Consider the following 53958-nt stretch of genomic DNA (forward strand, 5'->3'; position numbering starts at 1 on the left):
GCGAGTTTAGCCGGACCCCGCTTGGCTCGAGCACCGCAGGTTGCCCGTAGCGCAGCGGAGGGACCCAGACTGCGGGTCGCCTTTCTTTTGGGTACTTTTCTTTGGCGAAGCAAAGAAAAGTGCCTCGCCCGCCGGGGCGAGACCCGGCCAGCAAGCCTCAGCAGAGTGAACAGAAAAACGAAGGGAGTAGAAGGAGAAGAGGGGAAGCGCGCCCGCCGGAGCAAGACCCGGCCAACTCAACTTACCAACGCCAGCGCCCCAAAATCCCCAACCCTCTCCCCCAAACCAGCCTCCACCAGCTCAAACGCATCCGTCAACGCGGGCAGCTTGCCGTGGATCTCTGCGCTCAGGCGGGGCAGCAAGTACGCGCGGTGATTCCAGAATACGCCGCCGCCCAGGCTGATGCGTTCCAGGTCCAGGGTGGCGACCATGTTGTAGAGGCCGCGCCCCATCACGCGGCACAGTTCGTCGACGATGGCCTGCGCGGCCGTGTCGCCGGACTGTGCGGCGCTAAAAAGCGCGGAGGCGCCGGGGTAGCCCGCGCCGGCGAAGCGCCTTGCAATCGCGTTGCCGGCGACCACGCCTTCGAGGTCGCCCCTGTTGCCGCAGCCGCACAGCGCGTCGCTGTGGTCGCTGACGAAGGTGTGGCCCGCATGGCCGGCGTTGCCGTGTTTTCCGCGCAGGATGCGGCCGTCCACGCAAAGGCCGAAGCCTATGCCGGTGCTCCAGGTCACGTAGGCGCAGTGGCTGTAGCCTTGCAGCGCACCCCAGCGGCGCTCGGCCTGCAGGGCGCCCACGCCGTCGTTCTCCAGTTGGAGTTTTTCGCCAAAGCGGGCACGCAATGGGGCCTCCAGCGGCACGCTGACCCAGTCGTTGGGCAGGCCGCGCGCCGGGCCGGCCATGCCGCCGCAGATATTAGGGTTGGAGATCTCCAGCATGCCGTTCACCGCAACGAAGGGGCCGCAGGACGAGATGCCGACGGCCGTGATGTCCTGCTCGGTGATGCCGGCGGCCTCGCAGGCCTGGCCCAGCATGCGCAGCACCTGGCGTGCCACGGCGTCTGTCAGGCCGGATTTTTCGGTGGGCTCCACGCGCCGGGACTGCAGGACTTGGGAGGCCTGGGCCAGGCTGAGCTCTTGCCCGGCTTCTATCAGGCTGACCGCAATCTTGGTGCCTCCCAGGTCGACGCAGGCTTTCATGGCGAGATGTTTTCCTTAAAGAATTTTGGCAACCAGGCTGGCGATAAAACTCAGCAGGATGGTGGTGGTCAACGGGATGAACCATTCACGCCCGAACAGGCGAAAACGCAAATCGCCGGGCAGCTTGCCGAAACCCAGCTTCTGCAGCAGCGGGCTGAACCAGCCGATCAGCATCAGGGCCAGGAAGATGACGATAAACCAGCGGATCATGGTGGCCAGTTTAGAGCGTATGCATGCGGTCGCCGGCGGCAAAGCCGATAGGCTCCCAGACCGGATGGCCTTTGGCCCCGAAGGCGATCACCTTGAACAGCTCGCCCATCTCGTGCTCGGCAATCAGTTTTTGCACCATGGCGCGCTGCTCCAGCGGCGCGCCCTCCATGCCGTCGACCAGGCCGCAGTTCAGTAAAAAGCGCCCCTGGCTGGTGTAGCCCAGCACTTCCAGCCCGGCCTCCTGGCCGGCCAGGGCGATGCCGGTGAAGTTGACGTGCGCGGTGATGTCCTTGCCGCCCACATCGGCCAGCGCATCGGCGTCCGCCAGGTGGCCGCGGTGGCACATCACGGTGCCCATGCTGCGCTGCGGGTGGTAGTACTCGTGCTCCGGAAAGCCGTAATCGAGCAAAAAGACCGCGCCGGCCTCCAGCCGGTCGGCCATGGTGGCGACAAAAGCTTCGGCCTGAGGGTGGATTTCGGTGAGGTAGTCATGCGTGCCCTCCACCTCGACGGGCGGCCGCAGCGCAGTAGGCTGGTCGGCATAGGCAAAACCGCCCTCGTGCACCACCACGCCGCGTTCATGCCAGCGGCCCTGCAGGCGTGACAGCAACTTGACCGGCATGGCGTCCAGCACCTCGTTGCCCAGTACCACGCCGCGCATCCTGGGCGGCAGTTCCGTAGCCCATTGCACCTTGTCACCATAAACGGCCAGTCGTTCGCGCTGGCGCGCCTGCAGGCTGCCCGAAAGATCGACGATGGTGTAGCGCTCCAGCTTGGGCCCCAGTGCCTGCAGCACCTGCTGCGCCAGCGCGCCCGTGCCCGCGCCGAATTCCCAGATCTCGGCCGTGCCGGTGGCCTCCAGCGCCTGGGCCGCCTGGCGCGCCAGGGCCTGGCCGAAACGTGGCGAGAGCTCGGGCGCGGTGACAAAATCACTGCCGCTGCCCGGCATCAGGCCGAATTTGCGTGAATCGTTGGCGTAGTAGCCCAGGCCAGGGGTGTAAAGGGCCAGGGCCATGAATTCGTCAAAACCCAGCCAGCCCCCGGCGGCCTCAATGGCCTTGGCAATGTGGGCGGCGAGGGCGGTCGTTAAAATAGGGGTAGCTGTCGTCGAGGTCATGGGGTCACCATCCGCCATTGTCGGCGATCCCCCGGCCTCCTCATCCCGCTCCCCGGCCACCCTTTTTGCCCCTTTTTGAGTCCCGACTCCCGCCCATGAACCCTGCTCCGTCCTCCCCACCCGTGGTCCTCGTGACCGGCGCCTCGCGGCGGCTGGGGCGCGAGATCGCGCTGGCGCTGGCGGCCGGCGGCTGGCAGGTGGCAGTGCACTACCGCGCCTCCGAAGCCGAAGCCACGGCCACCGTTGCCGACTGCGCCAGGCTGTCGGGCGTCTCGGCCGCTTTCCAGGCCGACCTGGGCGACGAGGCCGCGGTGCGCGGCCTGCTGCCGGCCGTGGCCGCGCGCATGGGGCGTGTTGATGCGGTGGTCAACAACGCCTCCACCTTTGAAGAGGACAGCGCCGCCAGCTTCGGTTTTGCGGCCCTGGACAAGCACCTGCACAGCAACACTGGCGCCGCCGTGCTGCTGGCGCAGGCGCTGCACGCCCACATCGTGGCGCGCGGCGGCGAGGGCGCGGAGGGGGAGCAGGGCGCCGTGGTCAACCTGCTGGACCAGAAGCTCTGGAACCAGAACCCCGATTTTTTCAGCTACACCCTCTCCAAGGCCGCACTCGAAGCGGCCGGCACCATGCTGGCGCTGGCGCTCGCGCCCCGGGTACGCGTGGTCGGCGTGGCGCCGGGCCTCACGCTGACCAGCCATCTGCTGAGCGACGAGCAGTTCCAGGCCAGGCACAAGCTGTCGCCGCTGGGCCGATCCTCCACGCCCGCCGACGTCGCGGCCACGGTCAAATTCGCGCTGGAAAACCGCTCCATCACCGGCACCACGCTGCTGGTGGACGGCGGCCAGCACCTGATGAAGTTCGAGCGCGATTTTTCGCTGATGTAAGCCGCCGCCGCTTGCCCCACCCACACACCAAAGACTGGCGCCATGTACAACACCCGCGGAACCCAGACCCTGAACCTCAGCGGCTTGCGTTTTGACGCCAACCTGGGCATTCTGGACCATGAAAAAACCGCGCCGCAGCCTATCCAGGTCGATGCCGAGCTGAACCTGGGCACGCAGCCGCTGCTGCCGCATGACGACGACATCCACCATGTGCTGGACTACCGCAAGGTGCGCCAGATCATCATCAGCGAGTGCACGGCGGAGCACATGAACCTGCTGGAGAGCCTGATCGGCAAGCTGGCGCACCGGCTGATGCAGCTGCCCGGCGTGCTGGGCGTGCGCGTGAAGATCGCGAAACTTGAAATTTTTGACGACTGCGAAGTGGCCATTCGCATCGAGACGGGACAGTGGTGAAGTTATGGGAGCGAATGATATGAGCGCAGTCTGGGAAGAAGCCGTGGCGGAGTACGAGCAGCAGGAAAGCTCGGCGCGCGTGCAAAACAGCATGAAGATAGAGCGGGAAGACCACAAGCTCGAAAAACGCCTGTGCCGCGAAGTCGGCCGCGCGATTGTCGACTTCAACATGATTGAAGAGGGCGACAAGGTCATGGTCTGCGTCTCGGGCGGCAAGGACAGCTATGCCATGCTCGACATCCTGCTCAAGCTGCAAAAGCGCGCGCCCATCAATTTCGAGCTGGTCGCCGTCAACCTCGACCAGAAGCAGCCCGGTTTTCCCGAACATGTGCTGCCCGAGTATTTGGGCAAGCTGGGCGTGCCCTTCCACATCGAAAACCAGGACACCTACAGCATCGTCAAGCGCGTGATCCCCGAGGGCAAGACGCTGTGCTCGCTGTGCTCGCGCCTGCGCCGCGGCATTTTGTACCGTGTGGCCGGCGAGCTCGGCTGCACCAAGGTCGCGCTGGGCCACCACCGCGACGACATGCTGCAGACTTTTTTCCTCAATATGTTCTTCGCGGCCAAGCTCAAAGGCATGCCGCCCAAGCTGGTCAGCGACGACGGCAAGAACGTGGTGATACGCCCCATGGCCTACGTCACCGAAAAAGACCTCACGCGCTGGGCCCAGGTGCGTGAATTCCCCATCATCCCTTGCACGCTGTGCGGCAGCCAGGAAAACCTGCAGCGCAAGCAGGTCGGCAACATGCTGCGCGAATGGGAGAAAAAATTCCCCGGCCGCCTCGAAAACATGTTCGCCTCGCTGCAGAACATCGTGCCCTCGCACCTGATGGACAACAAACGCCACGACTTCAAGGCCATCAAGGCCACCGGCGTGGCCGATGCTGACGGCGACAAGGCCTTTGACCCCGAGGAGTTCCGCGAGCCGGCGCTGCCGGGGCTGTCCGTGGTGGGCATCACTTCGCGCTGAGGGAGTGTTCCTTCAACAGCTGACTCCGGAGAGCTTATGAAACGCGCATTCGCAGTGATTCTTTCCATCGCCGCCACGGCCTTGCTGATGGCGGGCTGCTCCACCGTGCGCGTGGTCGACAGCGACGTCACCGCCTTCTACAACTGGAACGGCCCGCCCCCCGCGCCGGCCACGCCTTACCGCTTTGAACGCCTGCCCTCGCAGCAGGCCGCGGGCAGCCAGCAGGACCATGTGGAAGGCCTGGCGCGCGCCGCCCTGGCCAAAGTGGGGATGGAGCTCAACCCGCCCGCCGCGCGCTACAGCGTGCAAGTCACGGCCAACACCCAGATCATCGACCGCGGGCCTTATGGCTACAGCCCCTACGGCGGCTTTGGCTTCGGAAGCGGCGTGTTTGTGGGCGGCGGCAGCCGCGGCGCCTCGGTCGGCCTGTCGTTTCCGATTGGCGGCGGGATTGCCGAGCCGCCTTATTTCAAGCGCGAGCTGAGCATCGTGATGCGCGATTTGCGCACCAACCAGGTCAGCTTTGAAACACGCGCCCTGCACGACGGCGTCTGGGGCGACACACTGGCCGTGCTGCCCGCCATGCTGGACTCGGCCTTGCGCGGGTTCCCGCAACCGCCCGCCGGCACGCGCCGCATCAACGTGGAAATACCCAGGTGACCATGGAACCAACGCGCATCATCGCCATTCGCCACGGCGAAACGACCTGGAACGTCGACACCCGCATCCAGGGCCACCTGGACATTCCGCTCAATGAAACCGGCCGCAGGCAGGCCGAGCGCATGGCGCGGGCGCTGGCCGACGAGCCCATCAGCGCTATCTACGCGAGCGACCTGACCCGCGCATGGGAAACCGCGCAGTACCTGGCCCGCGTCCAGGGCATGGAAGTGACGCGCGAGGAAGGCCTGCGCGAGCGCGGTTTCGGCGATTTCGAAGGCAAGACCTTTGCCGAGATCGAGGCCTTGCTGCCCGACCAGTCCATGCGCTGGCGCAAGCGCGATCCCGAATTCGCGCCCGCCGGCGGCGAATCGCTGATCGCCCTGCGCAGCCGCGTGGTCGCCACGGCCGAACGCCTGGCGGCCGCGCATCCGGGCGAGCTGATCGCGCTGGTCGGCCACGGCGGCGTGATGGACGTGCTGTACCGCGCCGCGACGCGGCTGGACATCCAGGCGCCGCGCACCTGGGAACTCGGCAATGCGGCCATCAACCGCCTCCTTTGGACACCCGAAGGCTTTACGCTCGTCGGCTGGGCCGACACCCAGCACCTGGACGATGGCACACTGGACGACAGCGCAATTTCCGGCGGCTCGCCAGACCCGCTGAGCGCGCCATCAAAAATACCAGAAGAGATTAGACGCACCTCATGAGTACCATGCCCACCCGCCTGGCCGAACTGATAGGCAAGCCGGTCAACGATATCGACACACCTGCCCTGGTCATCGACATGGACGCGATGAAACGCAATCTCGCGCGCATGGCCGAGTTCGCAAAAAAACACAACGTCCGCTGGCGCCCGCATGCCAAGCTGCACAAAAGCGCCTCGCTGGCCAAGATGCAGGTACGCGCCGGCGCGGTCGGCGTCTGCGTGCAGAAGACCTCCGAGGCCGAAATCATGGCGGCCGGCGGCGTCACCGACATCTACATCAGCAATGAAGTCATCGCCCCGGCCAAGCTGGCGCGCGTGGCCGCGCTCGCGCAAAAGCTCGCGGCCCAGGGCGGCCACCTGGCCATCGCGGTCGACAGCACCGAAGGCGTGATCCGCCTGGCGCAGGCCATGACCGAGGCGCGCAGCGCCACCGGCGTGGCCACCGTGATCGACGTTTTTGTCGAAATCGACGTCGGCCAGGGGCGCTGCGGCGTCGAGCCGGGTGCCGCCGCCGTCACGCTGGTGCTGGAAATCCGCAAGCACCCGGCCTTGCGTTTTGCCGGCCTGCAGGCCTACCACGGCAAGGCCCAGCACATGCGCAGCGCGCACGAAAGGCGCGACGCCATCGCCAAGGCCGTCGAGGCCGTGGTGCTCACGCGCAAGCTGGTCGAGGCCCAGGGCATCACGGTGGACCTGGTGACCGGCGCGGGCACCGGCAGCCTGATGCTGGAAGCGGCCAGCGGCGTCTACGGCGAGCTGCAGGCCGGCTCCTTCATGTTCATGGACGCCGACTACGCGAAAAACGAGCGAGACCCGGCCCAGCCGCAGTTCGAGCACGCGCTTTTCATCAAGACCCAGGTCATCAGCACGCACGGCGGCCACGCGGTGTGCGACGCCGGCCACAAAAGCCACGCGATCGATTCCGGCCTGCCGCTGGTGCATGCCTTCGACACCGAAAGCGAGCTTGAGTTTTTCAACGGCGGCGACGAGCACGGCATCCTGCGGCCCGCCGGCGAGAGCAAGCGCCTGCCCGGCCTGGGCCGCATGCTGTGGCTGATCCCGGGGCACTGCGACCCGACCGTGAACCTGCACGACTTCATGATTGGCGTGACGGGAGGCCTGCGCAACGGCACCGTGCAGCGTATCTTCCGGGTCGACGCGCGCGGCGCGCTGACCTGATCGGCTGGTTGCGCTTTAGAAGTTCACGCCGTAGACGGCATACATGGGCGCAGCCGCGCCGTTGATGCGGCCGCCCCGGTACTCGGCTTCGCGCGCCGACTGCAGCACTGCCTCATTGAGTTCAGCGTGCGTGGATGACAGCACGCGAGCGTCCAGCAGCTTGCCCTCGGCATCCAGCAGCGCAATCACCACGACACGGCCGTGCAGGCCTTGCGCGCGGTAGGCCTGCAGCGCGTCCAATGCGCCGGGCTTGCGCACGCGCGCGATGGAAATCTTCTGCCCCATGCCGTCGCCGTCCTGCATCTTCGGTGCCTGCGGGTGGTCGGCGTAGAGCTTGCCCATCTGCTTGAACAGCTCGGGGAATTCCGGCAGGCTGGAGCTGGCCGCCAGCGGTACCGCCGGGTTGGGTGTGCGGGGCGCGGTCGGATTGCCTGTGGCCGCGCAGCCTGCCAGCAGCCCGACCAGGGTCACGCTCCGGACAGCAGGCGCCATGTGGCGGCTCACAAAATGCACTGGTAGTTTCATGATCGATCGGTGCGGGCCTTAAGGTCGTGCGGGCCGAGAACGAATGCGCAGGACACTAACACCGTGCCGTACGCCATGCTGGTAACCGCGCCCCACCATGACAGGAAGTTCCATGCGTTATAGCGGCCAGGGTTGGCGTTCAGCTCATTCGGGAAATTCACAGAGGCTCCGGCAAGTCCGCGGGCGGCGCCGTAGTCAAAAGCTGCCTCACCCAGAAAATAAAGGCCTGCCACACAAACGGCCACCCCCAGGAAGAAAGGAAAACCTCGGGGCCACCAAGTGCTTTTGAGGAAAACGACGAAGAGCCCGAAAGCCGCTGCGCCCGCGACATAGAGCTTGCTCGTCACGTGGGGTGACGCCAGCGGCAGCAAGTCGCGCCAGAGCCAGGGCAAGGGCGCAAAAAACCATTCTGCTGTGGGCGCCAGTCCATCCCAGCGCCCCCACGGCTTGGCATCAAACACCGTCACCACCACCGCGACACTCCACGCGGTAGCCCAGGCGACATAACACATCATGCGGAAACGACGGCAGAAATCCGCTGAAGCCTGCGACCAATGCCACTGCACAAGTTGATTCGCCCAAGCCATCGCAAGCACCAAGGTACCGGCTGCCGCGAGCCAGGCAGGCATCCCGTGCAGCATGAAGAAGCCAGTCATCACAAACACGGGTAAATGACCGAACACCAGCCCGCTCACGGCGTAGGAAACAACGACAGTCGCCGTCAGGCCTAGAACCACCGAGTTATAGAAACGCCATACCGCGCCGATTTCTGACCAGGAGGGATCGGCTCCAGGCGATATCGCCACCCACCGTCCCATGCTCAGGCGCTGAACATGTCGTTGCCGCTGGCCGGTGGCGCCACGCCCAGGTGGCGGTAGGCGGCCAGCGTGGCGATGCGCCCGCGCGGTGTGCGCTGCAGATAGCCCTGCTGGATCAAATAGGGCTCGATCACATCTTCAATCGTGTCGCGCTCCTCGCCTATGCTGGCGGCGATGTTGTCCAGGCCCACCGGCCCGCCGTCAAAGCGGTGGATCACGGCTTCGAGCAATTTGCGGTCCATCACGTCAAAGCCCTGCGGGTCCACGTCCAGCATGGCCAGCGCCTTGTTGGCGATGTCCAGCGAGATGTGGCCGCTGCCCTTGACGTCGGCGTAATCGCGCACGCGGCGCAGCAGGCGGTTGGCGATGCGCGGCGTGCCGCGCGAGCGGCGGGCGATCTCAAAGCCGCCGTCCTCGTCGATGGGCGCGTTGAGCAGCTTGGCGCTGCGCCGCACGATGCGGGCCAGCTCGTCGGGCGTGTAAAACTCCAGCCGCGCGACGATGCCGAAGCGGTCGCGCAGCGGGTTGGTCAGCATGCCGGCGCGCGTGGTGGCGCCCACCAGGGTGAAAGGCTGCAGGTCCAGCTTGATGCTGCGCGCCGCCGGGCCCTCGCCGATCATGATGTCGATCTGGTAGTCCTCGAGCGCGGGGTAAAGGATTTCCTCCACCACCGGGCTCAGGCGGTGGATTTCGTCGATGAACAGGACGTCGTTCTTTTCCAGGTTGGTCAGCAGCGCTGCCAGGTCCTTGGGTTTTTCAAGCACCGGGCCCGAGGTCTGCCGCAGGTTTACGCCCAGTTCGTGCGCAATGATGTGGGACAGCGTGGTTTTGCCCAGGCCGGGGGGGCCGAACAGCAATACGTGGTCCAGCGCCTCCTGGCGCTTCTTGGCCGCGCCTATGAAGATTTCAAGCTGGTCGCGCACCTTGGACTGGCCCACGTACTCGTCAAACAGCTTGGGGCGCAGCGCGCGCTCAATGGCCTCCTCACCGGGCGAGGCCGGCGCGGCCGACATTACCCGCTTGGCGGGCGGAAAGTCACCGGAGGAAAAATCGTCGGTCTGGATGGTCATAAGGCCCCCACGCTTGTCACTGCGTGTACTGCGCGAGGCCTTGCAGGCCGCGGTTCGCGAGACGCTTCGCCTCTGTCGCCCGTCCAAGCCTGCGCAGGCAGGCTTGGAGCCGCGAGCTCCAGCCCCTCGGGGGCCGCTGCGCCTGCGGCCCGGCAAAGCCGGTTCCGCGGCCCCTGCTTGGGTGGAAGAGAGTCCCTACGGTCGCTCATTTTCATTTCGCCAATGCCTTCAGCGCCAGCTTGATGCCGTCGCTCACGCCTATGTCCTTGGGCAGGGCCTTGAGCGCCAGCGCCGCGTCGCGGTCGCTGTAGCCCAGCGCCACCAGGGCCTGCAGGATGTCGGACTGGGCGTCATTGGCCACGCTGACCTGCACGCCGATGTCGGCGCCCAGCTTGCCCTTGAGCTCGAGCAGCAGGCGTTCGGCGGTTTTTTTGCCGATGCCGGGCACCTTGATGATGCGGCCGGCTTCCTGCTGGGTCACCGCCTGCGAGAGTTCCTCGACGCTCATGCCGCTGAGCACGCTGAGCGCGGTGCGCGGGCCCACGCCGGAGATCTTGATCAGCTGGCGAAAGGCCGCGCGCTCGGTGGCACTTCCGAAACCGTAGAGGATTTGCGCGTCTTCGCGCACCACGAAGTGCGTCAGCAGGCTGACTTTTTCACCCAGGCCGGGCAGGTTGTAGAAGGTGCTCATGGGCACCAGCACCTCATAGCCGACGCCGTTGCAGTCCACCAGGATTTCCGGGGGATTTTTTTCGGCCAGCTGGCCTGAGAGTCTTCCAATCATGGGCAAATCTTATCAGTCAGGCGCGAGCGCCTGTTTGGGCGGACAATTGCGTTTTGACCGGTGCCCGGCGCCGGTGTTTTGAGTTTTTCAGGAAACCCACCGCCTTGATCCTTCGCCACACCTTCACGCCGCCCAACAACACCCGCATGGGCCATTTGTGCGGGCCCATGGACAGCCATATCCGCACCATAGAGGCGGCGCTGGACGTCACGATCGCGCACCGCTTCGAGCAGTTCAAGATCGACGGTACCAAGGTCAAGGCGACGTTGGCGCTGGAAGTGCTGCAGGCCCTGTACGAAATTGCCCAGCGGCCCATAGAGCCCGAAACCGTGCAGCTGATGCTGGCCGGCGACACGGCGCTGAGCACCGCGCCCGACGGCGGCATCACGCTGTCCACCCGGCGCGCCGACCTGCGCGCCCGCACCAACAACCAGGGCACCTACCTGGAAAACATCGCCACCCACGACATCACCTTCGGCATAGGGCCGGCCGGCACCGGCAAGACCTACCTGGCCGTGGCCTGCGCGGTCGATGCGCTGGAGCGCAGCACCGTGCAGCGCATCGTGCTGACGCGCCCCGCGGTTGAGGCCGGCGAGCGCCTGGGTTTTCTGCCGGGCGACCTGAGCCAGAAGGTGGATCCCTACCTGCGCCCGCTGTACGACGCGCTGCACGAGCTGATGGGTTTTGAGCGCGTGCAAAAGGCGTTTGAGCGCCAGCAGATCGAGATCGCGCCGCTGGCCTTCATGCGCGGCCGCACGCTGAACCACGCGTTTGTCATCCTCGACGAGGCGCAAAACACCACGCCCGAGCAGATGAAGATGTTCCTCACGCGCATAGGCTTCGGCAGCAAGGCGGTGGTGACCGGCGACGTGAGCCAGGTGGATTTGCCGCGCACGCAGCTCAGCGGCCTGGTGGATGCCGAGCGCGTGCTCAAGCGCGTCAAGGGCATTGCCATCACCCGCCTGAGCAGCGCCGACGTGGTACGCCACCCGCTGGTGGCGCGCATCGTTGACGCCTACGACAAATCACCGGGCCGGCCGGCCCTTGTGGAGGAGGTCGCTGCCGAACCTGCGGCCACGCCGCCTCGCCGCGCCAGCGCAAGGAGCCGCAATGGCTCTTAAGCAGCTCAGCCTGTCGCTGCAGTTTGGCGACCTTCAGAACGCGGCGCGCCACCGCGCGGCCCTGCCGCGCCACAGCGTGGCCCGCTGGATACGCCACGCGCTCGCGCATGACGGCGAGATCACCGTGCGCATCGTCGATGCCGAGGAAGGCCGGGCGCTGAACCGCGACTACCGCCGGCGCGACTACGCCACCAATGTGTTGACCTTCGACTACACACAGGAACCCGTGGTGACGGCCGACCTGGTGCTGTGCGCGCCCGTGGTGGCCCAGGAAGCGAAAGACAACAAAAAGACGCTGCAGGCCCACTACGCCCATATGCTGGTGCACGGCACCTTGCATGCCCAGGGCTGGGACCATGAAACCGGCGAGCAAGACGCCGAAGCCATGGAGGCGGAGGAAATCCGCATCCTGGCGGGGCTGGGTTTTAAAAACCCCTACCGCTGAATGTCCGGGTCCCGCTCAGGACTCCCACTTGTCCATGTAGGCCGCGTAGCCGGCGCGCCAGGACGGGGTGCCGAAGACGCCGCTGCTTTGGTGCACCACGGAGATCGGCCAGGTGCCCATGCTGAGCCCCAGCTTCTCGGCTTCACGGCAAAAATCGAGGTCGTAAAAATGGAAATTGAACCGCTCGTCAAAGCGCAGGCCTTTGTCGATCAGCAACTGGCTCTCGCAGGCTAGCAACAAACCGTCCAGCAGCTTGACCGCCTGGCCCGACGGGCCAAAGACGCTGATGTTGGAGGAAGGGAAGCCGTCGCCGTGGCCCACCACGCCGCTCAGGTTTTCGCGTGCATCCCAGGTGAGTTTTTCATCAATAAAGGCCCAGCCCGGCTGGCGCGGCACGCGGCGCAAATTGCCGGCCAGGCCGACGATGTTGTATTTCTGGATGCCTTCCCGCAAACGGTCAGCCCAGAAAAAGTCGCAGAGGTGCAAGTCGTCATGGCAAAAAACCAGCAAGGCCGGCTGTGTGCGTGCTTCCTCGATGGCCTGGTTGTAGACGGTGGGCAGGCCGGCGGTATTGCTTTCAAACACCCGTACCTGTATACCGCCCAGCGGGTAATAAAGGGCCAGTGAGCGGCCCAGCGCGGTTTCGGTGAAGAAATTGTCAAAACTGGAGCGCGTGGCGACGACAAAACGGATCATGGGCAGCCTAAAGAGTGTGCAATGCCGGGCCGACAGCGAGACATTGTCCGCCGCCGATTCACCTGCCGGTTTATACCTCAGCCTCTCCTTGTCAGGTTGCCGGGTCGATCCGCAGCGGGATGGTGACCGGCCCGTCATTGACCAGGTGCACCTTCATGTCGGCGGCAAACCGCCCGGTTTGCACCTGCGGGTGCAGTGCCTGCGCCTGTGCCACAAAGTAGTCGTAGAGCCGGCGGCCCTCTTCGGGCGCCGCCGCGCCGGTAAAGCTGGGCCGGTTGCCGCCCGAGGCGTCGGCGGCCAGCGTGAACTGGCTCACGACGAGCAGGCCGCCCTGGACGTCTTGCACCGACAGGTTCATCTTGCCCGCCTCGTCGGAAAAGATGCGCAGCTTGAGTATCTTGGCCAGCAGCTTGTCGGCCTGCACTTCGCTATCGCCGCGCTCGGCGCACACCAGCACCAGCAGCCCGGGCCCAATCTGCCCGGCGGTCTCGCCCTCGATCACCACGCGGGCCTCGGCCACGCGCTGCAGCAGCGCCTTCATCAGTCGCCCACGCCGGCCGCGACGAACAGCGGCTTGCCCACCGGCCCCGCGAGAAAACTCACGAACTGCTGGGCCAGTTCCTGCTGCTTGCCGGAGGCCAGCGGCGCGGCGGTGTACGAGGTGTAGTTCTGCACCTCGGCCGGCACCGGACCGACGAACTTCAGGCCCTTGCCCCGGTAAAGCAGGATTTCGGTGATCGCGCCGAAGCCGATTTCCTGGCCCTTGCCTTTGATGACGTGCTCCATCACGGCGGCGCCGTCGGGGTAGCGCGTGGTTTTGCCCTCGACCTGCGCATAGACATCCATCTTCCTGAGCAGGCCTTCGAGGTACAGGCCGGTGGAGGCGCGGTTGAACACCAGCGAGTCGGCGGCCAGCACCGAGCGCTTGAGCGCCTCGGCGCTGGAGATGTCGGGCGTAGCTGCGCCTTCACGCACAGCCACGCCCATGCCGACACGGCCGACGTTGGCGCGCGTTTCGGCCAGCTTGCTGGCCGCCGCGAATTCGCCGATCACGGCGGGCGGCGCGATCACCACGTCGAAAGCCGGGTTGGACTCCATGCGTTTTTTCAGCTCGGGCGCGGTGTTGAACGTGATTTTCACGCCGTGGCCGGTCTGCTTTTCAAACGCGGCGGCCGCGGCCTTCAGGCCCGGCTCGATGGCGCCGGCGCTGAGGACCGCGATGTCCGCCGCATGCGCGGTGAAGGCCAGCAGCGCGCAGGCAAGGGCCTGGGCGGGAAGCAAGATGCGTTTCATGGAGGCTCCTGGACGAAAAAGGGCTGGGAAATTATCGAGGGGGTATCGGAAAAGAGGCCTTCCTTCAGATGAGGTCGGCCTCGTCGTCAAAATGCGCTTCCACGTCGCTGGGCAGCAGCTGGATGGTGGCGCGCAGGCCGGGCACGGCGCTCATCAGGGCCTGCTCGACGCTGGCGCGCACCGCCGCGGCCCGCCCCAGCGACCAGCTGGCCGGCATGTGCATGTGCAGATCAACAAAACGCCGCTGGCCGGCGCGGCGCGTGCTGAGGTGGTCAAAGCGGATGGTGGGATGGCCGAAGTCTTGCAGCACTTTCTGGATCTCGGCCATCACCTCGGGCTCCACGGCTTCGTCCATCAGGCCCTGTGAAGAGCGCCACACCAGCTGGCAGCCTTCCCACAGGATGTTGATGGCCACGCCTATGGCCACCACGGCGTCGAGCCAGAGCCAGCCCGTCGCGATCACAGCGCCTATGCCGACCACCACGCCCGCTGAGGTCCAGACGTCGGTCACCAGGTGCCTGGCGTCGGCCTCCAGCGCGATCGAGCGGTGCGCCTTGGCCACACGGAACATCACCCAGGCCAGCAGGCCGTTGAGGGCCGAGCTGCCCACCGCCAGCGCCAGGCCCCAGCCCATTTTTTCGAGCGGCTGCGGGTTCAGGATGCGATGGGCCGCGGCCCAGATGATGGCCGCCGCCGCGCCTATGATCAGCGCGCCTTCAAAGCCGGAGGAAAAATACTCCGCCTTGTGGTGGCCATAAGGGTGGTCGTCGTCGGCGGGCCGCTGCGCGATGGTGACCATCGCCAGGCCGAACAGTGCGCTGGCCAGGTTGACGAAGGACTCCATCGCATCCGACAGCAGCCCCACCGAGCCGGTGATGTACCAGGCCGTGGTCTTCAGCGCGATGGTGAGCACCGCGACGGCCACCGAGGCCTGCAGCATGCGCTGCGGCGTCAGGGCCTGGAAGGTGGTTGAGCTCATGGCGCTATTGTGTACGACGGTGATGGCGCCAAGGGTTGTTCCCAAGGCCGGCGCCCGGCGCGGCCGCTAGCATGGGTGCGCGCCGCAATCCCTGCGCGTGATCAACACAACGAACCACTCCTGAGGAATCACCCATGAAACTCCAGAAACGCAGTGTCGCCCTGGTGCTGGGCGCCGTGCTGGCCGTGTCGGCCGGCGCCCTGTTCGCGCAGGCCTCGGGCCTGACGCGCACGCTTGTCGGCAAGGCCGACGTGTCCGTGCCCGGGCGCGAGGCCGTGGTGGCCCGCGTCGACGTGGCGCCCGGCGCCAAAGCCGGCCGCCATACCCATCCCGGCGATGAAATCAGCTATGTGCTCGAAGGCGAGGCCACCCTGCTGATCGACGGCCAGCCGCCGCGCCAGGTCAAGGCGGGCGAGTCCTTCGTCATTCCGGCCGGCGTGGTGCACGACGCCCATAACACCACCAATGCGCCCATCAAGCTGGTCGGCGTTTACGTTGTCGAAAAAGGCAAGCCGCTGGCCTCGCCCGCACCCTGAGGCCGCGCGGCAGGCGCCGCCGCGCGGGCGCTGCAAGCTCCGGTCGCCGATGCGACAATGGCCGCCGGAGTAAAAACAACAATGTCCTATCCGCATCTGATCGCAGCCACCGCGCTGGCGCTGGCTGCGGCCGGCGCGCATGCGCAGGCCCCGTCGCCAAACACCTCATCCCCCATCCCCGAACCCCCAGGCATTGCGGCCGCGCCGGCCGCCCCTGTTGAAGCCGCCGTCCGGCAAGCCGGCTTCCTCAAGACCCTCAAAGGTGGCGTCCAACTGCTGCAAGCGCCGGGCGAGGCGGCGCGGGTGGCGCAGGCCGGCGACGCGCTGCTGCCCGGCGGGCGCATCACGACAGGCCCCGACTCCGCCGCCAGCCTGGTGCTGCGCGACGGCAGCACGTTGGTGCTCGGGCCGTCCTCGCAAATGGAACTCACGGCCTTCAGCTTTGACGCCACCACCCATGAAGGCAATTTGCTGGCCTCGCTGCTCAAGGGCTCGCTGCGCATGATCACCGGCCTGCTTGGCAAGTCGCACCCGGAAGCGGTGCGCATCGAAACGCAATTCGCCTTTGTTGGCGTGCGCGGGACGGACTTCATCGTGCAGGCGGACGAGCAGCCATGAGCGGCCGTCCCTGCTTTTTTATCCCCGCCACGCTCGCCTTGCTGCTGGCGGCCTGTTCGGCCCCAGGTACCCGCGTGGTGCTGCTGCCGCAGGAAGGCGGTGCGCCGTCCGCCGTGGTGGTGCGCGCCAAGGCGGGCGCCGGCGCCGAGACCACCGTGTCCCAGCCCTACCAGCGGGCCACCGCGGCATCGGGCGCCGGCGGTGCGCCGCGGCTGGACCAGGCCGACCCGGCCAAGGTGCAGGCCGAGCACCGCTCGCTATTCGAGATGGCGCCGCCCCGGCCGCAGCGCTACACGCTGTATTTCGATGCCGGCGGTACGGTGCTCACGGCCGAATCGCAAGAAGTGCTGGAACAGGTGCTGGCCGCGGCGCTGGCCCGCAGCGGCGGCGACATGGTGATCACCGGACATACCGACACCGTGGGCTCGGGCGCCAGCAACGACGCCCTTTCGGCCCAGCGCGCCCAGCAGGTGCGCCAGATCCTGGCCGAGCGCCAGTTCCCGGCGGCGCGCATGGAGGCCGCGGGCCGGGGCGAGCGCGAGCTTGCCGTGCCGACGGCCGATGAGGTCGACGAGCCGCGCAACCGGCGCGTCACCATAGAGGTTCGTTAAAGCAGGGGAGGCTGCCGGCGGGCGTTCAGCCCAACGTCACGCGCGCGAACTTGCGTTTGCCGACCTGCAGCACATAGGTGCCGGCCGCCAGCTTGAGCGCCTTGTCGCTGACCACGCTGGAGTCCACGCGCACGCCGCCGCCGTCGATCAGGCGCGTGGCTTCGCTGCCCGAAGGCGCCAGGCCTGCGGCTTTCAGCAGCGCGCCTATGCCCATGGGCGCGCCCGTCAGCGACACCTCGGGGATCTCGTCGGGCACACCGCCCTTGCTGCGGTTGATGAAGTCCTGCTCGGCGGCGTCGGCCGCGGCGGCCGAGTGAAAGCGCGCGGTGATTTCCTTGGCCAGCGCCACCTTGGCGTCCTTGGGATTGCGGCCGCCGTCGACCTCGGCCTTCAGGGCCGCGATGTCGGCCTCGCTCTTGAAGGACAGCAGCGTATACCACTTCCACATCAGCACGTCTGAGATCGACAGCACCTTGGCGAACATGGTGTTGGCGTCCTCGCTGATGCCGATGTAGTTGTTCTTGCTCTTGGACATTTTTTCAATGCCGTCCAGGCCTTCGAGCAGCGGCATGGTCAGGATGCACTGCGGCTCCTGGCCGTATTCCTGCTGCAGGTGGCGGCCCATCAAGAGGTTGAACTTCTGGTCGGTGCCGCCGAGCTCGAGGTCGCTCTTGAGCGCCACCGAGTCGTAGCCCTGCATCAGCGGGTACAAAAATTCATGCACGCTGATGGGGGTGCCGGCCTTGAAGCGGTCGTGGAAGTCGTTGCGCTCCATCATGCGGGCCACGGTGTAGCGCGAGGCCAGCTGGATCATGCCGGTGGCGCCCAGCGGCTCGCTCCATTCGCTGTTGTAGCGGATTTCGGTTTTGGCCGGGTCCAGCACCAGGCTGGCCTGGCGGTAGTAGGTCTCGGCATTGGCCTTGATCTGTTCGGGCGTGAGCGGCGGGCGCGTGCTGTTGCGGCCCGAGGGGTCGCCGATCAGGCTGGTGAAGTCGCCTATAAGAAAAATGACTGTATGGCCCAAATCCTGGAGCTGACGCATTTTGTTCAGCACCACGGTGTGGCCGACATGAATGTCAGGTGCGGTCGGATCCAGGCCCAGCTTGATGCGCAGCGGAACCCCTGTGGCCTCGGATTTGGCCAGTTTTTGTATCCAATCGTTTTCCGGGATCAGTTCTTCGCAGCCTCTCAGGGTGGTCGCGAGGCCCATCTTTACACGGTCGGTGATGGGGTATTTTGTAACAAGCGCTTGATTCATAAGGGTTTTTCACATGTCGGGGGGTTGTCCGACAGATATACTGGCGGCTCTCCTGCATCCAGCGCGCCATTTTAGTTGGCCTGCAAATTGCTGATCAGGAACCACATCGTCTGGATGGCTCAGGCCCCACCCCTCAATCCAGGGCTGGCCATCAAAGCTCTCCATGTTTTATACAGCAGTCCGGCGCTTCGCAGCGTCCGATGCATTTTTGTTGGGAATTTTGTCTTGAAACTGCCAATCCCTTCCCAGATACTGCTTCCCGTCGCCCACAGCCTTCGCCGCCACCCCAAACGTGTCGCCGCCAGCCTCGCAGTCCTGCTGCTGGGCACCGGCGTCACAGCCTTCGGTGTGGCGCCCATGGCGCCCGATGCCGCCGACCTGCCGGTGCGCCAGGTGCTCGAAGCGGTGGAGTCCCTGCCCACGCAGGCCCAGACCGATTCCCTGACCGATTTCCGCTTCAAGCTGTTTCGCACTGAAAGCACGCGCAGCAGCGACACCGCCGACTCCCTGCTCAAACGCCTGAACATCGACGACAGCGCGGCCGCAGCCTTCCTGCGCAGCGACGCCAATGCGCGCCTGCTGCTGTCGGGCCGCGCCGGCAAGAACGTGACGGCCGAAGCCAGCGACAGCCAGCAACTGCTCAAGCTCAGCATGCGCTGGCCCACCGACGACGAAACGACGTTCAAGCGCCTGGTCGTCGAGCGCGGCGCCACCGGCTTTAGCTCCCGCGTTGAAACCGCGCCGTACGTTGCCACCGCGCGCCTGTCCAGCGGCAGCATCCAGACCTCGCTGTTCGCCGCCACCGACGATGCCCGCATCCCCGACGGCGTGGCCGTGCAGATCGCCGAAATTTTTTCCAGCGACATCGATTTTCGCCGCGCGCTGCGCAAGGGCGACCGCTTCAACGTGGTCTATGAATCCCTGGAGGCCGACGGCGAGCCGCTGCGTACCGGCCGCGTGCTCTCGGCCGAATTCGTCAACGCCGGCAGGCCTTACCAGGCCATGTGGTTCCAGCCCCCGGGCCTGGACGCCAACGGCGCCGCTCACAAGGGCGGCTATTACACGCTGGACGGCCAGAGCCTGCGCCGTGCCTACTTGAGCTCGCCGGTCGAGTTCTCGCGCATCAGCAGCGGCTTTTCGATGCGCTTTCACCCCATCCTGCAGAAGTGGCGCGCCCACCTGGGCACCGACTTCGCGTCACCCACAGGCACGCCCGCGCGCACTGTCGGCGACGGCGTGGTTGAGTTCTCCGGCGTGCAGAACGGCTACGGCAACGTGGTCTTCGTCCGGCACCGCAACGGCCATGAAACCGTCTATGCCCACCTGAGCAAGCTCATGGTGCAAAAAGGCCAGAACGTGAGCCAGGGCCAGACCATAGGCCTGGTCGGCAGCACCGGCTGGGCCACCGGCCCGCACCTGCATTTTGAATTCCGCGTCAACGGCGTGCACCAGGACCCGATGATGATCGCCAAACAAAGCGAAGCCATCCCGGTCGCCGCGGCTTCCATGCCGCTGTTCAAGCAGCTTGCGGTGGGCGTGAGGACTCAGCTCCTGGCTGCAGCCTCCATCACACAAACCCGCGCTGAATAACGGCCTGCGGCAGAATAGCCGCATGCTCGATCTTTATATTGGCCTGATGTCAGGCACCTCGCTCGACGGTGCCGACGGCGTTCTGGTGGCGTTTGAGGGCGATAAGCCGAAGGTCCTTGCCGCCGCGACCGAACCCTTCAGCGAGGCTTTCCACGCCGAGCTGCTGGCGCTGAACGCGCCCACGCCCAACGAACTGCACCGTGCCGCCCTGGCCGGCAACCAGATTGCCGCGGTCTATGCCAGGGTCGTGGCCGCGCTGCTGGCCCAGGCCGCGGCGCTGGACATTTCGCCGCTGGACATCAAAGCCATAGGCGCGCATGGGCAGACCGTGCGGCACCAGCCGCAAAGAACATCGAGCGAGCCGGCGGGCGCGGGCTACACCTTGCAATTGAACAACCCGGCTTTGCTGGCCGAACTCACGGGCATCCGTGTGGCGGCCGATTTCCGCAGCCGCGACGTGGCCGCGGGCGGGCAGGGCGCGCCGCTGGTGCCGGCTTTTCACCAGGGCGTCTTCGGCCGAGAGGACGCCACGGTCTGCGTACTCAACCTGGGCGGCATTTCCAACCTCAGCGTGCTGCCCCAGGCGGGCGCCTCGCCGGTGTTGGGCTTTGACTGCGGGCCCGGCAATGCGTTGATGGATGCCTGGTGCCGGCAGCACACCGGCCAGCCTTATGACGCTGGCGGCGCCTGGGCCGCCGGCGGCAAGCTGCTGCCCGCGTTGCTGGACAGCCTGCTCGATGAGCCTTATTTCTCGCAGCCGATTCCCAAAAGCACGGGCCGCGACCTGTTCAGCCAAGCCTGGCTGGCCGGCAAACTCCAGCCTTTTGCCGGCGAGCGGCCCCAGGACATCCAGAACACGTTGACCGAATTCACCGCCAGGGCCTGCATCCTGGGCGTGAAGGGCTATGGGCAGGGCAGCGAATCGCTGGTCGTGTGCGGCGGTGGCGCCTTCAACAGCCACCTGCTGGCGCGCCTGCGGGCCGGTTTGCCGGCGCTGCGCGTCAGCACCTCCGAGCAGCACGGCCTGCCGCCGCTGCAGGTGGAAGCCGCAGCCTTCGCCTGGCTGGCGCGGCAACTGGTGCTGGGCAAGCCGGGCAACCTGCCCAGCGTGACGGGCGCGCGCGGCCTGAGGGTGCTGGGTGCGGTCTATCCCGCCTAGCAACTCCCTGCTGTTTTAAGGCAAGTCCTTGTAGGGCTCGGGCTGCGCCGCATCGCGCGGCCCCACGGTGCTCAGCCTGGCTTTCAGCGATTGCGGCCGCCCCGTCAGGATGGCCGCGTAGTTGGTGGTGTTGGACAGCACTTTTTTCACGTAGTCGCGCGTCTCGCTGAAGGGAATGCTCTCGGCCCAGATCGCGGCGTCCAGCACCGGGCCGTTGCGCCAGGTGCGCGGCCGGCCGGGGCCGGCGTTGTAGGCGGCCGCGGCCATGGGCATGGAGCCGTTGAAGTCGTCCAGCGCGAACTTGAGGTAGGCCGTGCCGATCGCGATGTTGGTGTCGCGGTCGTTGAGCTGGTCTTGCGTGAAGCCTTCCAGTCCTATTTTTTTGGCGGTCCAGCGCGCCGTGGCGGGCATGACCTGCATCAGGCCCGAGGCGCCCACGCCGGAGCGCGCGTCCATGATGAAGCGGCTTTCCTGGCGTATCAGGCCGTAGACATAGGCCGGGTCCAGGTTGATGGACTGGGCGCGCTTGGTCACCGTCTCGCGAAAAGGCATGGGATAGCGCTGGTCAAAATCGATCTCGCCCTTGGTGCGGTCGCTGGTGTTGATGCAGCGGTCCCAGATCTGGCGGTCGCAGGCGAACTGCGCGGCCGCCAGCAGGTCGCGGTCGGCCATGCCGCCGCGCTGGTGCAGGTTGGTGCTGTAGTTCCACTCGCGCGCGCCTTCGGGGCGCAGGCCTATGGCGATGGCGTAGGCTGCCCGGTTCAGGCCCGGGTTGGTCCGCGCGGTTTCTTTTTCCTCAGGCGTCAGCGGCGCGGGTTTGGCCGGCACGGTGATTTTCTGGCCGAGCTCTTCCAGCGCGAGCTGCTCGTAAAAACCCCGCACCGACGCGAAGGACTGCAGCAAGGCCAGGGCCTCGGCGCGCTGCGGCGAAATTGTGATGCCGGTGGGAATGGTCTGGGCCACGCCGGGCGTGGTGGCCACGACGGCGGGCTTGGGCGGCGCGTCGGGCGGCGCGGTGGCCAGCAGCGCGCGCGCCTTCCAGTAACTCCATGTCGGGTCCTTGCGCGCGTCCTCGCTCATGGCATTGACGGCCGCCAGCACCAGCGGCCAGTTGGGCTGGCTGCCGGCGCGCAGCGCGGCCCGCACCTTCCAGCCCAGCATGTCGTCGCTGAGGTCGCTGTCCTTGGTGACCTTCGCGAAATACTCCAGCGCGTCGCCGGCCGGGGCCGTGCCCAGCCGCGTGGCGGTCTGCCGGCCTATCACGCCCCAGACCCAGTTGCGCTCTTCGGTGTTGAGCTGCATGCCCCATTTGTTTTCCAGCTGGAAGGCCGCGCCGTCGATGTCGCTGATCGCCATCTTGATCAGCGCCAGCGTGATGATCTCGCGCCGCGACTTGCTCAGCGCGATGTGTTTGCCGGCCAGGAACTTGATGGGGCTGGCGTTGAGGTCGTTGACCATGCCCGCGGCGTCGGGGGCGACGATCTGCACGGCGGCCAGTGCCGAGCGCGGGCGGTTTGCTTCGGTGGCCAGCCGGGCCTTGATCCAGGCGTCCTGCGGCGTGAGGTTTTTCGTGCCCACCAGCCGTTCGGCGGCCGAGTTGCAGCCGTCATCGGCCTCGCGCTGCGCATACCAGTTCTTTTTGACCTCCTCGGCCAGGCGCGCGTCGGGCGCCGGGTTCTTCAGGTGCTCGACCAGCAGCGCGTAGCAGCGCACTTCCTTGTCGTCGTTCATGCGGTAGTTGGGATACTCGGCGGCAAAGCCGGCCCAGTCGCGGCGCTGGCCCAGCAGCAGCAGCCAGTCGTTGCGCAGCCGGTCTTCCTGGTAGGTGCCGGCGTAGCGGCTCAAAAAGTCCTGCACCTCCTGCGCGCCGGCTTCGCCCAGGCGCAGCTTGAGATCCCAGTAGGCGGCCCAAGGCTCCAGCGCGTGGCCCCTGGCCTGCGGCAGCAGCTGCGCCAGCCGGGCCCTGTCGCCGCGCTTGAAGGCCTTGTTCATCTCGATGATCACGTTGTCGGCCGCGCTGGCGGGCGCCTGGGCCGCGGCCGGGGCAAGCAGCGCGAAGCAGGCCATCGCGCCTAAAACCGGCGCCAGGGCCGCCGTCCGCAGGGGACTGGTAAGAAATTTGTATAGCATCTGGGACATTATGGACAAATTAAGCACTCGCAAAGCGCTGGTTGAAGCCCGTTTGAACATGCCTGACCGCCTGCAGCGGGCCGACCTGCTGCAACGTGTGATGCGCATCTGGCTGGTCGGTTCCACCCATGAGGTGATTGGCGCCTACTGGCCCATCAAGGGAGAGTTCGACCCGCTGCCCGCGCTGTACCGCTGGCAGGAAGACGCGATTCTGAGCCAGGGGGCTTCGTCAAACCCGGCGCTGGCAGAGGTGGAGACTGCGCAGCTTGCTACCGAAAGCATAGCGGCGCGGTCGCCCCGCAAGATCGGCCTGCCGGTGGTCAACAAGTTGCACAAGACCTTGACTTTTCATGCCTGGTATCCCGGCTGCCCCATGGAGGAGGACGCCTACGGCATCCCGAAACCAAAAGATACAGAGGTGATTATTCCCACCCTGCTGTTCGTGCCCTGCGTAGGCTACGGGCCGGGCGGCTACCGGCTGGGTTATGGCGGCGGTTTTTACGACCGTACCCTGGCAACCCTGCAGCCGCGCCCCTTTACCGTGGGGCTGGGCTATGCGCAGGGCTGGTTGCCGGACATGGAACCTGAGCCGCACGACATCCCGCTGGACGCCATCCTCAATGACAAGGGCGTGGTTTGGCCGGTTTGATGGCGCAACGCCTGATCGCTGCCGCCTCGGGCGAGGCCCGGCGCCTTGCCGCTCTTTCCTGAGTCGCCGAACGCCCCATGACTACGAACATGCTCGACGGTTTTTTCATCAACCTTGACCGCAGTCCCGACCGGCTGGCGGCGATGCGCGGGGAACTGGCCCGCAGCGGGCTGGGCTTCGTCGAGCGTTTTGCCGCCACCGATGCCCGAGTGCTGGAGCGGCCCGCGGATTGTGCAATCCCGATGGCGGCCTACGGCGCTTTTTTGTCCCATCACGCGCTGCTGAGCCGGGCGCCACCCGGCAGTTGCACACTCATTTTCGAAGATGACGTTCAGCTAGGCGACAACCTGGGTGGTTTGCTCTCGTCGCAGTCATTGCGGGAGATGTGCGCGCACGACATCGTTTTCCTGGACTGCCAGCCCGCGCTGGAGATAGGCCTCCTCACTGAGCTTTACCGCGCCATGCTGGGCGCGATGCCCGACTTTCAGCGTACCGAGCTGCCGTCGGCCCTGCGCCGCCACGCGTCGACCGTGGCCCTGTACCCGGCACGCGGGCTCTACCGCTGGGGCGCGGCGGCCTACCTTGTCACGCCGCGCGGCAAGCAGAAGCTGCTTCCATGGCTGCAGCGAACCCTGGATGCCGGCCCGCCCGGAACCCTGGACATCCTCTACCGAAACCTGATTGAGGACGGAACCCTGGATGCCGCCGTCATGGTTCCTTTTTTTGCGACCCCCAGCCTCGAGGGGCTGCGCCACAGCACGATAGAAGGCCGCGAACAAAGCCTGGTGCCGTTTGCGCTGGGGAGCATGATCAGGCGCTTTTTTTTCGCCGGGCCCACTGATGGGATCGCGGATTTCCTGGAAACGGTTTTGCCGCAGAAGTTTGCACCCGACGGCGATGAACTGCTGGCCGAGATGATCCGCCTGACGGCCCTGGGATTGATGCGCGACCGCCAGTTTCTCGATTTCGGGGCTTGAGAAAGACCGGCCTCAGCCCTTGGGCTTATAAGCCACCACATCAATCTCCACTCGCGCATCCACCATCAAGCGCGCCTCGGTCGTAGACCGGGCCGGCTTGCCGCCCGTGAAGTAGCTCATGTAGACGCGGTTAAAGCTGCCGAAGTCGCGCGCGTCCTGCAGCCAGACCGTGGTCTTGCAGACGTCGTCCAGCGTGCAGCCGGCCAAAGCCAGCGCGGCCTGGATGTTTTTCATGACCTGGCGGGTCTGCACCTCGATGCCGCCCTGCACGATTTCGCCTTTTTCATCGCCCGGCACCTGGCCGGAAACGTAGACGAAGTCACCGGCGCGGACTGCGGGCGAAAACGGGCGGGGCTGGTGGTCAGAGGCCAGGGGGGGATTTCCTAAATATTCCAGAGGCATGAAAAACTCCTTTTTAAGTTCCGTTTAATCCTAAAGATGAAAAATATTTTCAGAATTTCGCCTTTTATTCGGGTTTATCCTGAAAAATACCATTTATAGACCAATTAATCTTCAAGCGTGAAATTTAACTTCAATCAGGAGTTCTTTATGACCTGTGGAATCCGCATGCACCGCCGCACCGCCTTGTCCTCTCTGCTGGCCCTGGGTGCGGCCGGCGCCGGTTTCGGCCCGGCCGCCGCGCAGGGCGGCAAATCGGCCCTGAATCTGGCCATGGTGGCCGAACCGCCGACGCTGGACATCCAGTCCACGCCGGCAGACCTGGTCTGCATCATCATGCAGCACGTTTACGAGCCGCTGTTCACCTTCGATGCGAAGGCAGCGCTGGTGCCCATGCTGGCCGAGGCCATGCCGAAAATCTCGGCCGACGGCAAGCTCTACACCATCACCTTGCGAAAAGGCGTGATGCTGCACAGCGGCCGCGAACTCAATGCCGACGACGTGGTGGCCAGCCTCAAGCGCTGGATGGACGTTTCGCCGCGTGGCAAGTCGGTGGCGGTGCAAGTGGCCGACCTGGCGGCCAAGGGGCCGCTCACGGTGGACATCACGTTGAAGAATGCCTATGCGCCGCTGCTTTCGCAACTGGCCATGGCTTCGGGCATGGCGGCCATCATGGCCAAGGAGTCGCTGGCCCAGCCGCTGCGCGAGTATGTGGGCACCGGGCCTTACAAGTTCAAGGAACGCAAGCCCGACCAGTACGTGCTGCTCACCCGTTTCGACGGCTATGCTGCGCGCAAGGAAGCCGCCAGCGGCTATGGTGGCAAGCGGGTGGCCGCGGTGGAAGAGCTGCGCTTCGTGCCGGTGCCCAATGCCAACACGCGGGTGGAAGGCGCGCTGGCCGGCCAGTTTCACTACGCCGACCTGCTGCCGATCGAGGCCCTGCCGCGGCTGGAAAAGGCCGGCGGCAAGGTGGTGCCCATCATGACGCCTTCTTTCGGCTTTCCTTACCTGGTGTTCAACACCAAGGAAGGCTCGCTGGCGCACCAGCCTGTGCGCAAGGCGGTGCAGACCGCGCTGGGTGAAGGCGAAATGCTGGCGGCAGGTTTTGGCGACACGCGCTTTTTCGTTGCCGAGGGCAACCATTTCCCCAAGGGCACGCCTTTTTATTCGACAGCCGGCATCACCGCTTACAACGAGCGCGACGCAAAGAAGGCCAAGAGCCAGGCCGAACAGGCCGGCTACAAGGGCGAGCCGGTGCGTATCCTGACGAGCCGCCAGTACGACTTCCACTACAACATGGCGCTCATCATGGCCGAGCAGCTCAAGCGCGCCGGCTTCAAGGCCGAGCTGAACGTGGTGGAGTGGGCGACGCTGCTGCAGCGCCGTGCCGACCCCAAGCTGTGGGATATCTACATCACGCATTCCGGCTTGTTCCCCGAGCCCATGCTCTCGCCCCCACAACTGGGCGATGGCGCGCCGGGCTGGTGGAACTCGCCTGCCAAGCAGGAGGCGCTGGCCGCGCTGAACCAGGAGCCGAACCCGGCCAAGCGCGGGGCGCTATGGGGCAGGGTGCAGCAGGTGGTCTACGACGAGGTGCCCTACATCCAGGTTGGCAAATTCGCCAGCCTGTCGGCGCGCGCGCCGGCGCTGCAGGGTTACACGCCCTATACCTATCCGTTCTTCTGGAACACCAGCCTTAAGAGTTGAACCCCCACGCTCCCCCACTTCGAGCCTGCGGCGCGCTGCCCCTTTCCTCATATATGGGGGCCGTCCGCCTGCGGCCCGGCAAAGCCGGTTCCGCGGCTCCACTGGGTTAGTGTTAGTTCGTTTTTGGCCGGGGGTTGCTATGGAGCGCTTTCGAATGCACAAAAAGATTTCATCCCTATTGATTAGAACAAGGTCATGACACGGTATCTTTTGTCCCGGCTGGGCGGCATGCTGGTGGTCATGGCCATCGTGGCGGTGCTGGTGTTCATCCTCACGCGTGCCGCCCCGGGCGACCCGATCGCCGTGCTGCTGGGCGACCAGGCCACGGCCGAGGACATCGCCCGGGTGCAGAAGGTCTACGGCCTGGACAAGTCCCTGCCGGTGCAGTTTGCCTTGTGGATTCGTGAACTGGCGCACGGCAACCTGGGCGAATCGATCTTTCTGCAGCGGCCCGTGACCCAGGCGCTTTGGGAGCGGGCCGAGCCCACCGCCTTGCTGTCGCTGATGGCGGTCGCGATTGCCGCGTTGATAGGTGTGCCCTGCGGCATCGTTTCGGCGGTGTTTCGCGGCAAGCCGGTCGACCAGGTCTTTACCGGCTTCGCGATGCTGGGCGCCAGCGTGCCCAGCTTCTGGTTCGGCCTGGTGCTGATGCAGATATTCGCAGTCTCCCTGGGCTGGTTCCCGGTCTCGGGCTATGGTGAGCCAGGCGCCTCGCTGGCCGACCGCATCCATTGCCTGGTGCTGCCTGCCGCGGTGCTGGGTGTGCTCAATTCGGCGTTGATCATTCGCTTTACCCGCGCCTCCATGCTGGACGTGCTGGGCGAGGACTATGTGCGCACCGCGCGGGCCAAGGGCTTGTCTGAAAACGTGGTGGTGCTCAAGCATGCGCTGCGCAACGCGCTGGTGCCCATCGTCACCGTCCTTGGCCTGACGGTGGCGCTGATGATAGGCGGCGCGGTGGTGACGGAGACCGTGTTCGGTTTGCCCGGCGTGGGCAACCTGGTGGTGAGCGCGGTGATACGGCGCGACTACCCGGTGATCCAGGGCGCGCTGCTGGTGGTGGCCGCGATCTACGTGGTCATCAACTTCGCCATCGACCTGCTCTACACCGTCGTTGATCCCCGGGTGAAATACTGACATGCAGATGCCCCTGATTCTCCGCAAGCTGTTCCGTCGCCGCATCGTGCTGGCCGCGGCCATCGTTCTGGCGCTGGTCGTCCTGGTGTCGCTCTTCGCCGGTCCCCTGAGCGGCCTGGACCCGAACGAAACCGCCGTGAGCCAGCGGCTGTCCCAGCCCTCGTCCTCCCATTTGTTCGGCACCGACGAATTGGGCCGCGACCTGTTCGCCCGCATTGCCTTCGGCGGCCGCTATTCACTGACCATCGCATTGCTGACCGCGCTGGGCTCGGTGGTGAGCGGCACGCTGTTCGGCCTCGTCGCGGGATTCTTTCGCAGGCTCGATGCGCCGGTGATGCGTGTGGTCGACGCGATGATGTCTTTTCCCGACATACTGCTGGCGATCGCGCTGGTCGGCATCCTGGGGCCGTCAATGCTGAACGTGGTGCTGGCCCTGGTGCTGGTTTACACGCCGCGGGTGGCACGCGTGGTGCGCGCCTCCACCCTCGTGGTGCGCGAGCTGCTGTTCGTTGAGGCTGCGCGCGCCGTTGGCGTCTCCACCGCGCGCATTTTGTGGCGCCACATCTTGCCCAACCTGATGTCGCCCATCCTGGTGCAAACCTCCTTTATCTTTGCTTACGCCATCCTGGCCGAGGCCGCGCTGTCCTTCCTGGGCGTGGGCGTGCCGCCCGAGATTCCGACCTGGGGCACCATGGTGGCCGGCAGCCAGCAGTACGCCCACCAGGCGCTGTGGATCGTGCTGTTCCCGGGGCTGGCGATCATCCTCACTGCGCTCTCGCTGCAACTGCTGGGCGACGGCATTCGCGACCTGCTGGATCCACGCTTGAGGAAATCGATGTGAAGGAAATCGACGTGAACCGGTTGGAAGTCCGCCATCTCAGCACCTTTTTCGACACCGACGAAGGCCTGATACGCTCCGTTGCCGATGTGAGTTTCAGCATACGCCCCGGCAAGACCACCGCGCTGGTCGGCGAGTCGGGCTCCGGCAAGTCGGTGACCAGTCTCACGCTGATGCGCCTCTTGTCGCGCACCGCCTCCACCCAGGTCAGCGGCGAGGCGATGTTCACCAACCGCGCCGGCCAGACACTGGACCTGCTCTCGCTGCCCGAAGCCGGCATGCGGCGCATACGCGGCAATGAGATCGCGATGATCTTCCAGGAGCCCATGACCAGCCTGAACCCGGTCTTCACCGTGGGCGAGCAGATCGCCGAGTCGGTGCGCCTGCACATGGGGCTGGACCGCAAGGCCGCGCTGGCCCATGCGCTGCGCATGCTGGAGCTGGTCGAGATCCCGGCCGCCGCCCAGCGCCTGCACGAATACCCGCACCAGCTCTCGGGCGGCATGCGCCAGCGCGTGATGATCGCGCTGGCCATGGCCTGCAACCCGACGCTGCTGATCGCCGACGAGCCCACCACCGCGCTGGACGTGACGATACAGGCGCAGATTCTGGAGCTCATGCGCCGGCTGCAGGCCGAGACCGGCATGAGCATCCTCTTCATCACCCACAACCTCGGCGTGGTGGCGCATCATGCCGACGATGTGGCCGTGATGTACGCTGGCCGCATCGTGGAAGCCGCGCCGGTGCGCGAACTCTTTGCCCAGCCGCGCCACCCGTATACCCAGGGCCTGCTGGCCTGCCTGCCCGCGCAGCAGCGCAAGCGCGAACTGGCCAGCGGCCAGGCCGGCGCCAAACGCCGGCTCTACGCCATACGCGGCCAGGTCTCCAGCCCGCTGGCGCCGCCGCCGGGTTGCGCTTTTGAGCCGCGCTGCGACCTGGCGATCCCGTCCTGCCGCGACGCCATGCCGGCGCTGCTGGCGGCCGGGCCGACCCGCAGCGCGCGCTGCATACGCGTGGAAGAAACAGCTGTTGCCACGGTGGAGACGGTATGAGCGCCCCATTGATCGAAGTCAAAAACCTCCAGCGTTATTTCGGCGCGGCCGCCAAACCGGTGCGCGCGGTCGACGACGTGTCTTTCAGCATCCAGCCCGGCGAGACGCTGGGCCTGGTCGGCGAGTCCGGCTCGGGCAAAAGCACCATAGGCCGCACCCTGCTGCGCCTGATCGACGCCACCTCGGGCCAGGTGCTGTACCGCGGCGAGGACCTGGGCACGGCATCGAGCAGTCGCATGCGCGCGCTGCGCAGCAAGCTGCAGATGATTTTCCAGGACCCCTATGCCAGCCTGAACCCCAAGATGCGGGTCAAGGACATCCTGGGCGAAGCCCTGCAAGTGCACGGCCTGGCCAAGGGCAAAGAGGCGCGCGAGGCGCGCATCGCCGAGCTGCTGGAACTGGTCGGCCTGCGCGCCGAGCATGCCAGCCGCTACCCGCATGAGTTTTCCGGCGGCCAGCGCCAGCGCATAGGCGTGGCGCGGGCGCTCGCGGTCGAGCCCGAGTTCATCGTGGCCGACGAGCCGCTGTCGGCGCTCGACGTGTCCATCCAGGCGCAGGTGGTCAACCTGCTGTGCGACCTGCGCGACCGGCTCTCGCTCACCATGCTGTTCATCTCGCACGACCTCGACGTGGTCGAGTACCTGTGCGACCGCGTGGTGGTGCTGTATCTCGGCCGCGTGATGGAAGTCGCGCCTACGGCCGAGCTGTTCGCGCAGCCGCTGCATCCTTACACGCAAGCGCTGCTGGCCGCCTCGCCCAAGCCCGACCCCGAACACAAAAGCGAACGCATCGCGCTCAAGGGCGACATCCCCAGCCCGGTCAACCCGCCTTCGGGCTGCGTGTTCCGCACGCGCTGCCCGCATGTAATCGACGCCTGCTCAGTGGCGCGTCCTGAGCTGCGCGACATGGGCAAGGGCCGCTTCAAGGCCTGCATACGCGACGATATCGCCGGCGCCCTGCCTGTCGCTTTCGTGCCCGCTGCTACATTGGCCGCTGCCTGACAATCCGAAAAAACTCATGACCACATTGCAAGACCTCCTGGACCCGCAGCTTGACCGTTCCTTCAAGGGCTTTCCGCACAACAGCGGGCCGGTTCGCCGCTCCGAGATGGGCAAACAGGGCTGGAACGTGCTCAAGGGCGACCTGCCGCTGCCGCTGGCCGTCGTCAAGCAGTCGGCGATGAAGCACAACCTCGGCTGGATGCAGCGCTTTGCCAAAGGCCAGGGGGTCGATATGGCGCCGCACGGCAAGACCACGATGTCGCCGCAGCTGCTCAAGCGCCAGCTCGACGAAGGCGCCTGGGGCCTGACCTTCGCCACCGTCACGCAGATGCGCGCCGGCATCACGGCCGGCGCCAAACGCCTCATCATCGCCAACCAGGTGGTGAACGCCATGGACCTGGCCGGCATCCAGGGCATGCTGCGCGAATACCCGGGTTTGCGCATCGTGTTCCTGGTGGATTCAAAAGCCCAGCTGGCGCTGATCGAGGCCTGGGCTCGCGCCAATGCCGCCGCCATGGTTTCGCCCTTCGAGGTGCTGCTGGAGATCGGCGTTATGGGCGCGCGCACCGGCGTGCGCAGCGAGGCCGATGCCATAGCCCTGGCCGCCGCCATACGCACCAGCCCGGCCTGCCGCCTGGTCGGCATAGAAACTTATGAAGGGCAGGGCGCCACCGGCGATTCGGCGGCCGACAAGGCCTATGCCGATGCGCTGATGCGGCGCACCTGCGACATTGCCCTGGCTTGCGACCAGCAGGGGCTGTTCGACAGCGAGGAAATTTTGATGACGGCCGGCGGCTCGGCCATCTTCGACCTGGTCAGCGGCTGGCTCACGCCCAAGCTCTCGCGGCCGGTGCGCGGCCTGCTGCGTTCGGGCTGCTACATCACGCATGACCACGGCAACTACAAGCGCCTGGTCGGCGCCGTCAATGCGCGCCTGCACGACAGCGACGGCCTGCAACCGGCCATCGAGGTGTGGGCCACGGTGCAATCCTGCCCCGAACCGGGCCTGGCCATCCTGGCCGTGGGCCGGCGTGACCTGTCCTACGACCTGGAAATGCCGATACCGCTGTCCTCGATAGGCGCACCTGGCGCCGCGCCCGTGGCCGCTCCCGCGGACTGGAAGGTCACGGCGCTCAACGACCAGCACGCCTACCTGCGCGGCAGCGGCCCCGAACTGGCTGCGCTCAAGGTCGGCGACCTGGTCGCGCTGGGCATCTCCCATCCTTGCACCACCTTCGACAAATGGCGCTGGATGCCGGTTGTCGATGAGAATTACACGGTCTGCGATGCCCTCGTCACTTGCTTCTAAACTGCTGACCTCCTTCATGGGCCGCGCGGCTTCCCGCGCGCCGCAACCAAAGTCCTCATGACCTCACAAGTTCTTGCCAAAATCGCCGACGCCATCGCCAGCGCCCCCACGTCCCGGCGCAGCGTGCTGGAGTTGATCCTGCAAGACCCCCAGCGCGTGCTGGACGAAAGTTTTGAGCAGCTGGCGCAGCGCGCGGGCAGCTCGGTGCCCACCATCATGCGCACCTGCCGCGACCTGGGCTACCCGGGCCTGCGCGAGTTCAAGCTGGCGCTGGCGCAGGAAATGGCCGTGGGCGGCTCGCCGCTGAACCGGCGCGTGCGCCTCGACGACGATACCCGCCAGGTGATCACCAAGGTGACGCGCGGCGCCGCCATCGTGATCAACAGCGTGCAAGCCCAGCTCAGCGTGGAGGCAACGCAGGCGGCGGCCGACGCCATCGTCGCCGGCGCCCGGGTTGATTGCTACGGTGTCGGCGTTACCTCCAACTTCATGGCCTCGGACTTGCAGGCGCGCCTGTTCCGCATGGGCCTGGCCGCCAGCAGCTACCTGGACCCGCACCTGCAACTGATCTCGGCCGCCACCATCGGCCCGCGCGGCGTGGTGATGGCCATCACGCATGTCGGCGGCATGCCTTCTTTGCTGGAGGCCGTGGATGTGGCGCGCTCACAGGGCGCCACCGTCATCGCGCTGACGCAGCCCGGCTCGCAGCTGGCGGCCTTGGCCGACATCGTGCTGGGTGTGGAAGTGGCGCCCGACCCGGTGATGCCGGTGGGCCCCGAAGCCTACCTGGCGCACCTGACGGTGATCGAAATTCTCACCGTGCTCGTGGCGCAGCGGCTGGGCGACAAGGCGGTGAACCGGCTGGCAAACATCCAGCGCACGCTGGAGACGCGCGGCGTGGACATGCACCACCATCCCCGGCTCGACTGGGACGAAGACACCAAGCTCACGACAGGAAAAGTGCGATGACCCGCGCCACCCTGCTTGAAAACGGCCTGTTGGTGGACGGCTCCGGAGCGTCAGGCCAACCCGGCGATCTGCTGCTGGTGGATGACCGTATCGCGGCCGTCGGCCCGGGCCTGCGCCACCGCCTGCCGCAAGGCCTGGCCATCGCCGACGTCCAGGTGCACGATTGCACCGGCCTTGCCATCACGCCCGGCTTCATCGACGTCCACACCCACGACGACGCCATCGTGCTGAATGCACCCGGAATGTTTCCCAAGCTGTCGCAGGGCATCACCACGGTGGTCACCGGCAACTGCGGCCTGTCGGTTGCGCCCTTCGTGGTGGAAGAACCGCAGGGCGCCCTCACCCTGCTGGGCAATTCGTTCAAGTACCCTTCGGTGGATGCCTATGCAGGGGCGGTGGCCGAGGCGCAGCCGGCCGTCAACGTGGCGCCGCTGATCGGCCACACCACGCTGCGCTATGCCTGCATGAAGGACCTCAGCCGGCCGGCCACGGCCGATGAAGTGGCTGCCATGTGCGCTCTGCTGGAGCAGTGCATGGCCCAGGGCGCGATCGGCATGTCCTCGGGCCTGTTCTACGCCGAAGCCATGCCGGCGCCGGCGGCCGAGGTGACCGCGCTGGCGCGCGTGGTGGCCCGCCATGGCGGCATTTATGCCACCCACATGCGCTCGGAGATGGCCGAGATCCTGGAGGCCATGCACGAGGCCAGTGACTGCGCCTTCGAGGCCGGCGTGCCGCTGGTGATCTCGCACCACAAATGCGCCGGCCCGGACAACTGGGGCCGCACGCGCGAGACGCTGCCCTTGATCGATACGCTGGCCAAGCGCCAGGACATCGCGATGGATGTCTATCCCTATGTGGCCGGCTCGACGGTGCTGCGTGAAGACCTGGTCGACGGCGTCATCGACGTCCTCTTGAGCTGGTCCACGCCGCATCCCGAAATGATGGGCCGCACGCTGGCCTCGATTGCCGAGGAATGGGGCGTGGACCAGAAAACCGCCTGCCGCCGCCTGCAGCCGGGCGGCGCCTGTTATTTCCAGATGCACGAGGACGACGTCAAGCGCGTCATCGCGCATCCGCTCTCCATGATCGGCTCGGATGGGTTGCCGCACGACAGGCATCCGCATCCGCGGCTGTGGGGCGCTTTTCCCCGCGTGCTGGCCCGCTACTGGCGTGAGCAGAACCTCTTCCCGCTCGAAACCGCGATCTACAAAATGACGGGCCTGTCGGCGCGCAACTTCCGCCTGCACCAGCGCGGCCAGCTGCAGCCCGGCTGGCACGCCGACGTCGTGGTGCTGGACCCGGCCCGCGTGCGCGACGTGGCGACCTACCAGGATCCGATCGCGGTGTCGGAAGGCATCGAGAAGGTGTTTGTGAACGGTGAGCTGGCCTATGTCGCCGGTGATGCCGATGCAGCGCATGCCGGGGTGCAGGCGAGGGCAGGGCGTTTGTTAAAGCGCGGCGCGGCCTGAGCCCAAAGCTGCTGAGGGGCTCCCAACCCAGCAGGGGCCGCGGAACCGGCTTTGCCGGGCCGCAGGCGCAGCGGCCCCCTCACGTGATGAAAGGGGCAGGGAGAAGCCGAAGGCTACACGCAGTGAGCGACCGTGGGGGCTAATCAAGACTATCCACCGTATCCGGATCCGGCACATCCCCAATCGCCTCGCGCGTCAGCGCAGCCTGGCTTTTGAGCCAGTCGCAAAAAGCCACAACCTCGGGCCTGGCCACGTTGCGCGGGCCCACGATCAGCCAGTAGCTCATGGGCGACTCCATGCGCGTTTGCGGCAGCGGCTCGACCAGGTCGCCCGAGGCCAGGCTTTCGGCGATCAGCGGCAGCCGCGCCAGCACCACGCCTTGGCCGGTCAGTGTGGCCTGCACCATCTGGTAGGCGTAATTGAAGTACAGCCAGCGCTTGGCCTCGAGCTTGGGGCTGGCGTGCTCGTCCAGCCAGCGCCGCCAGGTCAGCCATTCCAGGTGGGTCTGGTGGGCGTCGCCGGCCTCGATCAGCGTGAACTGCGCGAGGTCGTCGGGTTTCTTCAAGCGCGGCCCGCTTTTGAGCAGCCAGGGGCTGATGACCGGCGTGATCTGCTCGCCGAAAAGCCGTATCGCGCCCGGCGGCATGTGGCTGGCCGGGGCGTAGCGCAGGGCTAAATCCAGGTCCGAGATGTCCAGGTCCACCGCGACGTCCGACGCATCAATCCGGATGTCGATGTCGGGGTTGTCGCGCTGAAAGCCCTCCAGCCGCGGGATCAGCCACATCGAGGCGAAGGAGGCGAAGGTGGTCAGCGACACACTCTTGCGCCCGGCGCTCTGGCGTATCTGCCGCACCGCGTTGTCTATGCGCTCCAGCGAAGGCGTGACGGCCCGCAGCAGGATGCCGCCGGCATTGGTCAGCTCCACGGCCCGGGTGTGGCGGTGGAACAGGCTCACACCCACGTCCTCCTCCAGGCCCTGGATCTGGCGGCTCACGGCCGACTGGGTCAGGGCCAGTTCCTCCGAGGCGGCGCGAAAGTTGAGGTGCCGCGCCACGGCCTCGAAAGCCCGGAGCTGGCCGGCGGAAATCGGCCGGGAACGCAAGTGTGTTTGTGAATGCAGCATGACAGTTCGGGTGTATTAGGGCAATTTCGGCCTGATTGATTGATGCGATTATGGAATGAATAGCTTACCGCGATTTCATTGGACCGCGCAAGCCGGCGGCGAGATGATTCAACCCTCATCACTCACTTTGTGCCTTTTTTGGAGAACACCATGGAACACTCAGCTTCTCACGCAGGCGACCGCTTTTTGCAACAGGCTACCGATGCCACCACCGGCCAGGTTGACGGGTTGGCGGGCTTCTGGAAGCTGGGTGCGGGACGGGCCCTGACCTTGCACGCCACCCAGGCCGGTGTGTTGCGAATTGCGCATGGCCGGGTCTGGGCCACCTTCGATTCCGCCAGCCTGGACGCCGAGGTGCGCGCCGGCGACCATTTTCTGAGCCGGGGCGAGAGCCTGACGCTCAAGGCCGGTGAGTCGCTCGTGATGGAGTCCTTCAGCGCGGGTCATGCCGCATCGGCCTATTTCAGCTGGGAGCCCATTGCGGCCTGCGCCACCGTCAGGCAACCCGCCGAGCCGGCCGGCTGGCGCGCCGGCGTGCTGCAGCCGTTGAGCGACCTGCGCGCCGCCTTCGGCCTGGCCACCGGCGCCCTGGGACGCCTGGCCCGCGGCCTGGTGCTGGGCGCGGCAGCGGCGATTGAAGCCCTGCTGACCCCGCTGGCCATGGTTTTTTTGACCGCCCGCGCCCGCCCCATGGCGGCCGGCCACGACTTTGATGCCTACAAAAACGACCAGCGCCGGCACCCGCACAACTACAACGTGCTGGCCATGTCCAACCTGGTGTAAACAGTTCTAGTCAGTGGCTCCTTCCGGAAGGGAGCTTTGAACCCGCAGCCGCAAGGCTGCGGGTTTTTTTATGCGCGGCTTTTTTTGGCCGGCGCCGCCTTGGTTTGGGTTTTGGCCTTGGCGGGAGCTTTTGCTTTCGGTTTTGGTTTTTTGGCTGGTTTGGCCGCGCGCGCCCTGAGCGCGCATTCCAGCGCCAGGCGGGCCCAGGGCAGCATCAAGGACGGCGACTCCATGGCCTCTTCGGGCGCGCTGTAGTAGCCGAGGCTGTGCGGGGAGCGCACACCGTTGCGGGTCATCTCGTAGGTGAAGCGGCCGCAGCCCTGGGCCTCGAACAGGCCGCGCGTGGCCTCGTCGGCCTTGAGCCACAAGGTCTCGCCGCTGCCCAGGTCGGCCACCAGGGCGAGGGTCAGGCCGCCGGTGCTGATGCCGAAGCCGCCGAACATGCGTTTGGCCGTGCAGGGCCCCGCGCCCGACAACAGCTCGCAGCAGTACATCGCAAAATCATTTTTGGGTGAGGCCATGGCGCAACGATAACAAAGCGCGGGCGCTTGCATCAACCGCGGTTTGCCTCCGCTGTCACCCAAGGGCGCGCCAAGCGCCCGCGGGCCGCGATAATTTGCGGCATGACCGCCGCATCCCAGACCCGTTCCCTTCCCGCTTCCGTCACGCCCCATGGCGGCTTGCCCGTGCGCGTGGTGGTCATGGGTGTGGCGGGCTGCGGCAAGTCGGCGGTCGGGCGCCTGGTGGCGCAGCAGCTCTCGCTGCCGCTGATAGAGGGCGACGACTTCCACCCGCCCGGCAACATCGCCAAGATGCAGCAGGGCATCGCCCTGACTGATGAGGACCGCGAGGGCTGGCTGCAGCAGCTGGGCGCCGAACTGGCGCGCCACCCCGAGGGTGTGGTGCTGACCTGCTCGGCCCTGAAAACCAGCTACCGCGACAGCCTGCGCGCCGCGGCTGCGGGCCTGCGCTTTGTGCACCTGGCCATCAGCCAGGCCGAGTCGCTGCGCCGCGTGTCCGTGCGCCCCGGCCACTTCTACCCGCCCAGCCTGGTGGCCAGCCAGTTCGAGGCCTTGCAGGATCCTTCAGCCGAGCCCGGCGTGCTGACGCTGGCCGGTGATGCGCCGCTGGAATCACTGGCGCAGAGCGCGGCGGACTGGCTGGCCGGCGCCCATCCTTGACGCACTTGAATCAGGGCGTGCGCGCCTTCATGGTGTCCACCACCAGGTCATGCAGGGCCTGCGCGGCCGCCGACAGGCTGCCTTCCTGCCGGCGCACCAGGTAGATCTTGCGCGTCAGGCCGCTGGCGGCCAGGGGCCGGGTCACCAGGGTTTTGCGCTCAAAGTGGAACAAGGTCAGCGCGGGCACCACGCTGATGCCCAGCCCGGCCTCGACCATGCCCGCGGCGGTGGCCAGCTGGTCGACTTCGAGCACGGTGTTGGCCTGCTGTGGATGCAGCGCCGCCTCCAGCGCCTGGCGCACGCTGCTGTTGCGCGACATATGGATAAAAGGGTAGGGCGCCAGTTTTTTCAGCGTCGGCGAAGCCTCGGCCGCCAGCGGGTGGTCCTTGCGGCACACCAGGTAAAAGCGGTCGGTGCAGACCAGCCGCGTGCTCAGGCCCGCATGGCTGACGCCGGTGGAGGCCAGCGCGAAATCGGCCTTGCCGCTCCTCACCAGGTCCACGCAGGCGTCCGACAGCAGGTCGCTGAGGTTGAGTTCTATACCGGGCCAGGCCTTCCTGAATTCGGCAAACACCGCGGGCAGCCAGCCCGCCGCCAGCGAGGGCAGGGCGGCGATGTGCACCCGGCCCTTGCGGCGCTCCACATGGTCGTTCAGGTCGACCAGGGCCGCGCCGAAATCCTCGACCAGGCGGCGCGCCGAGGTAGCGAAGAGCCGGCCCTCGGCCGTCAGTTCCACGCTGCGTGTGTCGCGGTCGAACAGCCGTGTGTTGAGCTCGCCCTCCAGCGTGCGTATCAGCGCGCTGAAGGCCGGCTGCGAAAGATGGCAGGTGGCCGCGGCCTGCGTGAAACTGCGCTGCTCGGCCAGGGCCAGGAAGGCGCGCAGCTGGCGCAAGGAGAGGTTGGGTTGGGCCATTTATCTGTGGTTCAAATTAATAGATCAGTATTTTCTATTTTACAAATAAGTGCCTAGAGCCTAGATTCAGGGCTTGCACGGCACGCCCATGATTCCATCCCCTCCTTCCCCTTTGTTGATAGGCTGCGCCGCCGGTTTTTCCGGCGACCGCGTCGACGCCGCCGGGCCGGTGGTGGACACCTTGATCGCGCGCGGCGGGCCGGCCTTCCTGATTTTTGAAACCCTGGCCGAGCGCACGCTGGCGCTCGCGCAGCTGCGCCGCCGGGCCGACCCCGATGCCGGCTTCGAGCCGCTGCTGGACGACATGCTGCGTCCCGTGCTGGCGCGCTGCCTGGCGCACAAGATTCGCATCGTGAGCAACTTCGGCGCCGCCAACCCGCTGGCGGCCGCGCGCCACATCCAGGCCATGGCCGCCGGCATGGGCCTGCCCGCGCCGCGCATCGCCGTGGTGGCGGGCGACGACCTCTCGGGCGCGCAGCATGAGCCCTTACTCGACCCGCTATTGCGCGCGCAGCTGGGCGCGGCCATGGACGGCATACGCAAGGTCAGCGCCAACGCCTACATAGGCGCCGAAGCCATCGCCGCCGCACTCGACGCCGGCGCGCAGATCGTGGTCGCCGGGCGTGTGGCCGACCCGTCATTGACGGTGGGGCCGGCCATGTCGCATTTCGGCTGGCGCGCCGACGACTGGGACCGGCTGGCGCGCGCCACCATGGCAGGCCATTTGCTCGAGTGCGGCGCCCAGGTCTGCGGCGGCTATTTCGCCGACCCCGGCTACAAGGAGGTGCCGGACCTGCACGCCGTGGGCTATCCCATCGCCGAAATCGACAGCGACGGCCACTGCGTGATCAGCAAGGCGGCGCGCACAGGCGGTGTGGTCAGCCTGGCCGGCGTCAAGGAGCAGCTGCTGTATGAAGTGCACGACCCGGCTGCCTACCTGACACCGGACGTGGTGGCCGACATCAGCGCCGCGCGGCTCAGCCAGGTCGGCCCCGACCGCGTGGCCTTGAGCGGCGTGCGCGGCCATGCGCGGCCGGCCAGCCTCAAGGTCAATGTCTGCCATGAAGGCGGCTGGCTGGCCGAAGGTGAAATCTCTTATGCCGGCCCGCGTGCCGAAGCACGCGCCCGCCTGGCCGCCGAAGTGCTGCGCCGGCGCCTGCCGGGGCTGGCGCTGCGTGTGGACCTGATAGGCGCGCTCAGCATCATGGGCGATGACGCCGGCCGTTTGCTGGCGCATACCCCCGCGGGTGATGCACGCGACGTGCGCCTGCGCGTTGCCGCGACCCATGCCGATCGCGCGCAGGCCGAGCGCCTGCCGCGTGAGGTCACCGCGCTGTACTGCTGCGGCCCGGCCGGCGGCGGCGGCGTGCGCACTTCGCTGACGCCCAGGCTCAATACCCTGTCCTGCCTGGTGCCGCGCGAAGCGGTGCCGCTGCGCTTTGAGATGCTGGAGGGCGTGCAATGAGTGCCGGTATCACAGTGCCCTTGTACCGCGCCGCCCACGGCCGCACTGGTGACAAAGGCAACCGCTCCAACATCAGCGTGATCGCCTGGCACCCCGATCTTTACCCCGTGCTGCTGGCGCAGGTGACCGAGGCCGTGGTGGCCCGGCACTTTGCCCACAGGCGGCCGGCCCGTGTGCAGCGCTTTGAGCTGCCGCAGCTGGCGGCGCTCAATTTTGTGCTCGACGAGGTGCTGGACGGCGGCGTCAACGACGCGCTCAACCTGGACACCCATGGCAAGGCCCTGTCCTTCTGGCTGCTGGATTTGCCCATAGAGATTCCCGCCGCGCTGGCGCCCTTGCTGGCGGGCCCGCCCTAAGGCTTTCGACGCACGGCAACTGATTTTCAATTCAAAAAAAGGAGACAACATGACCCCCTCAACACCCCACTTCACCAGCCCGCGCCTGCGCCCCCTGGTGCTTGCCGCCGCCGCGCTCTGCGCGCTGGCGCCCGCGCTGGCGCCGGCCCAGGGCTTTCCCGACAAGCCCATCACCTTTATCGTGCCCTTTGCCGCCGGCAGCGCCACCGACCAACTGGCGCGCGCCATAGGCCAGGCCGTGACCAACGACAGCAAGGCCAGCGTGGTGGTGGACAACAAGCCCGGGGCCAACAGTTTTATAGGCGCGCAGGCGGCGGCCAAGGCCAAGCCCGACGGCTACACCGTCTTCATCACCACCAACACCACGCAGTCGGCCAATGAGCATTTGTTCAAGAAGCTGCCCTACGACCCGGTCAAGGACTTCGCGCCGCTCACGGCCCTGGGGCGTGGCGGCCAGATCATGGTCGTCAACCCGGCGCTGCCGGTCAGCAGCGTGGCCGACTTCATCAAGCTGGCCAAATCCAAGCCGGGCAAGCTGTCCTTCGGCAGCGGCAGCTCTTCCAGCCGCGTCGCGGGCGAGCAGTTCAAGCAGATGACGGGCACCTACATCCTGAACATTCCCTACAAGAGCAACCCGCCGGCCGTGACCGACCTGCTGGGCGGGCAGATCGACATGATGATCACCGACATGGCCACCGGCCTGCCGCAGGTCAAGGCCGGCAAGCTCAAGGCCCTGGGCGTGTCCACGCGGCAGCGCTCGCCGCTGGCGCCGGATGTGCCCACCATAGACGAGGCCGGCGTCAAGGGCTATGAGATGACCTACTGGTTTGCCGCCTACGCGCCCGCCGGCACGCCGGCCGACGTGGTGGCCAAACTCGCCGACATGCTCGCGCGCGCCGCGCGCAGCCCCTCGGCCGCGCCTTTTTACCAGTCCAGCGGCACCGAGATCTTCACCAGCAACCCGGAGGGGCTGCGCAAGTTCCAGGCGGACGAGACCCTCAAGTGGGGAAAAATCATCAAGGCGGCAGGCATAGAGCCCGAATAAGGGCAGGGGGCCGCGGGGTTTCGGGATTCAACTATTCGTAATGCATTACGTTTAAGTAAAATTCCCGGGCAAAGCCGGCGGCGGCTGCTCCGCCCTGCGCCGCGCCCCACCCAGGAAACCCCATGTCCAAAGCCTTCGCCTCCCAGTCCGACCTGACGGACAAGACCATCACCTTCGAGCAGCTCAGCGCGCATTGCTGGGCCTATACCGCCGAGGGCGACCCCAATTCCGGCGTCATCATCGGCGACAAGTTCATCATGGTCAGCGACGCCACGGCCACACCCGCGATGGCGCAAGACCTGATCAAGCGCATACGCAGCGTCAGCAACAAGCCCATCAAGTACGTGCTGCTCACGCACTACCACGCGGTGCGCGTGCTGGGCGCCAGCGCCTATGCGGCCGAGGGCGCGACCGAAATCATCGCGAGCCAAGGCACTTATGAGCTGATCGTCGAGCGCGGCGCGCAGGACATGCAAAGCGAGATGGAACGCTTCCCGCGCCTTTTTCGCAACGCCGAAAGCGTACCTGGCCTCACCTGGCCGACGCTGGTGATAAACGGCGGCAACCCTGTGAAGGGCGAAAAGCCCGGCAAGCTGGTGCTGGACCTGGGCGGCGTGAAGGTGCAAGTCTGGCACCCGGGCCCCGGCCACACGCGCGGCGACACGATTGCCTGGATTGAAGAGGAAAAAGTGCTGTTCTCGGGCGACCTGGTCGAGTACGAGGCCGGTGTCTACACCGGCGATGCCCAGCTCGAGGAATGGCCCGCCACGCTGGAAGTCCTGCGCGCGCTCAAGGCCGAGGCCATAGTCCCCGGCCGCGGCGAGGCCATGAAGGGCGCGGCCAACGTCAACAAGGCGCTCGATTACACCAAACGCTGGGTCGAAACCCTGTACAAGGCCGGCAAGGAAGCGGCCGCCGCCGGCATGGACCTCAAGGCCGCAATGGCCCACACACGCAAAAGCATGGACCCGGTTTTCGGCCATGTGTTCATCTACGAGCACTGCCTGCCGTTTGACGTGAGCCGTGCCTTTGACGAAGCCAGCGGCATCAAGAACCCGCGCATCTGGACCGCTGAGCGAGACCAGGAAATGTGGGCCGCGCTGCAGGGCTAGGGGCCGGCTCAGGTATCCAGGTCCAGCCCGGACAGCAGCCCGGCAAAAGCATCCAGCGCTGCCTGGCCGTCCATGTGCTCCATGCGTTCCAGCACGTCGTCATCCTCGACCAGGCAGTAGCCCAGGCTGAAGCGCTTGAAGCGCCGGGCGGCCAGCTCGCCGTGGTGCAGGACCTGCAAGTTGGTATGGCGGCTGTCCTGGCGTATGCGCTCGAGCAGCGCCAGCACCTGTTTCTGCCCGCCCTCCAGCTGCTGGCAAAAGCGCATGCCGTCAAAGATCAGCAGGCCGGTGATGCCACGCTCCGCGTTGGCCTGCCGGGCCTTGGCGGCGATGTCTCCCACGACGCTGAGCGGCGCTTCGGGGGCCAGCGTGCTGACGTAAAGGATTTCATACAGGGAGGTGCTTGTGAGTGTCATCGCGGCACAATGTAGCGGCACGCCTTGCACCGCACAATGTCAAAAGACACAGGGATATGCGCCTAAGATAAGTCTTTTATGAACATCCCAACGCCAACTTCAGCGATCTGCCCGCCGCAGTGCAATGCCTGTGGTTTGCGCAAGACCGGGGCCTTCATGCCGGTGAACGCCGAAGAGCTGAAGTTCATCGAAGCCTTCCGCACCGGTACCACCGCGGTGAAGGCCGGCGCCACCATACTCCATGAGCAAAAGCCCAACGGCAAGCTCTTCACGCTGTACTCGGGCTGGGCCTTCCGCTACAAAACCCTGAGCGACGGCCGCCGGCAAATCCTCAATTTTTTGCTGCCCGGTGACTTCATCGGCCTGCAGCAGAAATTCGCCGACGGCCCCATGCACGGCATAGAGGCCGTGACCGACACCAGCCTCTGCGTGTTTCCGCGCGAACGCCTGTGGGAGCTGTTCCGCAATTTTCCCAACCTGGGTTATGACATCACCTGGCTGGCGGCGCGTGAAGAGGGCATGGTCGATGACCACCTGCTGACGGCCGGGCGGCGCAACGCCACCGAGCGCGTGGCCATGCTGCTGATGCATTTGTTCCGCCGGCTGGAGCGTGTGGGCATGGCCGAGGGCGGCTTGGTCGAGTTCCCCATCAACCAGCAGCACATCGCCGACGCGCTGGGGCTGTCGCTGGTGCACACCAACAAAACCTTGAGGCGGCTGCGCCATTTGGGGCTGCACGAAATCCAGGACGGCAAGCTGCGGCTGCTCAACACCCGGGCGCTGGAGCGGATTGCGGATTACTACGATACGCCGCCGCCGCAGGTCCCTTTGCTCTGATTCAGCCCTGTAGGCTGCCGCTGACAGCTGTGCGGCGTGTTGGCCTACAAACGCCCCCCGGCGCCGGTTTTATGGTGTTTCTCTTGCCCGCGATATGCCATTTCGATGGCCCCTTCTTTCATGCGAAGGAAACCGCGGCGACGCGTCATCCAGGAGCCTCCCATGAACCACGCACAAGCACCGGGCGCACGGCTGCAGCAGCAGCCGCAGCGCTTCATGGACCGCCAGCAACAGCAAAGCAGCGGCTCTCGCGAGTTCCAGCCGCACCGCCCGCAGCCCTTTGATGTGCCGGCCAGCCAGATGGGCGGGGGCGAGCGCCAATACCAGGACGCCATCCACCGAAGCGGCATCAAGTCCTAGCCAGCGCGGACGCCGGCTCAGGATTTCTGCGCGTTCAGCGTCCTGAAGTCTTGCTCGTAGCGGTGCAGTGTCTCCACCGCCTTGTGGCGCTGTGCCGGCGTGGTGCTGTTGTGCAGCTCCGCCAGCGTGGCGCAGGCGTCCTGCGTCAGTTTCTCCATGTAGTCGCGGTAAGCCGCGTCAGGTGAGTTGAGGGTGCGTTCAAACAGCCCGCGCACCGCAGCCTGGGTTTTTTCGGGCGTGGCCTGGCCCGCCACCAGCGGGTGCAGCGTGTGGAGCGCGTCCTGCTGGCGCCGGATTTTTTCCGCATAGCTGCGCGGCGCGTCGAAGTGCGAGGCATCTATGCGCCGCTCGATCACGGCCAGCTGCTTTTTCTCAAGCCGGCCATAAAGCATTTCGGCGCGTTTGACCGCTTCCTTGTAGCGCTTGTCGCGCTGGGCCTTGGGCGAGGCCTCCAGGAAGTCCTCGCGGTATTCCTCATTGCCTTTGGCGAAGCGGCGTTCCAGGTTTTTCAGCTGGCCCGCCTGCAGCGAGCCCACCAGGGTTGCCATGGGCGGCTCGGCCTGGCGCGACAGCAGCACCAGCTTGCCGCGCACGTCGGTGTAGATCGCGCAGGCCGCCGCGGCATCCATGTCCGAGGGCATTTGTTTCTGCAGTTTTTGCAGCGCCTCGATGTAGCCGGGCAGCTGCGTTTGCCGGTGCCAGTCCTGCAGTTTTTCCAGGTCGGCCTTGACCTGCAGGCTTTGCGCGTCGGTGAAGTCGAAATGGCGGTCCAGCTGCCAGTAGACCAGTTCGGGCGCCTGGTTGTAGGCGATTTTCATGAGGCTACAGCTTTGCAGCAGCCCGGCCAGCGCCAGCACGGCCAGCCCGCCGATAATCCTTGTGCAGCGCCCCGCGCCCGCTCCGGCGGCCCGGGAGCGCGTCTCCACCCCAAGATCCAGAGGAAATTTCATGGCAGCAACCCCAATCGATGTCGTCATCATGGCCGCGGGCAAAGGCACGCGGATGAAGAGCAGCTTACCCAAAGTCCTGCACCGTTTGGGCGGGAAAGCTTTGCTCGCGCATGTCATCGAATGCGCCGCCTCCGTGTCGGCGCGCCAGGCGGTGGTCATCACCGGCCACGGCGCGGCCGAGGTCGAGGCCGCCTGCGGCCGTTTCAGCCCCTCCGCCGGCGCCCCCGTGGCGCTGCAGTTCGCGCGCCAGGAGCCGCAACTGGGCACCGGCCACGCGGTGCAGCAGGCCCTGCCCCTGCTGGCCGATGACGGCGTCACGCTGGTGCTCTCGGGCGACGTGCCGCTGACCGAGCCCGCCACCTTGCAGGCCCTGATCGCCCAGTGCGACGGCCAGCGCCTGGCGCTGCTCACGCTCAGCATGGTCGACCCCACGGGTTACGGCCGCATTGTGCGAGCCGGCGCCGAGGCTTCCGCGCAGGTCAGGGCCATCGTCGAGCACAAGGACGCCAGCGCCGCCCAGCGCGAAATCCGCGAAATCTACAGCGGCATCATGGCCGTGCCCACGCGCCTCTTGCGCGCCTGGCTGGCCCGGCTGGACAACAAGAATGCCCAGGGCGAGTATTACCTCACCGACATCGTGAAGTTCGCCGTGGCCGACGGTGTGGCCGTGGTGGCCCACCAGATCACCGACGCCGCCCAGGTCGCCGGCGTCAACAGCCCGGTGCAGCTGGCCGAACTCGAACGTGTTCACCAGGGCCGGCTGGCCGTGGCCCTGATGGAGCAGGGCGTGCGCCTGGCCGACCCGGCGCGCCTGGACGTGCGCGGCACGCTCAGCTGCGGCCGGGACGTCGAGATCGACGTGAACTGCATCTTTGAAGGCACGGTGAGCCTGGGCGAGGGCGTGCGCATAGGCGCCAACTGCGTGCTCGCCAACTGCAGCATCGCCGCCGGCGCCGTGATCCACCCCTTCACCCACATCGACGGCGAAAAGCTGGGCGTGCAGGTCGGCGAGGGCGCGCTCGTAGGCCCCTTCGCGCGCCTGCGCCCCGGCGCGCAGCTGGGCGCCGAAGTCCACATCGGCAATTTTGTGGAAGTGAAGAACTCCACCCTGGCCAAGGGCGCCAAGGCCAACCACCTGGCCTACCTGGGCGACGCCACCGTCGGCGAGCGCGTCAACTACGGCGCCGGCAGCATCACCGCCAATTACGACGGCGCCAACAAGCACCGCACGGTGATAGAGGCCGACGTGCACATCGGCAGCAATTGTGTGCTGGTGGCGCCTGTCACCATAGGCGCGGGCGGCACCGTGGGCGGCGGCTCCACCATCACCAAGAGCACGCCGCCGGATTCGCTGAGCGTGGCGCGCGGCAAGCAGGTCAGCCTGCCCAACTGGAAGCGGCCGGCCAAAAAGACGCTATCCTGACCCGGCCCGACAACAACTAACCTGAAAAAAGAAAACATGAAAAAAATTTTCGCAGCGGTGGGTGTGATCCTGGTCTTGAGCGGGTGCGCGCCCGCGAAACTCGTTCCCATGTCCAGGCCCCTGGAAACCAACCAGTCCACCCTCGTGGTTTATCGTGAGTCGGCATTCAATGCCGGCGGTATTGACGCTGTGTTCGGGGCGGCTCAGCAAGACTGGGTGGCGCTGGACACCAAAAGCTACGCGGTGCTGCAGATAGCGCCGGCTCCGCACGAGTTTTTCGTCAGGTCGACGCAGGCGGACCAGCCTTTTGTGTTCAAGGCAACGGTGGCCCAGGCCGAGACAAAATGCCTGCGCGTGTTCCCGAATCCGGGTAACGTCGCGAAGGCGCTGCTGCCGGTCAGTTATCTGGCCGGCAATACCTTTTTTCTCGAAGAAACCGCGTGCCCCAGTGCGCAAACGCTGGCGGGGTTTGGCAAAAAGACCGTGACTTACGCCAAATGACGGCCGGCTGCGGCCTTTGTGTCTTGGCCTTTACTTGACCCGATTGACCAAGAACACCCCAAAAATCGCAAGCGCCCCGCCAGCCAGCAGGCTGGCGCTCAGGGGCTCACCCAGGATGAGCCACCCCAACAAAACCCCAAACACCGGCACCAGGTTGTTGAACACCACCGTGCGTGCAGCACCCAGCTGGCGCAGGCCTTCGTAGTACCAGACAAAGGCCACGGCCGTGCCGAGCACGCCCAGGAAGGCCAGGCCGGCCCAGACCTCGGGGGTGAAGGAGTCGGCATGCACATGGGGCATGTCGCGCAGCGCCAGCAGGCCTAAAAACAGCGTGCCCCAGATCGCGGCCCACAGCGTGGCCAGCACCGGCGACAGGCCTTGCAGCAGCTTGCGGCCGACCAGGGTGTAGACGGCCCAGGCGCAGACGGCGCCGAACATCGCGAGTTCACCCTTGCCCAGGGACTGCACGAGTTGCGACAGGTCGCCGCGCGTCACCACCACCCAGACGCCCAGCAGGGCCAGCGCCACGCCCAGCCAGCGCGTGGCCGACAGCCGGTCGCCCAGCAGCGCGGCGGCGATCAGCAGTGTGACCACCGGGTTCAGGGCGATGATCAGCGAGGTGCGGCCGGCCGGCAGCACCGACAGCGCGGTGAAGAACAACAGGTTGTAGGCAAAGATGCCGGTCGCGCCCAGCGCCATGGTGCCCAGCAGCTGGCGCCGCGTGACCTGCGTGAGGGCGCGCAGGCCTTCGGTGAAATGCAGCGTGACCAGCAAGGCCAGGGTGGCGAATACAAAGCGGATAAAACCCGCGGTGGCCGGCGGCAAATGGGCCGAGATCACGCGCCCGGCGATGAAGGTGCCGCCCCACAGCACCGGCACGCAGGTCAGGCGCAGGTACAGGCTCCAGAGCTTGCGGCTGGCGGGCGCGGGTGGGTGCGAAACCGGCGCGGCTGCAGCGGTGGAAGCCAGGCTGGCGGATGGGGAGGCAGTAGTCATGAAGGGGCCCGGGTTGAGGGAAAACCGTCAATACGGTAGATTTGATGCATGAGATTAATTGTTAAATCACTCACTATCAAATGAGTATTTACTCATGAAGACCTGTTCACCATGACCCTGGCCCAGCTCGAAGTGCTGATCACCCTGGACGAATGCCGCAGCTTCTCGCGCGCGGCCATGCGCCTGGGCACCACCCAGTCGGCCGTCAGCCATGCGCTGCGCGCGCTGGAGACCGAATTCGGCGTCAAGCTCGCGCTGCGCGATGCCTCCGGCGTGTCCATGACCGACGCCGGCGAGCGCCTGCTGCTGCGCGCCCGCGAGATGACGGCCCTGGCCGCCACCATGGCGCAGGAGCTGGGCGATGCAAAAGAACTCAAGACCGGCACGTTGCGCATAGGCTCTTTCGGCCCCACCTCCACCGTCAACCTGTTGCCGCCGCTGCTGGCCGCCTTCAAGCAGGCCCACCCCGGGGCGCAGGTGCGCATCGAGGAGGAAAGCGACGAGGTCATCGACGAGTGGCTGCTGCAAAAGCGCGTGGAGCTCGGTTTTGTTGTGGTGCCCGATGAACGCTTCGAGGTGCTGCCGCTGGTGCAGGACGAGTTTGTCGCCATCCTGCCCGCCGGCCATGCGCTGGCCGCGCACAAGGCCGTGCCCGTCAATGCGCTCAACGGGCTGGACTTTGTGCTGACCGAAGCCGGCTGCGGCCCGGTCATCGTGCCCATCCTGCAGAAAAACATCACCTTGCCCAAGGTGCTTTACCACTTCACCCAGATCATCTCCATCCTGCAGTTTGTGCAGCGGGGCCTGGCGGTCTCGGTCGCCGCGCGGCTGGCGCTGCCCGACGCGCCCGAGGGTGTGGTCTACCGGCCGCTGCTGCCGGCCCAGCCGCGCACCGTGGGCCTGGCCTGCCTGGACGTGGCCAAACTCTCGCCGCTGGCGCGGGCCTTCTGGGAGACCGCGCGCGAACGGGCACGTGCACAGGCAGAGCCCAAGGCCGCACCCGCCGGCAAAATCCAGGCCCTTCGCGACGCGTCGGTCGGCGTCTGAGGCACACCGACCCCATCAAGTACTATCAGCCCCATCCATAAAAAGGGGAGGGGCTGGGCCATGATCATCTGGAGCATTGTGTGGGGCGCCATCCTGGGCTGGTTCTGGCCGGGTTATGGCGATGCCGGCGTTTTTATCGGCGCCTTCCTCGGCTTTTTTGCCGGCCTGTCGCTGCGCTGGGCCGTGCGGGCCGAAGTGCAGGCCGCCTGGAAAAAAGCGCCGCAGCCGGCGGCGCCCGCCGTGCGCCAGGCTTCGGCCGCGCCCTCAAATATTGAAGACGCTCATGCGCCGGCGGTTCCATCGCCGCTGCCTGTTCCCGTTCCTCCACCACCAGCCAGCGCCGCCGACAACGAAGCAGCACAGGCGCCGGACTTGGCTCCCAACGGCCTGCCGCGCGCGCAGGCCGCCGCGGCGCCCGCCGCCCCTACCGCTGCTGCTCGGCCCGCCTACAAACCAGCCGAACCCAATGCCGTGGAGCTGGCCCTGCTCGCCGCCAAGAACTGGTTCCTGGGCGGCAACACCATTGTTCGCGTGGGCCTGGTCATCCTGTTCATAGGCCTGTCGTTCCTCGCGCGTTATGCCGCGTCGGCCGGGCTGTTCCCGGTCGAGCTGCGCCTGGCGGTCATAGGCGCGGCGGCCATCGCGCTGCTGGCCGTGGGCTTTCGCAAGCGCCACGACAAGCCCGGCTTCGCGCTCGCGCTGCAGGGCGCCGGCGTGGCGGTGATGTACCTCACGGTGTTCGCGGCCTTTCGCCTTTACGGCCTGCTGGAGCCCCTGCCGGCTTTTGCGCTGATGATCATCGTCTGCGGCCTGAGCTGCGCGCTGGCACTGCTGCAGGATTCGCGCGCGCTCGCGGTGGCGGCCTTTGCCGGCGGCTTTGCCGCGCCGCTGCTGCTGTCGACCGGGCAGGGCAGCCATGTGGGGCTCTTCAGCTACTACACGGTGCTCAACCTGGCGATCCTGTTCATCGCCCACAAGCGCTCCTGGCGCGTCCTCAATGTGGTCGGTTTTATCGCCACCTTCGGCGTGGCCACGGCCTGGGGTGTGCTCAAGTACGCGCCCGCGCACTACGCCAGCGCGCAGCCCTTTCTCATAGGCTTTGTGCTGATCTACCTGTTCACCGCCATCCTGTATGCGCGCAACACGCCGACCCGGCTGGGCAATGCGGTCGACACCATGCTGGTATTCGGCACGCCGCTGGCGGGCTTCGGCCTGCAGGCCGGGCTGGTGCGCGGCATGGAGCTGGGCACGGCCTTCTCGGCCCTGGGCTTTGCCGCGCTCTACCTGCTGGCGGCCATGCTGCTGGCGCGGCGCGCGCTGGCCGGCTACCGCCTGCTGATTGAATGTTTCATCGCCGTGGGCGTGGGCTTTGCCACGCTGGCGGTGCCGCTGGCGCTCGATGCCCAGTGGACCTCCGCTGTCTGGGCACTGGAGGGCGCGGGCGCCTTCTGGGTCGGCATGCGCCAGGCGCGCTGGATGGCGCGCGCTTTCGGCCTGCTGCTGCAAGGCGTCGCGGCCATGGCCTTCCTTGGCGGGCTTGACGGCGCGGCCGGCGGCCTGGGCCACCACGTCTACGCCATTCCTTTCGGCAACCCGGCCTTCATAGGCGCGATGCTGATCGCCTTGCCCGCGCTGCAGCTGGCCTGGTGGCTGCGCAAGCCGTTGCCGCACAGCGAGTCGTCCTGGGCCAAGGGCTATGCGGGTGTGGAATCGCAGCTCAGCGTGCCCGTCTACCTCTATGGCTTTTTCTTCTGGTGCCTGGGCTGGCTGCTTGAAATCGCGCGTCGCGTGCCGGCCCTGGAGGCCGACGCCATGCCCCAACATGTCTTCAGCGAGCGCACCACCGGCCTGCTCATGATGCTGGCCGTCGTCGCCAGCGCGGCCCTGTCCATGCTGCTGGGCCTGAAGAAGCAGTGGCCGGTCGCGACCTGGCCCGCGCGCATCAGCGTTGCCGTGCTGGCACTGGGCTACCTGGCGCAAGCCGGCGAAGGCTACCGCGTGCTGGCCACGCCGGCCTGGGCCGTCTGGCCGGTGGTGCTGGTGCTGCACTACTGGATGCTGCGGCAGACCGATCGCCTGGCGCAGGCTCCCGTCCTGCCCGGCAGCGAGGGCCGCGCATCGCCTTTCGGCTTTCTGCATGCGGCGGGTGCCTGGCTGGTCACCGTGCTGCTGGCCGACTGCCTGTGGTCGGGCATAGGCAAGGCCGAACTCTGGCGCACCTCCTGGGCCGGCGTGGTGCTGCTGGTCAGCGCCATCGCCGTGCTCATGCTGCTGGCCACCTGGGCCGGCAAGGCCAACCGGCAGGCGCAGCGCCAGGGCTTTGCCTGGCCGCTCCATCCGCATGCGCAGGCCTATTACTGGCTGGCAGCCCTGCCGCTGGCGGTGCTGGTCTTCTGGGGCACGCTGCTTGCTGCCGTGCACTCCTCGGGTCACACCGCGCCCCTGCCTTACATCCCGCTGCTCAACCCCACCGACCTGGCCCTGGCGCTCGCGCTGGGCGCGCTGGTGTTCTGGCGCCGCGTGCTGGTGACGGCCGCGCCGCCGCCGGCCGGCGCGGCCTGGGCCACGGGCCGCAACGCGCTGGTGGCGCTGGCCCTGCTGGTGTTTATCGCGGTCAACACTGTCTGGCTGCGCGTTGCCCACCACTTCTTCGGCGTGCGCTGGGATGCCGACGCACTGTTCGCAAGTTTTGTGGTGCAGACGGGCTATGCGATTTTGTGGACCTTGCTGGCGTTGACCCTGATGGTGCTGGCGCACCGCCGCGTGCAGCGGCCGCTGTGGCTGGTGGGCGCGGGCCTGCTGGGCCTGGTGGTGGTCAAGCTGCTGCTCATCGATTTGTCCAACGCCGGCGGTGCCGAGCGCATCATCGCCTTCATCGTGGTCGGCGTGCTGATGCTGGTGGTCGGCTATTTCGCGCCGCTGCCGCCCAAGGCGCAGGCCGCCCCGCTGCCCCATGCCCCAGACCTGAAAGAAGAGGCCCAGCCATGAAGACACATCCCTACGCCCGCCTGCTGGCGCTCACCCTCTCGGCGGGGCTGGCCATGCCGCTGCTGGCGGCCGATCCGCCGGACGCCGGCAACGCAAAGTCCTATGCCATCCGCATTCCCGTCACGCCGGCCGACGCCCCGCTGCAGCGCCTGCTGCTGCCGGCCGAGGCACTGGTGCGGCTGCAAAACGCGGCTTATGCCGACCTGCGCCTCTTCAACGCGGCCGGCCAGCCCGTGCCCATGGCGCTGGCCAGCGTGCCGACGCAGACCTCCACGCAGGAGCACAGCGTCAAGCTGCCCGCCTATCCCATCCTGGGCGCGGAGTCCGCCGCCGCCACGGGGCTCGAAGGCCTGTCGCTGCGCATCGAAGAGCGCCAGGGCAAACGTGTGGTGCAACTGAACACGGGTGGCAGCACCACCACCGCCGCGGCCGGGCCGCAAAAAGTGCTGGGCGCGCTGATCGATGTGCGCAAGCTCAAGGAGCCCGCGGCCGGCATGACGCTGGACGCCGACCTGCCGGTGGGCCAGCCCGTCACGTTTAACGTGCAGGCCAGCAAGGACCTCAAAAGCTGGCGCCCGCTGGCTGACACCGTGCTCTACCGCGCCGATGCCTCGGCCTCCGCGGCCAGCCTGGGCGACTCCCGCCTGGACCTGGCCATGGCCGACCTCAAGGACCACTACCTGCGCATCAGCTGGGGCACCGCCGCCGTCACCGTGCGCGGCGCCACGCTGCTTACTTCGCAAAGCACCGCCGTGCGCCAGCGCGTCAGCGCGAGCATGGCCGCGCCCGCACTCACCAACGCGCATGAGCTGGTCTTCGCGCTGCCCTTTGCCACGCCGGTGGCCGCGCTCAAAATCACGCCGCAGGGCAGCAATGTGCTGGTGCCTATCCGCGTGCTGGGCCGCAACCACCGCGAGCAGCCCTGGGCCCTGCTGGCCACCACGGTGGTCTACCGCCTGGGCGCGGCCGGCAAGGAGCAGGCCAGCGGCCCGGTGGAGATAGGCGGCGCCTCGGTGCGCGAAGTGAAGATAGAAGCCGACGCCAAGACGCCGGGTTTTGCCACCGCGCCCGAGATCAGCCTGCAGTTCGAGCCCGCGCAAGTCGTGTTCCTGGCCAGCGGCCAGGGCCCGTTCACGCTGGCCGCCGGGCTGGCGGGCCCGGCCGGCGCCGCGGGCGCTTTCCTGCCCATGGCCAGCCTGATCCCGAACTACCAGCCCTCGCAGGAAAACACGCTGCCCCTCGCGCGGGCCGATGCGTCCAAGGCCGAGGCTAGCGGCAGCGCAGTCCTGGGCGGCCCGCTGGTGCCCGCCGCGCCGCCGGCCGACGGTTTGCCCACGCGCAGCCTGGTGCTCTGGGGCATCCTGCTGCTGGGCGTGCTGGCCCTGGCCGGCATGGCCTGGGGCCTGCTCAAACAAACCAAAAAGACCGCCTGACCTTGCCCGGACATTCACTATGAGTAACGACACCTTCCCCAAAGACATCTACACCGAACCCGAGGTCGACCCCGACACCCTGGCCAACCTGGGCCCGCTGCGCGCCATGGCCGGCATTTGGGAGGGCGCGCGCGGCGCCGACGTCAAACCCGTGGCCACCGGCACCAAGACGCAGGCTTATATCGAACGCTACGAACTGCACCCCATAGACGCGCAGACCAACGGCCCGCAGGCACTGTATGGCTTGCGTTATCACACCTTTATTCACAAGCCCGGCTTCACCAAGACTTACCACGATCAAGTGGGCTATTGGCTGTGGGAGCCCGCCACCAGCACGGTCTATCACACGCTCGCGATTCCGCGCGGCCAGGTGGCCATGGCCAGCGGCAAGGTGGCCGCCGATGCCACGCAGTTCGAGCTGGTCTCCGAGCGCGGCAGCCTGACCAATGGCATCGTGTCCAACCCCTTTATCGAACACGCTTTCACCACGCTGGCCTGGCGCATTGCCGTCACGCTCAATGCCGACGGCAGCTGGTCTTACTTCCAGACC

General features: G+C 66.5%; 57 protein-coding genes (1 of these 57 only partly in view). 37 read left to right on the forward strand and 20 right to left on the reverse strand.

All coding sequences use genetic code 11. The features are described from left to right. Window positions 1-236: 236 nt before the first annotated feature. From BLQ85_RS19565 to BLQ85_RS19575, 3 genes are read right to left on the reverse strand one after another with little or no spacing between them, the layout of a single operon-like run. Window positions 237-1199 (reverse strand): ROK family protein, encoded by a 963-nt coding sequence (locus tag BLQ85_RS19565; protein ID WP_074579499.1) that lies wholly within the window; start codon window positions 1197-1199, stop codon window positions 237-239. A gap of 15 nt (window positions 1200-1214) precedes the next feature. Beyond that, window positions 1215-1409: a DUF2905 domain-containing protein gene (locus BLQ85_RS19570; protein WP_074579502.1), complete on the reverse strand. Its 195-nt coding sequence runs from the start codon at window positions 1407-1409 to the stop codon at window positions 1215-1217. Window positions 1410-1419: 10 nt separating this feature from the next. Then, on the reverse strand, window positions 1420-2526 hold the full coding sequence (locus tag BLQ85_RS19575; protein WP_074579504.1) for a class I SAM-dependent methyltransferase: 1107 nt from the start codon (window positions 2524-2526) through the stop codon (window positions 1420-1422). 95 nt (window positions 2527-2621) lie between these two features. Here BLQ85_RS19575 and BLQ85_RS19580 point away from each other — a divergent pair, with 95 nt between their 5' ends. Genes BLQ85_RS19580 through BLQ85_RS19605 form a run of 6 tightly spaced genes read left to right on the forward strand, consistent with a single transcriptional unit; the run spans window position 2622 to window position 7339 of the window. Continuing rightward, a complete protein-coding gene (locus tag BLQ85_RS19580) occupies window positions 2622-3410 on the forward strand; it encodes an SDR family oxidoreductase (protein ID WP_074579506.1) in 789 nt (262 codons plus the stop codon). A gap of 42 nt (window positions 3411-3452) precedes the next feature. After that, window positions 3453-3824: a dihydroneopterin aldolase gene (locus BLQ85_RS19585; protein ID WP_007867594.1), complete on the forward strand. Its 372-nt coding sequence runs from the start codon at window positions 3453-3455 to the stop codon at window positions 3822-3824. A 19-nt stretch (window positions 3825-3843) separates the two neighbouring features. Next, window positions 3844-4794 carry a tRNA 2-thiocytidine(32) synthetase TtcA gene (ttcA, locus tag BLQ85_RS19590; protein ID WP_074579508.1) on the forward strand — a complete coding sequence of 317 codons (951 nt, stop codon included), beginning with the start codon at window positions 3844-3846 and terminating at the stop codon, window positions 4792-4794. A gap of 36 nt (window positions 4795-4830) precedes the next feature. Then, window positions 4831-5454 (forward strand): DUF4136 domain-containing protein, encoded by a 624-nt coding sequence (locus tag BLQ85_RS19595; protein WP_074579510.1) that lies wholly within the window; start codon window positions 4831-4833, stop codon window positions 5452-5454. Between the two features lie 2 nt (window positions 5455-5456). After that, on the forward strand, window positions 5457-6161 hold the full coding sequence (locus tag BLQ85_RS19600; RefSeq protein WP_074579512.1) for a histidine phosphatase family protein: 705 nt from the start codon (window positions 5457-5459) through the stop codon (window positions 6159-6161). After that, a complete protein-coding gene (locus BLQ85_RS19605) occupies window positions 6158-7339 on the forward strand; it encodes a DSD1 family PLP-dependent enzyme (protein WP_074579514.1) in 1182 nt (393 codons plus the stop codon). The genes BLQ85_RS19600 and BLQ85_RS19605 overlap by 4 nt, the downstream gene beginning before the upstream one ends. A 15-nt stretch (window positions 7340-7354) precedes the next feature. Here BLQ85_RS19605 and BLQ85_RS19610 read toward each other — a convergent pair whose 3' ends face one another. The 4 genes from BLQ85_RS19610 to ruvA all read right to left on the reverse strand — a co-directional run bounded on the left by BLQ85_RS19610 (window position 7355) and on the right by ruvA (window position 10536). After that, window positions 7355-7864, reverse strand: a complete 510-nt coding sequence (locus BLQ85_RS19610; protein WP_083336929.1) for an energy transducer TonB family protein — start codon at window positions 7862-7864, stop codon at window positions 7355-7357. Next, entirely contained in the window at window positions 7861-8682 is an 822-nt protein-coding gene (locus BLQ85_RS19615) for a hypothetical protein (protein ID WP_074579518.1), read from the reverse strand. The genes BLQ85_RS19610 and BLQ85_RS19615 overlap by 4 nt, the downstream gene beginning before the upstream one ends. A gap of 2 nt (window positions 8683-8684) precedes the next feature. Then, on the reverse strand, window positions 8685-9752 hold the full coding sequence (gene ruvB, locus BLQ85_RS19620) for a Holliday junction branch migration DNA helicase RuvB (RefSeq protein ID WP_074579520.1): 1068 nt from the start codon (window positions 9750-9752) through the stop codon (window positions 8685-8687). Between the two features lie 211 nt (window positions 9753-9963). Continuing rightward, a complete protein-coding gene (gene ruvA / locus BLQ85_RS19630; protein WP_007867616.1) occupies window positions 9964-10536 on the reverse strand; it encodes a Holliday junction branch migration protein RuvA in 573 nt (190 codons plus the stop codon). A 104-nt stretch (window positions 10537-10640) separates the two neighbouring features. Between ruvA and BLQ85_RS19635 the strand changes: the two genes are divergently transcribed. Both BLQ85_RS19635 and ybeY read left to right on the forward strand, forming a co-directional pair. Then, the gene (locus tag BLQ85_RS19635) at window positions 10641-11657 is read left to right on the forward strand and encodes a PhoH family protein (protein ID WP_074579525.1); all 1017 of its coding nucleotides are present in this window, start codon (window positions 10641-10643) and stop codon (window positions 11655-11657) included. Beyond that, complete coding sequence (gene ybeY / locus BLQ85_RS19640; protein ID WP_074579527.1) at window positions 11647-12102, forward strand: rRNA maturation RNase YbeY; 456 nt, start codon at window positions 11647-11649, stop codon at window positions 12100-12102. The genes BLQ85_RS19635 and ybeY overlap by 11 nt, the downstream gene beginning before the upstream one ends. A gap of 15 nt (window positions 12103-12117) precedes the next feature. Here the strand turns inward: ybeY and BLQ85_RS19645 are convergent, their stop codons facing one another. The 4 genes from BLQ85_RS19645 to BLQ85_RS19660 form a co-directional block, all read right to left on the reverse strand. Beyond that, window positions 12118-12798, reverse strand: coding sequence for a glycosyltransferase family protein (locus BLQ85_RS19645; RefSeq protein WP_074579528.1), 681 nt, complete (start codon window positions 12796-12798; stop codon window positions 12118-12120). Window positions 12799-12889: 91 nt separating this feature from the next. Next, entirely contained in the window at window positions 12890-13339 is a 450-nt protein-coding gene (dtd, locus tag BLQ85_RS19650) for a D-aminoacyl-tRNA deacylase (RefSeq protein ID WP_074579530.1), read from the reverse strand. Continuing rightward, a complete protein-coding gene (locus BLQ85_RS19655) occupies window positions 13339-14091 on the reverse strand; it encodes a substrate-binding domain-containing protein (protein ID WP_074579532.1) in 753 nt (250 codons plus the stop codon). The genes dtd and BLQ85_RS19655 overlap by 1 nt, the downstream gene beginning before the upstream one ends. A 64-nt stretch (window positions 14092-14155) precedes the next feature. After that, a complete protein-coding gene (locus BLQ85_RS19660) occupies window positions 14156-15070 on the reverse strand; it encodes a cation diffusion facilitator family transporter (protein ID WP_074579534.1) in 915 nt (304 codons plus the stop codon). A 134-nt stretch (window positions 15071-15204) separates the two neighbouring features. Here BLQ85_RS19660 and BLQ85_RS19665 point away from each other — a divergent pair, with 134 nt between their 5' ends. The 3 genes from BLQ85_RS19665 to BLQ85_RS19675 all read left to right on the forward strand — a co-directional run bounded on the left by BLQ85_RS19665 (window position 15205) and on the right by BLQ85_RS19675 (window position 16835). Beyond that, on the forward strand, window positions 15205-15606 hold the full coding sequence (locus BLQ85_RS19665) for a cupin domain-containing protein (protein ID WP_074579537.1): 402 nt from the start codon (window positions 15205-15207) through the stop codon (window positions 15604-15606). 81 nt (window positions 15607-15687) lie between these two features. Further along, a complete protein-coding gene (locus BLQ85_RS19670) occupies window positions 15688-16224 on the forward strand; it encodes a FecR family protein (protein WP_074579539.1) in 537 nt (178 codons plus the stop codon). Continuing rightward, complete coding sequence (locus BLQ85_RS19675) at window positions 16221-16835, forward strand: OmpA family protein (RefSeq protein ID WP_074579541.1); 615 nt, start codon at window positions 16221-16223, stop codon at window positions 16833-16835. The genes BLQ85_RS19670 and BLQ85_RS19675 overlap by 4 nt, the downstream gene beginning before the upstream one ends. 25 nt (window positions 16836-16860) lie before the next feature. Here BLQ85_RS19675 and tyrS read toward each other — a convergent pair whose 3' ends face one another. After that, on the reverse strand, window positions 16861-18093 hold the full coding sequence (gene tyrS, locus BLQ85_RS19680) for a tyrosine--tRNA ligase (RefSeq protein WP_074579543.1): 1233 nt from the start codon (window positions 18091-18093) through the stop codon (window positions 16861-16863). A gap of 225 nt (window positions 18094-18318) precedes the next feature. On the opposite strand from tyrS, the gene BLQ85_RS19685 reads away from it, so the two are divergent. Together BLQ85_RS19685 and BLQ85_RS19690 are read left to right on the forward strand one after the other, a co-directional pair. Beyond that, window positions 18319-19683 (forward strand): M23 family metallopeptidase, encoded by a 1365-nt coding sequence (locus tag BLQ85_RS19685; RefSeq protein ID WP_074579544.1) that lies wholly within the window; start codon window positions 18319-18321, stop codon window positions 19681-19683. A gap of 22 nt (window positions 19684-19705) precedes the next feature. After that, entirely contained in the window at window positions 19706-20842 is a 1137-nt protein-coding gene (locus BLQ85_RS19690; RefSeq protein ID WP_074579546.1) for an anhydro-N-acetylmuramic acid kinase, read from the forward strand. Window positions 20843-20857: 15 nt separating this feature from the next. On the opposite strand, the gene BLQ85_RS19695 is transcribed toward BLQ85_RS19690, so the two are convergent. After that, the gene (locus tag BLQ85_RS19695) at window positions 20858-22981 is read right to left on the reverse strand and encodes a lytic transglycosylase domain-containing protein (protein WP_139201063.1); all 2124 of its coding nucleotides are present in this window, start codon (window positions 22979-22981) and stop codon (window positions 20858-20860) included. A 1-nt stretch (window position 22982) separates the two neighbouring features. Between BLQ85_RS19695 and BLQ85_RS19700 the strand changes: the two genes are divergently transcribed. Further along, window positions 22983-23621 (forward strand): 5-formyltetrahydrofolate cyclo-ligase, encoded by a 639-nt coding sequence (locus BLQ85_RS19700; RefSeq protein ID WP_074579549.1) that lies wholly within the window; start codon window positions 22983-22985, stop codon window positions 23619-23621. Between the two features lie 77 nt (window positions 23622-23698). Further along, window positions 23699-24598, forward strand: a complete 900-nt coding sequence (locus BLQ85_RS24640; RefSeq protein WP_175456157.1) for a glycosyltransferase family 25 protein — start codon at window positions 23699-23701, stop codon at window positions 24596-24598. A gap of 12 nt (window positions 24599-24610) precedes the next feature. On the opposite strand, the gene BLQ85_RS19710 is transcribed toward BLQ85_RS24640, so the two are convergent. Then, the gene (locus BLQ85_RS19710) at window positions 24611-25000 is read right to left on the reverse strand and encodes a RidA family protein (protein WP_074579553.1); all 390 of its coding nucleotides are present in this window, start codon (window positions 24998-25000) and stop codon (window positions 24611-24613) included. A gap of 147 nt (window positions 25001-25147) precedes the next feature. Between BLQ85_RS19710 and BLQ85_RS19715 the strand changes: the two genes are divergently transcribed. The 8 genes from BLQ85_RS19715 to BLQ85_RS19750 all read left to right on the forward strand — a co-directional run bounded on the left by BLQ85_RS19715 (window position 25148) and on the right by BLQ85_RS19750 (window position 34479). After that, complete coding sequence (locus BLQ85_RS19715) at window positions 25148-26704, forward strand: ABC transporter substrate-binding protein (protein ID WP_074579740.1); 1557 nt, start codon at window positions 25148-25150, stop codon at window positions 26702-26704. Between the two features lie 195 nt (window positions 26705-26899). Beyond that, window positions 26900-27841: an ABC transporter permease gene (locus tag BLQ85_RS19720; RefSeq protein WP_074579554.1), complete on the forward strand. Its 942-nt coding sequence runs from the start codon at window positions 26900-26902 to the stop codon at window positions 27839-27841. Between the two features lies 1 nt (window position 27842). Next, window positions 27843-28682, forward strand: a complete 840-nt coding sequence (locus tag BLQ85_RS19725) for an ABC transporter permease (protein ID WP_074579556.1) — start codon at window positions 27843-27845, stop codon at window positions 28680-28682. Continuing rightward, entirely contained in the window at window positions 28679-29731 is a 1053-nt protein-coding gene (locus BLQ85_RS19730; protein WP_254806489.1) for an ABC transporter ATP-binding protein, read from the forward strand. The genes BLQ85_RS19725 and BLQ85_RS19730 overlap by 4 nt, the downstream gene beginning before the upstream one ends. Next, window positions 29728-30732, forward strand: a complete 1005-nt coding sequence (locus tag BLQ85_RS19735) for an ABC transporter ATP-binding protein (protein WP_074579559.1) — start codon at window positions 29728-29730, stop codon at window positions 30730-30732. Before BLQ85_RS19730 ends, BLQ85_RS19735 begins: the two co-directional genes overlap by 4 nt. A gap of 16 nt (window positions 30733-30748) precedes the next feature. Further along, window positions 30749-32041, forward strand: a complete 1293-nt coding sequence (locus BLQ85_RS19740) for an alanine racemase (protein WP_074579561.1) — start codon at window positions 30749-30751, stop codon at window positions 32039-32041. 57 nt (window positions 32042-32098) lie between these two features. Continuing rightward, a complete protein-coding gene (locus tag BLQ85_RS19745; protein WP_074579563.1) occupies window positions 32099-33010 on the forward strand; it encodes a MurR/RpiR family transcriptional regulator in 912 nt (303 codons plus the stop codon). Continuing rightward, window positions 33007-34479 (forward strand): N-acyl-D-amino-acid deacylase family protein, encoded by a 1473-nt coding sequence (locus tag BLQ85_RS19750; RefSeq protein ID WP_074579564.1) that lies wholly within the window; start codon window positions 33007-33009, stop codon window positions 34477-34479. The genes BLQ85_RS19745 and BLQ85_RS19750 overlap by 4 nt, the downstream gene beginning before the upstream one ends. A gap of 139 nt (window positions 34480-34618) precedes the next feature. Here the strand turns inward: BLQ85_RS19750 and BLQ85_RS19755 are convergent, their stop codons facing one another. Then, on the reverse strand, window positions 34619-35602 hold the full coding sequence (locus tag BLQ85_RS19755) for a LysR substrate-binding domain-containing protein (protein ID WP_074579566.1): 984 nt from the start codon (window positions 35600-35602) through the stop codon (window positions 34619-34621). A 150-nt stretch (window positions 35603-35752) separates the two neighbouring features. On the opposite strand from BLQ85_RS19755, the gene BLQ85_RS19760 reads away from it, so the two are divergent. Then, window positions 35753-36385: a DUF2917 domain-containing protein gene (locus tag BLQ85_RS19760; RefSeq protein ID WP_139201064.1), complete on the forward strand. Its 633-nt coding sequence runs from the start codon at window positions 35753-35755 to the stop codon at window positions 36383-36385. A gap of 68 nt (window positions 36386-36453) precedes the next feature. Here the strand turns inward: BLQ85_RS19760 and BLQ85_RS19765 are convergent, their stop codons facing one another. Then, a complete protein-coding gene (locus BLQ85_RS19765) occupies window positions 36454-36906 on the reverse strand; it encodes a TfoX/Sxy family protein (protein WP_175456158.1) in 453 nt (150 codons plus the stop codon). A 102-nt stretch (window positions 36907-37008) separates the two neighbouring features. Here BLQ85_RS19765 and BLQ85_RS19770 point away from each other — a divergent pair, with 102 nt between their 5' ends. Further along, on the forward strand, window positions 37009-37566 hold the full coding sequence (locus BLQ85_RS19770; protein WP_083336931.1) for a gluconokinase: 558 nt from the start codon (window positions 37009-37011) through the stop codon (window positions 37564-37566). 10 nt (window positions 37567-37576) lie between these two features. Here the strand turns inward: BLQ85_RS19770 and BLQ85_RS19775 are convergent, their stop codons facing one another. Beyond that, entirely contained in the window at window positions 37577-38479 is a 903-nt protein-coding gene (locus BLQ85_RS19775; RefSeq protein ID WP_074579569.1) for a LysR family transcriptional regulator, read from the reverse strand. A gap of 88 nt (window positions 38480-38567) precedes the next feature. On the opposite strand from BLQ85_RS19775, the gene BLQ85_RS19780 reads away from it, so the two are divergent. The 4 genes from BLQ85_RS19780 (at window position 38568) to BLQ85_RS19795 (ending at window position 42457) form a co-directional block, all read left to right on the forward strand. After that, a complete protein-coding gene (locus BLQ85_RS19780; RefSeq protein ID WP_074579571.1) occupies window positions 38568-39944 on the forward strand; it encodes an acyclic terpene utilization AtuA family protein in 1377 nt (458 codons plus the stop codon). Further along, on the forward strand, window positions 39941-40300 hold the full coding sequence (locus BLQ85_RS19785) for an AtuA-related protein (protein WP_074579573.1): 360 nt from the start codon (window positions 39941-39943) through the stop codon (window positions 40298-40300). Before BLQ85_RS19780 ends, BLQ85_RS19785 begins: the two co-directional genes overlap by 4 nt. A gap of 49 nt (window positions 40301-40349) precedes the next feature. Beyond that, window positions 40350-41345, forward strand: coding sequence for a Bug family tripartite tricarboxylate transporter substrate binding protein (locus BLQ85_RS19790; protein WP_074579575.1), 996 nt, complete (start codon window positions 40350-40352; stop codon window positions 41343-41345). A gap of 122 nt (window positions 41346-41467) precedes the next feature. Beyond that, entirely contained in the window at window positions 41468-42457 is a 990-nt protein-coding gene (locus tag BLQ85_RS19795) for an MBL fold metallo-hydrolase (protein ID WP_074579577.1), read from the forward strand. Window positions 42458-42465: 8 nt separating this feature from the next. Here BLQ85_RS19795 and BLQ85_RS19800 read toward each other — a convergent pair whose 3' ends face one another. Next, complete coding sequence (locus BLQ85_RS19800) at window positions 42466-42873, reverse strand: BLUF domain-containing protein (protein ID WP_074579580.1); 408 nt, start codon at window positions 42871-42873, stop codon at window positions 42466-42468. A 78-nt stretch (window positions 42874-42951) separates the two neighbouring features. Between BLQ85_RS19800 and BLQ85_RS19805 the strand changes: the two genes are divergently transcribed. Both BLQ85_RS19805 and BLQ85_RS19810 read left to right on the forward strand, forming a co-directional pair. Then, the gene (locus BLQ85_RS19805; protein ID WP_074579582.1) at window positions 42952-43710 is read left to right on the forward strand and encodes a Crp/Fnr family transcriptional regulator; all 759 of its coding nucleotides are present in this window, start codon (window positions 42952-42954) and stop codon (window positions 43708-43710) included. A gap of 162 nt (window positions 43711-43872) precedes the next feature. Beyond that, window positions 43873-44070 carry a hypothetical protein gene (locus tag BLQ85_RS19810; protein WP_074579584.1) on the forward strand — a complete coding sequence of 66 codons (198 nt, stop codon included), beginning with the start codon at window positions 43873-43875 and terminating at the stop codon, window positions 44068-44070. Window positions 44071-44087: 17 nt separating this feature from the next. On the opposite strand, the gene BLQ85_RS19815 is transcribed toward BLQ85_RS19810, so the two are convergent. Then, on the reverse strand, window positions 44088-45020 hold the full coding sequence (locus BLQ85_RS19815; RefSeq protein WP_254806490.1) for a DUF6279 family lipoprotein: 933 nt from the start codon (window positions 45018-45020) through the stop codon (window positions 44088-44090). On the opposite strand from BLQ85_RS19815, the gene glmU reads away from it, so the two are divergent. Then, window positions 45019-46443 carry a bifunctional UDP-N-acetylglucosamine diphosphorylase/glucosamine-1-phosphate N-acetyltransferase GlmU gene (gene glmU, locus BLQ85_RS19820; protein WP_074579587.1) on the forward strand — a complete coding sequence of 475 codons (1425 nt, stop codon included), beginning with the start codon at window positions 45019-45021 and terminating at the stop codon, window positions 46441-46443. The genes BLQ85_RS19815 and glmU overlap by 2 nt on opposite strands. Before the next feature lie 36 nt (window positions 46444-46479). Beyond that, a complete protein-coding gene (locus BLQ85_RS19825) occupies window positions 46480-46944 on the forward strand; it encodes a flagellar basal body L-ring protein FlgH (protein WP_139201065.1) in 465 nt (154 codons plus the stop codon). A 30-nt stretch (window positions 46945-46974) separates the two neighbouring features. Here the strand turns inward: BLQ85_RS19825 and BLQ85_RS19830 are convergent, their stop codons facing one another. Continuing rightward, window positions 46975-47940 carry a DMT family transporter gene (locus BLQ85_RS19830; RefSeq protein ID WP_074579590.1) on the reverse strand — a complete coding sequence of 322 codons (966 nt, stop codon included), beginning with the start codon at window positions 47938-47940 and terminating at the stop codon, window positions 46975-46977. Window positions 47941-48051: 111 nt separating this feature from the next. On the opposite strand from BLQ85_RS19830, the gene BLQ85_RS19835 reads away from it, so the two are divergent. The 4 genes in view from BLQ85_RS19835 to BLQ85_RS19850 are tightly spaced (at most 60 nt apart) and all read left to right on the forward strand, a layout consistent with a single transcriptional unit that may run on beyond the window. Then, on the forward strand, window positions 48052-48987 hold the full coding sequence (locus tag BLQ85_RS19835; protein ID WP_074579591.1) for a LysR family transcriptional regulator: 936 nt from the start codon (window positions 48052-48054) through the stop codon (window positions 48985-48987). 60 nt (window positions 48988-49047) lie between these two features. Beyond that, window positions 49048-51975: a DUF2339 domain-containing protein gene (locus BLQ85_RS19840; RefSeq protein ID WP_074579593.1), complete on the forward strand. Its 2928-nt coding sequence runs from the start codon at window positions 49048-49050 to the stop codon at window positions 51973-51975. Continuing rightward, the gene (locus BLQ85_RS19845) at window positions 51972-53408 is read left to right on the forward strand and encodes a DUF3999 domain-containing protein (RefSeq protein ID WP_074579594.1); all 1437 of its coding nucleotides are present in this window, start codon (window positions 51972-51974) and stop codon (window positions 53406-53408) included. The genes BLQ85_RS19840 and BLQ85_RS19845 overlap by 4 nt, the downstream gene beginning before the upstream one ends. A 19-nt stretch (window positions 53409-53427) precedes the next feature. After that, window positions 53428-53958, forward strand: partial view of an FABP family protein gene (locus tag BLQ85_RS19850; protein WP_074579596.1) — the 5' portion only. It continues 126 nt past the right edge of the window; the window shows 531 of its 657 coding nt (coding positions 1-531); the start codon lies at window positions 53428-53430; its stop codon lies off the right edge, out of view.

The sequence above is a fragment of the Polaromonas sp. JS666 genome (genome assembly GCF_900103405.1).
Lineage (GTDB): Bacteria > Pseudomonadota > Gammaproteobacteria > Burkholderiales > Burkholderiaceae_C > Polaromonas.

Coding starts and splice junctions, on each gene's coding strand:
- BLQ85_RS19565 (WP_074579499.1), bottom strand. CDS start 1,199: ATGAAAGCCTGCGTCGACCTGGGAGGCACCAAGATTGCGGTCAGCCTG.
- BLQ85_RS19570 (WP_074579502.1), bottom strand. CDS start 1,409: ATGATCCGCTGGTTTATCGTCATCTTCCTGGCCCTGATGCTGATCGGC.
- BLQ85_RS19575 (WP_074579504.1), bottom strand. CDS start 2,526: ATGACCTCGACGACAGCTACCCCTATTTTAACGACCGCCCTCGCCGCC.
- BLQ85_RS19580 (WP_074579506.1), top strand. CDS start 2,622: ATGAACCCTGCTCCGTCCTCCCCACCCGTGGTCCTCGTGACCGGCGCC.
- BLQ85_RS19585 (WP_007867594.1), top strand. CDS start 3,453: ATGTACAACACCCGCGGAACCCAGACCCTGAACCTCAGCGGCTTGCGT.
- ttcA (WP_074579508.1), top strand. CDS start 3,844: ATGAGCGCAGTCTGGGAAGAAGCCGTGGCGGAGTACGAGCAGCAGGAA.
- BLQ85_RS19595 (WP_074579510.1), top strand. CDS start 4,831: ATGAAACGCGCATTCGCAGTGATTCTTTCCATCGCCGCCACGGCCTTG.
- BLQ85_RS19600 (WP_074579512.1), top strand. CDS start 5,457: ATGGAACCAACGCGCATCATCGCCATTCGCCACGGCGAAACGACCTGG.
- BLQ85_RS19605 (WP_074579514.1), top strand. CDS start 6,158: ATGAGTACCATGCCCACCCGCCTGGCCGAACTGATAGGCAAGCCGGTC.
- BLQ85_RS19610 (WP_083336929.1), bottom strand. CDS start 7,864: ATGAAACTACCAGTGCATTTTGTGAGCCGCCACATGGCGCCTGCTGTC.
- BLQ85_RS19615 (WP_074579518.1), bottom strand. CDS start 8,682: ATGGGACGGTGGGTGGCGATATCGCCTGGAGCCGATCCCTCCTGGTCA.
- ruvB (WP_074579520.1), bottom strand. CDS start 9,752: ATGACCATCCAGACCGACGATTTTTCCTCCGGTGACTTTCCGCCCGCC.
- ruvA (WP_007867616.1), bottom strand. CDS start 10,536: ATGATTGGAAGACTCTCAGGCCAGCTGGCCGAAAAAAATCCCCCGGAA.
- ybeY (WP_074579527.1), top strand. CDS start 11,647: ATGGCTCTTAAGCAGCTCAGCCTGTCGCTGCAGTTTGGCGACCTTCAG.
- BLQ85_RS19645 (WP_074579528.1), bottom strand. CDS start 12,798: ATGATCCGTTTTGTCGTCGCCACGCGCTCCAGTTTTGACAATTTCTTC.
- dtd (WP_074579530.1), bottom strand. CDS start 13,339: ATGAAGGCGCTGCTGCAGCGCGTGGCCGAGGCCCGCGTGGTGATCGAG.
- BLQ85_RS19655 (WP_074579532.1), bottom strand. CDS start 14,091: ATGAAACGCATCTTGCTTCCCGCCCAGGCCCTTGCCTGCGCGCTGCTG.
- BLQ85_RS19660 (WP_074579534.1), bottom strand. CDS start 15,070: ATGAGCTCAACCACCTTCCAGGCCCTGACGCCGCAGCGCATGCTGCAG.
- BLQ85_RS19665 (WP_074579537.1), top strand. CDS start 15,205: ATGAAACTCCAGAAACGCAGTGTCGCCCTGGTGCTGGGCGCCGTGCTG.
- BLQ85_RS19670 (WP_074579539.1), top strand. CDS start 15,688: ATGTCCTATCCGCATCTGATCGCAGCCACCGCGCTGGCGCTGGCTGCG.
- BLQ85_RS19675 (WP_074579541.1), top strand. CDS start 16,221: ATGAGCGGCCGTCCCTGCTTTTTTATCCCCGCCACGCTCGCCTTGCTG.
- tyrS (WP_074579543.1), bottom strand. CDS start 18,093: ATGAATCAAGCGCTTGTTACAAAATACCCCATCACCGACCGTGTAAAG.
- BLQ85_RS19690 (WP_074579546.1), top strand. CDS start 19,706: ATGCTCGATCTTTATATTGGCCTGATGTCAGGCACCTCGCTCGACGGT.
- BLQ85_RS19695 (WP_139201063.1), bottom strand. CDS start 22,981: ATGTCCCAGATGCTATACAAATTTCTTACCAGTCCCCTGCGGACGGCG.
- BLQ85_RS19700 (WP_074579549.1), top strand. CDS start 22,983: ATGGACAAATTAAGCACTCGCAAAGCGCTGGTTGAAGCCCGTTTGAAC.
- BLQ85_RS24640 (WP_175456157.1), top strand. CDS start 23,699: ATGACTACGAACATGCTCGACGGTTTTTTCATCAACCTTGACCGCAGT.
- BLQ85_RS19710 (WP_074579553.1), bottom strand. CDS start 25,000: ATGCCTCTGGAATATTTAGGAAATCCCCCCCTGGCCTCTGACCACCAG.
- BLQ85_RS19715 (WP_074579740.1), top strand. CDS start 25,148: ATGACCTGTGGAATCCGCATGCACCGCCGCACCGCCTTGTCCTCTCTG.
- BLQ85_RS19720 (WP_074579554.1), top strand. CDS start 26,900: ATGACACGGTATCTTTTGTCCCGGCTGGGCGGCATGCTGGTGGTCATG.
- BLQ85_RS19725 (WP_074579556.1), top strand. CDS start 27,843: ATGCAGATGCCCCTGATTCTCCGCAAGCTGTTCCGTCGCCGCATCGTG.
- BLQ85_RS19735 (WP_074579559.1), top strand. CDS start 29,728: ATGAGCGCCCCATTGATCGAAGTCAAAAACCTCCAGCGTTATTTCGGC.
- BLQ85_RS19740 (WP_074579561.1), top strand. CDS start 30,749: ATGACCACATTGCAAGACCTCCTGGACCCGCAGCTTGACCGTTCCTTC.
- BLQ85_RS19745 (WP_074579563.1), top strand. CDS start 32,099: ATGACCTCACAAGTTCTTGCCAAAATCGCCGACGCCATCGCCAGCGCC.
- BLQ85_RS19750 (WP_074579564.1), top strand. CDS start 33,007: ATGACCCGCGCCACCCTGCTTGAAAACGGCCTGTTGGTGGACGGCTCC.
- BLQ85_RS19755 (WP_074579566.1), bottom strand. CDS start 35,602: ATGCTGCATTCACAAACACACTTGCGTTCCCGGCCGATTTCCGCCGGC.
- BLQ85_RS19760 (WP_139201064.1), top strand. CDS start 35,753: ATGGAACACTCAGCTTCTCACGCAGGCGACCGCTTTTTGCAACAGGCT.
- BLQ85_RS19765 (WP_175456158.1), bottom strand. CDS start 36,906: ATGGCCTCACCCAAAAATGATTTTGCGATGTACTGCTGCGAGCTGTTG.
- BLQ85_RS19770 (WP_083336931.1), top strand. CDS start 37,009: ATGACCGCCGCATCCCAGACCCGTTCCCTTCCCGCTTCCGTCACGCCC.
- BLQ85_RS19775 (WP_074579569.1), bottom strand. CDS start 38,479: ATGGCCCAACCCAACCTCTCCTTGCGCCAGCTGCGCGCCTTCCTGGCC.
- BLQ85_RS19780 (WP_074579571.1), top strand. CDS start 38,568: ATGATTCCATCCCCTCCTTCCCCTTTGTTGATAGGCTGCGCCGCCGGT.
- BLQ85_RS19785 (WP_074579573.1), top strand. CDS start 39,941: ATGAGTGCCGGTATCACAGTGCCCTTGTACCGCGCCGCCCACGGCCGC.
- BLQ85_RS19790 (WP_074579575.1), top strand. CDS start 40,350: ATGACCCCCTCAACACCCCACTTCACCAGCCCGCGCCTGCGCCCCCTG.
- BLQ85_RS19795 (WP_074579577.1), top strand. CDS start 41,468: ATGTCCAAAGCCTTCGCCTCCCAGTCCGACCTGACGGACAAGACCATC.
- BLQ85_RS19800 (WP_074579580.1), bottom strand. CDS start 42,873: ATGACACTCACAAGCACCTCCCTGTATGAAATCCTTTACGTCAGCACG.
- BLQ85_RS19805 (WP_074579582.1), top strand. CDS start 42,952: ATGAACATCCCAACGCCAACTTCAGCGATCTGCCCGCCGCAGTGCAAT.
- BLQ85_RS19810 (WP_074579584.1), top strand. CDS start 43,873: ATGAACCACGCACAAGCACCGGGCGCACGGCTGCAGCAGCAGCCGCAG.
- glmU (WP_074579587.1), top strand. CDS start 45,019: ATGGCAGCAACCCCAATCGATGTCGTCATCATGGCCGCGGGCAAAGGC.
- BLQ85_RS19815 (WP_254806490.1), bottom strand. CDS start 45,020: ATGAAATTTCCTCTGGATCTTGGGGTGGAGACGCGCTCCCGGGCCGCC.
- BLQ85_RS19825 (WP_139201065.1), top strand. CDS start 46,480: ATGAAAAAAATTTTCGCAGCGGTGGGTGTGATCCTGGTCTTGAGCGGG.
- BLQ85_RS19830 (WP_074579590.1), bottom strand. CDS start 47,940: ATGACTACTGCCTCCCCATCCGCCAGCCTGGCTTCCACCGCTGCAGCC.
- BLQ85_RS19835 (WP_074579591.1), top strand. CDS start 48,052: ATGACCCTGGCCCAGCTCGAAGTGCTGATCACCCTGGACGAATGCCGC.
- BLQ85_RS19840 (WP_074579593.1), top strand. CDS start 49,048: ATGATCATCTGGAGCATTGTGTGGGGCGCCATCCTGGGCTGGTTCTGG.
- BLQ85_RS19845 (WP_074579594.1), top strand. CDS start 51,972: ATGAAGACACATCCCTACGCCCGCCTGCTGGCGCTCACCCTCTCGGCG.